Raw genomic sequence first — 47,047 nt, forward strand, 5'->3', positions numbered from 1 at the left:
TGTCCTGATGGCATCCCTCAAGAACTCACCGTAGAATACTGGTTTAGAAAAAATAATGTTCTGAAGCATCCCAATGCTGAACACTGTTTTCAACCAAGGGCAGGCATTACAAGATTTGCTGCTATTTATGAAGGAGATGATTCTAAAAAGTCTTTTAAGCGTCTTCACAGATGGCGTTATTCACCAACAGCTTGCTATGGAAATAATGAAGTACATTTGCATCCCTATAAAATCCGCCGAATATCTGTGGCAGAAGCTTTAGCGATACAATCTTTACCTGCAAATTTTGTACTTCCAGAGAATATGTCGCTCACGAATATGTTTAAAACTATTGGTAATGGTGTCCCATATTTGGCATCGAAGGCGTTAGCTAAAAATATTATTAACTTCTTAGGCACTGACTTCACAAATGGTGTTGATATTTCTAAGCCTACTACTGTCTAATGTCAACTTAAACACTTACAGTAATTCCGCAACATCTACAAAGCCGACATCCGATAGAAGTCAGCAGCTTCTTTTCAGAATAAACTCGTAATAAATATGGTTTAATATATATATAAGAAATGTTTTAATTTTTTATAAAGTTTAATAATCAATCACTGGCAGAAGACACGATGGCAGCAGACTATCCCGATATTGATATTGCGCCATTTATCGATCACTCCCTCTTAACGCCAACTGCGACTCCAGAGCAGGTTGAGCAGTGGTGTGAAGAAGCATACAGATTCAATTTTGCGGCGGTTTGCTTGCACCCCGCCTATGTCAAACAAGCAGTCGAACTCCTACACGGCAAGAACCCGAAAGTCTGTACGGTGATTGGCTTTCCTACTGGTGCAACGACTTCAGCAGTGAAACTGTATGAGGCTCAAGAAGCGGCGGATAATGGGGCCACTGAGTTGGATGTGGTAATGAACTTGGGCTGGTTGAAAGCTGGAAAAACTGAAGAAGCCCACCGGGAAATTGCCGAAATTTGTGAAGAGACGGGGCAAACTGTCAAGGTAATTTTAGAAACCAACCTGTTGACAGATGCGGAAAAAAAAATAGCTGCTGAAATAGCTATGGAGGCGGGAGCGGCATTCTTAAAAACTAGTACAGGTTGGAATGGTGGTGCAACAGTGGCAGATGTACGACTTTTGCAGGAATTGGCAAAAGAAAGGGTAGGAATTAAAGCTTCGGGTGGTATACGCACTATCAATCAAGCCCTAGACTTAATCGTAGCGGGTGCTACTAGATTAGGCACATCTCGCGGTATCGATTTGATCCGCCAGCGCGATAACCTGGGAAAGGATGAATAGTCATTTGTTTCTCGTTCTAGCCCGCGGGAAACTGCTGGCACGTCTAGGTCATTTGTCCTTTGTCCTAACCTAATGACCAATGACCAATGACCAATGACCAATGACTAATGACTAATGACTAATGAGTAATGACTAGAACCTACAAAGCAACGGGAATTAATCTTAAAACTCAGGTGCTGGGAGAATCGGATAAAATAGTGACGATTTTAACACCAGAATTTGGTCTGATTCGAGCAGTGGCTCCAGGGGCACGCAAGCACAACTCCAGCCTGGGCGGCAGGAGTGGTATGTTCGTTGTGAATGAACTATTGATTGCGAAAGGGCGATCGCTTGATAAAATTACTCAAGCACAGACGTTAAAAACTTATCCTGGTTTAGCTAAAGATTTGGGAAAATTGGCTGCCAGCCAGTATTTAGCAGAAATAGTCCTGTGTCAAGGTTTGAGCGAACAACCCCAAGAAGAACTTTATGAGTTGTTCAATGAACATCTCCATCGGTTGGAGGCGTTGTCTAGTGCTAAGGCATCTGGTGTTTTGGCTCATCTGGCTCATGGGGTGTTTCACCTTTTAGCCTTAGCAGGAGTAACGCCGCAAGTGCAAATCTGCTGCCTATCTGGGCGTTCGCTAAAGCCAGACTTTACAGACCCCAACTGGCAGGTAGGATTTAGCATCCCTGCGGGTGGAACGGTTTGCTTAGAAGCTTGGGAACGTTTACGAAGAGAGGGAGAGAGAGAGAGGGGGATACAAAGAAATTCATCTTTTTCTCCATCACCTAATCGCCCCATTATTCCATCACCGCCAAAACCTGGCTCCCAAACAGTTGTTGTGCATCGGCAAGAAATACCTGTGATTTCTAGTCGTGCGGGTGCCATGGAACTGGCTTTGCTTCAACATCTGTCACAACCAGAGATAATGCAAATTGATGGTGCTAGAGATCATCACTGGTTATCTGTTGAGCAGATTTTGCGCCAGTATGCTCAGTATCAATTAGGTCGCCCTATTCGCTCTGCTACCTTGATCGACTCTTATTTTGCTGCCAACCATGATGCAACCGTCTGATTTGGATAATAAAATCCTGCCTTTGTCACCAAGCCTCGCCAAAAAACAGAATAGGGTATCAGAACCTACAGTCAGGAATCACTTGAGCGCCGTTTCCAAGTGTACACCTAGTCAAATCAATGGCCAAGAAATGTCCCCAAAAGATGTTTCTAAAAACGATCAAAGTTGGACAGCCCAGATCCCAAAAACTGATGTTCCAAGTCAATCAGAAACACAATCTGAGGACAAATTAACCACTACTCAAGGAGATAGCAACGGACAGAGTTTGCCAGTAACTACTATTCCAGAAAAAGAACCACAAAAATTAGATGGATCTGGTTCAGGTGGAGAAGCTGGTTCAGGAAATGTCAAACAACAGGGATTTTTGCCTGTATTAAAAAACCCTAATTTCCTGGCTCTTTGGGGCGGTCAAGTTTTCTCCCAACTAGCAGATAAAGTTTATTTAGTGCTGATGATTGCTTTGATTAATACTCAGTTTCAGGCTAGTAATCAGAGTATTAGTGGTTGGGTGTCAGTTTTGATGATGGCTTTTACGATTCCCGCCGTATTATTTGGTTCCGTTGCTGGGGTATTTGTTGATCGTTGGTCGAAAAAGGCTGTGCTGGTGGCGACGAATATGTGGCGCGGCATCCTGGTTTTGTCAATTCCCTTCCTGCTGTGGTTGACTCATGGCTGGAAACCCATAGGAGTCCTGCCAGTGGGTTTTTTGATCATCCTGGGTGTGACTTTTTTAGTTTCCACGCTGACGCAGTTTTTTGCACCGGCAGAACAGGCGGCAATTCCCTTAATAGTAGAAGAACAGGATTTACTCTCGGCAAATTCGCTTTATACGACAACGATGATGGCATCGGTGATTGTTGGGTTTGCTGTTGGGGAACCATTGTTAGCGATCGCCGATGGACTTTGGCTGCAAATTGGTGGTAGTGGTAGTTTGGGCAAAGAATTTTTAGTAGGTGGTAGTTATGCGATCGCTGGACTAATTTTGTTCCTGTTGGCAACTAACGAAAAACACCACGACCCCGGTACAGAATTCCCTCACGTATTCTCTGACTTGCGGGATGGTTTTGCCTACCTCAAAGCAAATCATCGCGTCCGCAATGCTTTGCTTCAGCTGATTATCTTGTTTTCTGTCTTTGCAGCATTAACTGTTCTAGCCGTTCGCATGGCGGAAATCATTCCTAACATGAAAGCCTCTCAGTTCGGCTTTTTACTAGCAGCCGGCGGTGTTGGTATCGCTGCTGGAGCAACAATTCTCGGTCAATTTGGTCAACGCTTCTCCTATATCCAACTAAGTCTGTGTGGTTGTATGGGCATGGCAGCATCCCTGATTGGTCTATCAATATTTACAACTCAACTGTGGCTAGTTCTGTTACTGGTGGCGCTATTAGGTATCTTTGGGTCGCTAGTGGGTATTCCCATGCAAACAGCGATTCAAACAGAAACACCTCCAGAAATGCGTGGTAAAGTCTTTGGTTTACAAAACAATGTAATTAATATTGCTCTCTCCTTACCTTTGGCATTAGCAGGTGTAGCAGAAACCTTTTTGGGATTACAGGCAGTTTTTTTGGGATTAGCAGCGATCGTCTTTTCAGGAGGTATATTAACTTGGTATAACTCACAGAAGTAGTTATCAGCTAACACGAGCTATTATTCATTACTTTTAAGTAATTAATATTTACTTAAAGCTTTTCTGTTCATGGTAAACTGTGGTCAGTGAAAATTTATCACATACTTGCGGGATATCAATCTGACATTAGTCAGAATAAGTTGTTTAAACATGAGAAACTAACAACTTATAAGTAGAATAAATAAAGCCATAAATCAACTGGTTTAATAGCTTAAAATAGGCTTTTTAAACTAAATTCTGTTGAAAATTTGTAATAACTAAAAGACCAGCAAGTATAGCTAGATAAAATAAAAATCACGAAGGACACACAAGTAATAGATCAAACCCGCTTTTCTAACAGCTAAATAAAGAATGCGTATAGCCTGGATTGGAAAAAAATCACCCTTTTGTGGCAATGTTACCTACAGTAGAGAAATTACAAATGCCTTACTAGACAAGGAACATCAAGTTAGCTTTCTTCACTTTGCCCAAGAAGAATCTGAACCTGACAACTGGCCAAATCTCCGAGAGGTTTCCCTACCTTTCATTTACAAGTCGCAGGTTTACACAATTCCCACTTTTAAAGCGACCAAAGTTTTAACCGATTCGCTGCGGAAAATCAAGCCAGATATAGTCCATGCTTCATTGACACTATCTCCTCTAGACTTTTTTCTACCGGAAATCTGTGAGGAACTGAAGTTGCCGCTAGTTGCCACTTTTCACACACCGTTTGCTGGCAAGGGGGCAAAGCTGATATCGGGAACACAACTTTTGGCTTATCAGCTTTACGCGCCTTTTTTAGTTAACTACGATCGCGTGATTGTATTTTCTCAAATTCAGCGAGAATTATTGGCAGGTATGGGTGTGAGGAAAGAAAATATTGCCGTAATTCCCAACGGTGTTGATACTGTCAAGTATTCTCCAGGATTTTCTCAAGTCAAATCAGAATTTAAAGCCGAACGCTTGTTTGTCTATCAAGGTCGCATAGCGCCCGAGAAAAATGTCGAAGCCCTCCTCCGGGCTTGGAAGCAGTCGGCAATGGGGCCTAGTAGTAAGTTGCTAATTGTTGGGGATGGTCCTTTGAAGTCTTCCTTAGAGCCATTTTATGGTTCAGAATACGGCATTATCTGGTTGGGATTTGTAGCTGATGAAGACCGACGCATCGAAATTTTGCGGGGTGCAGATGTATTTATTTTGCCTTCATTGGTAGAGGGTTTGTCCCTATCTTTGTTAGAAGGTATGTCATGTGGGCTAGCTTGTTTAGCAACAGACGTGGGTGCAGATGGAGAAGTATTGGAAAAGGGCGCAGGTATAGTTATTAGTACTAAAACAGCGCGATCGCAATTAAGAACCCTCTTGCCAGTCTTGCAAGACCATCCAGAGTTAACAACCTTACTAGGGCAAAAAGCCAGACAGCGTATATTAGACCGCTATACCCTAAGTAAAAATATTACTCTACTCGAAGAACTTTATAAAGAAGTTTTAGCACAGCGACCTCTACCGCTAAGTCGCAGAGCGTAAGGGATGCCAGTTGTTACAATGAATAGCGCAGCAATAGCGAGTTAAACGCTATGCACAATCGCTAACGCTTCTCTACCGAGACGCTGTGCGAATGCTATCGAGCGTTGGGAAACTCCGCAAGGCACTTGCTCCCCTAAGTGTATTTATTTCAAAATCCTATATAAAGCATCAGTTTGTAATTGATTATCATCCTATATTTTCAATTCTTGATCTAGTTCATGACAGACAGTGGCTTGGACATACTCACCTGTTAGACTAGGTGTCATCATAAAGTCATAAAATGTAAATCATTCTCGGCAAAAATTAATATATTAGTTAACATTAAATAATAAATAACAGTAAATTAAAGCTACACAATCAACAAATGACTACAATCCTCGACATAAAAACATTATATGAATCCAATTACCTGCAATGGTTAGAGGAGACTATTAAATGTCTAAAAAATCGACAATTAGCAGACATTGACTATGAAAACTTAATAGAAGAATTGGAAGATTTGGCTAAGAATGAAAAAAGGCGAGTAAAAAGTTTGTTGGAACAAATTATTAGACATTTATTACTTTATCAATATTGGGATTTAGAAAAGCCAAAAAATGCTAACCATTGGGCTGCGGAAATTATTAGTTTTCGTAATCAAGTAAATGAAGATTTAAGTGCCAATTTACGCAAACATTTAGAGGATAATTTCAGCGTAATTTATAGCAATACTTTAGATTATGTTAAGACTAAAACAAAGCTAAATAATTTACCTGAATTATGTCCTTATACCTTAGAGCAAATTTTGGATAAAAATTGGTTGCCTTAATATTAAATTTTGATTCTTTGCACGAAACATATTCATGTGTATAACTTGTAGCTAGTTTCTGCAAAACGCGAACGTAGGATTTTTAAGTAAAAGTAATCATATTGATCAATTAATCTTTTAATTCTCCATTAAAGACCATCCTAAACTGGTTGGCTGTTCATAAACCCGCTTTAAAGTATTTATATCTCTGGGAGAAATAGGCGACGGGTTACGAACTTGGGAAAAGTATAGGGCATCAGTTTGTAGCGGACTATGACCCCAAATTCCCAGTGCATGACCGAATTCATGCCGGGTAGCTGCAATCAGATACTCACTTGTTTGACTGGGACTTAACAAGATGGTGAAGCGGTGGGATAAAACTTTGTTGCTGGTGTATAACTCGTAAGTAGTTTGTGCTGATCGCGCACGGGGTATATTACTACTAGGGGAAATTTGTAGAGGTGGCGCTTTTCGCACAATGGTAATATCAGCAATTTTTGGCTGTTCGACTATTGTCAAAGGCAAATAAGTACTCCATTCTTGTACACCCTGTAAGACAGCGTTAATCCATGCTTGAGCTTGTTTTTCGCTAAGGGCTTGTGGTGATTCTACGTAAACTCGAATGGGAAATTGCGACCAAACTAAATAACCTACTTGGCTTGTTGTGACTTGGGAAAAATAGTCACCACTGTTAATGCCATCTTGCCACTGTGCAAGTTTGGGCGGTAAGGGATGGGGTTTTCCCGGAGATGATGGAGGGAGAGAGATTATTAAGTCTGAATATGCATGTTTTGGTATTATTGTAAACCCATCACTCGACTGGATATTAATAAAAAAGATTAACAGCCCTGTGCCAATAAACAAGGCAAGAGCTGTAATTAACCGTCGTGAAATTAAATTTATTAGGGTGTTAAGTATCGGGTGTTGGGTTTTTTTCCCCATTGACCTATCCTTATTTAGGTAGCCAACCAGCACTTAAAACTACTGTTAAACCGAGAAAAATTACTGTCAATGCCCAAGTGATTCGGTTTAAGGTGTTTTCTGCACTCTTGGTGCTGCTAAATAGCTGGGCTTGTCCGCCAATGGCTCCAATACCATCACCTTTGGGGCTATGCAGCAAAACTAAAATAATCAAACCAGTGGCGGAAAACGCCCAAATGCCTTGCACGATATTAGTAACTGTCATGGTAGCAATCTCATTTATAAAAAGTTTCAAAAAACAGACTACAGGAGTTAGGAGTTTTAAGTGAACTCCTAACTCAGCGCTCAGAACTCTTTTACAGTCCTACTTGCACAGGGGTACGAGTACGTTGCAGCTCATATTCTGCTGTTTTTAGCAGCGATCGCCCGGTCATTTCTGGTGGCTGAGGTAGCTGTAAAATCTCTAGAATTGTGGGGGCGATGTCGGATAGCTTGCCATCGCTTCGCAGTTCGACATTTGTACCATATCCAGGGATTTTGACTTTCTCTCCTTCCACCAAGATGAAGGGGACTGGGTTAGTGGTATGAGCCGTCCAGGGATTACCCCCTTCATCTAGCATATACTCAGCGTTGCCGTGGTCGGCAGTAATAATTGTTGTACCACCTGCTTTGATAACGCTCTCTAACAAGCGACCCAAACAGCGATCGACTATTTCAATTGCTGTAATGGTAGCGTCTATTTGACCAGTATGCCCTACCATGTCTGGGTTGGCATAGTTAATCACAACTAGGGAATATATACCCTTTTGAATCGCAGCAGCAGCAACATCTGTAACTGCTGCTGCTGACATCGCTGGGGCGTGATCGTAAGTAGCTACCATTGGGCTGCTTACTAATTCCCGATCTTCTCCAGCAAAAGGTTCCTCCAGACCCCCATTAAAGAAATAGGTGACGTGGGCGTATTTTTCTGTTTCGGCGGTGCGGAATTGATTCAGACTATGATTGGCTATCACTTCTCCCAGAATGTTACTGAGATTCTGAGGCTCAAAGGCTACAGCCACGGGTAAGTCTGAATCATACTGTGTAAAGGTGACAAAAGACAGGGGTGTGATTTGCTGTCTTTCAAAACCGTTAAAAGTGGGACTGACCAAAGCTTGAGTCAGTTGTCTGGAGCGATCAGGGCGGAAGTTGAAAAATATCACCCCATCCCCTGGTTCTATTGCGCCGGGTGCAATTCGGATTGGGTTGACAAATTCATCTTTTATCCCTTCGGCGTAAGATGCTTGCAAGATTTCCACAGCGTTGCGATTATCACCTGAACCATCTTGAGTCATCACGTCATAGGCGCGTTTGACCCGATCCCAGCGGTGATCGCGATCCATCGCGTAGTAGCGACCGCTGAGGGTGACTATGCGCCCAATGCCTATACGGTCTATATAATCTTGCAGCAGTGTTATTGCTCTTACACCGTCAGTTGGGGCGGTGTCACGACCATCGGTGATGGCGTGAATACAAACTTCTGAAATTCGCTGGTCTTTGGCTAAGTCAAGTAGTCCGAATAGATGGGTAATATGCGAATGTACCCCTCCCTCAGAACAAAGGCCTACTAAATGCAGCTTGCCATTCCGAGAGCGAACTTCCTGGCAAATTTTGACGAGTGCTGGGTTTAAGGCAATAGAACCATCTTCGACCGCATCAGAGATGCGTACTAGTTCTTGCGGTACAACTCGCCCAGCACCAATGTTCAAATGACCAACTTCCGAGTTGCCCATTTGACCCTCTGGCAACCCTACGGCTTTTCCTGATGTGCGGATGAGGGTATGCGGGTAAGCTGTCCATAAACTGTCCACAATGGGAGTTTTAGCAGCATTAATAGCGTTTCCTCGCTTCTCCTCGCAGTAGCCCCATCCGTCTAAAATGACTAGCACCACAGGAGCAACAGGTGCTTTGGTCATAGTAAAATTGCCCTTTACTTTTTGTAATACCCGAATGATACCACTGCTAATCCACGCCGCAAGTGAATTTTTGCTTATTAATTTATTTTATGAAAGACTTGCAGTTTTTTGAAATTTTTTTTAAACTTTAGCGATTTTTCTGTAATTTTGTTGAGCGCTAATAATAAGTGATTACTTAGTAGTAGCATTTTAGCACTCCTACTAAGTCCGTATTCAATCTCTTATTTCTTTTTGGTAGAAGCTTTTGCAGCTTTTTTAGCAGCTTTTTCAGCAGCGATCGCAGCTAACTTTGCTTGTTCTTTTTCTTCGGCAATTTTCTGGAGATAGTAATGATAGTCTCCTAAGTAAACCCGAAATTCACCATCACGAATCTCGACGATTTTGTTAGCTACTTGAGAAATAAAGTAGCGATCGTGGGAAACTACAATTGCCGTACCATCATAGTTTTTAAGCGCTTCTTCCAGCATTTCTTTCGCTGGAATATCTAGGTGGTTTGTCGGCTCATCTAAAATTAGTAAGTTCGCTGGACGTAAGAGCATTTTTGCCAACGCCAAACGAGCTTTTTCTCCTCCACTTAATGCCCCGACTGCCTTAAATACAGTATCGCCAGTAAATAAGAAGCGTCCCAAAAGCGTGCGGACTTCTTGATTATCCCAGTCTGGAACTTCATCATGGATAGTTTCCATGACAGTTTTCTTCAAGTCTAAGGCTTCAGCTTGATTTTGTTCAAAGTAACCGGGGATAACATTATGATCGCCTAATTGAACGCTACCTTCTGTGGGTGGTTCCATACCCATAATTACGCGCAGAAGGGTAGATTTTCCAGCACCATTGGGGCCAAGAAAAGCAATGCGATCGCCTCTTTCAATTAGCAGATTTGTTGCCAAAAACAAGATTTTATCACCATAAAGATGAGTTAAATCTTTAATATCCACTACCTCGCGTCCACTGCGGGGTGCAGGGGGAAAACGGAAATGTAGAGTTCTTACCCCAGCAATAGGTGCTTCAATGCGCTCAATTTTGTCGAGTTGCTTTTCCCGGCTTTTTGCCTGGGTACTGCGGGTAGCACTGGCGCGAAATCTATCAACAAAGGTTTGCTGTTTCTCTAATTCTTTTTGCTGGCGTTCGTAAGCACTAAGCTGTGCTGATTGGCTTTCGGCTTTTTGTTCCAAATATGCCGAGTAGTTACCAAGGTAAGTACTGGAAACACCACGTTCAGTTTCCACAATTTGGGTGCAGAGGCGGTCAAGGAACTCCCGGTCATGGGAGACTATTACCATCGGCGTAATCAGCCCTCTGAGGTAATTTTCCAACCACTCAATGGTTTCTAAATCTAGGTGGTTAGTCGGTTCATCCAGCAGCAACAAGTCGGGTTTTTGCAGCAGAATTTTACCTAAACTCATCCGCATTTGCCAACCACCACTGAAGGCACTGACGAGGCGATCGCCATCTTCTAGCCCAAACCCCATCTCTGGTAAAATTTTCCCGATGCGTGCATCTAAGTTGTAGCCGTCTAAGGCTTCAAATTTGCGCTGCAACCGATCCAACTTGTCGATCAGTCGATCCAGTTCGTCTGGGTTAGCCGTTTCCATCTCTTGTGGTATGTGCGCCAGAGACAACTGTACTTCGTTAGCTTCTTTGAAGACAGTCCAAAATTCTTCTCTAACGGTGCGGGTGGGGTCTACTTCAAACTCTTGGTTGAGGTAGGCTATATGTAAGCTATTAGGACGGATAATTTCGCCTGCGGTGGGTTCCATTTCCCCAGAAATGATTTTGAGTTGGGTAGATTTTCCAGCACCGTTGACACCGACTAAGCCAATGCGATCGCCTGGTTTAACTTCCCAGTTGATATCTTTGAGAACTTCGCCTGTGGGATAAATTTTACTTATATGTTCTAGTCGCAGCATTAAGTTTCTCTCAGGTAGGGAGTGGGTGGTTGAGGACGAAGTACTAACACCGCCTCTAATATTAACAAAAATTAACTATAAATTCGTCGTGAGAAAGTCTGGAAGCCGCAAACCAAATTTGGCTTGAGCCACGGATAAAATTTACCACATCTATCTTAAGGCTGGCTTTGTGTTACTTGTCTAACTTCTTCCACACTCAAATCTAACGCCTCTGCTACTTGTTCTACAGTCAACCCTGCTGCCAACATTGCTGGTACTGCTTTTAGTTTCCCTTGAACCTTACCTTGTTCAATACCTTGTTCAACACCTTCCTGAAAGGCTTCCTGATAAAATCTGGTTTGCTTTAACTCGCTTAAGCTAAACATTTGCTCGATCTCCTCCCTACTCATTGTGGGAAACTTGTAAACCAAAATAGTCTCTATAAATTGTCATAATTGCTGCTGTTTTGGTGGTGAGTTTATCTCTGACTTTGTTCTGTCTATCAACTCCCTTGCTTGGACAATTGCGATATCGTCGGTTGCAATTACTAATTTAGCAGTTGCAATGCCAATTGGAAGCGATGCACCTTCACCTAATTCATCCAAATAAATGCGCCTGACGCGCCCACTTGTAAAAAACTCACGGTAATGTTTGATATTGCCTGTATCTAAATTCCTGTTGGGGTATAAAACCACAGCACCCCAGTCAAAATAATTCGTAATTGTTAATTCGTAATTCGTAATTATTACCCCACACAGAAATGCAGTAGCTTGAAGAAGGAATCAAATTTATTTTTTATCAATAAATTGATTTCCTCCGTACTCTCAATGGATTAATAATTTATAATTAATGGACTCTTCACTACGAATGACGAATTACGAATTAAAAATGATGATGTCTGTTTTCACAACTTTATATCATTTGAACATTTTGATTTGCTGTTCATGTGTTGCTTGATTCTTCAGAACCATCTCGCACTTTAAGCAATTGCTCTTTTGCCATCCCTAATATACGTGATAAGGGCGAGGGCGCTAACAAACTATCATCAAATGCTTCTCCAGCATAAATATTATTCAGTTCAGTGGGAGATAATTTAAAGGTATTGCAGAATTTAGCAAACTCCTGGTTACTCAAGTCAAGCTCTTTTTGCCTATCCTGAAGTAAAACTGCGATCGCTCTAGTTCCATGCTTTGGACGCTCACTAGTTTTTACATATTTTTCCATTAAAAAATTGACTTTCCTGGTATCGCCACCGATTTTTTTAATTAAATCAGTGCAAGCCATTTTTAGCGCTTTCTTTAAAACTTCTTCTTCATTTAAAATTTTAATAATTTCACTGGCATATTCTGGTTTAAAAAATCCCACCAAATTACCTTGATGGTAAACTGGTATATAAGGATTATTCGTTTCAAGTTGCCAATCTAAAGGCTCATTGCGTAGCGACATAGCTGCACCCCTAAACATTTTAAGATTGCACCATTTTAAAACCATTTATTCCTTAACTGCCAGTAGAATAACCTATTACTGGCAATTAGAAATCGCAGCTATACAGACAAAACCCACAGAGATGGGTTTCAACTTGCTGGAGTCCACGCAGACGGACTTAGTTTGTGCAGCCATTACGTATTTATACCAGAACCTTTAACTCAACCAAAATTAGCGATCGCCAGGTGAATCAATGCGATTTTACTACTCACACGCCTAGTTTTGTGATTCGTATTCTTCAAAAATTATTACAGCAGCTTCTAAGTATCGATCTAATAGACGACGAGCGGATATATCAGGTAATACTAATTCGACTGCCCTAGTGGTTTCCATTACTCCACCACGATCTTCTCCATCTTTAAAAGCTGCGATAGAACCCCATAGTCGAGCTATTGCAGTTTGAATTTCTTCCCTTTCAGGCAAATACCATATTTCTCGACTAATTTCATTACACTGTAAAGGAGTTAAAAAATTTGGCTCCGACAAAGCTTGCTGAATATATTTATTAAGCTGGGAGAGTTTGTCCGATTCAATCTCAGATGAATATATTTGTATGCATTCTATTGCCCATTGAATTGCCAAACTACAGTGATATTTTTGTAATTTTAGTGCAATTGGATAAGCCCAAAGTATTTGTTTTTGCGCTATAGTTTGTTTTACATTTTCTATTACTTCTTTCATAGATATAACTATATCTAACTAACTTGAAGTAAGACTTATAAGTATATAATTTTTTTGACCTCGTTCTACTTAAGGTATCTCCAAATAACAAATGAGCGTCATAAAAATGGTAGTAATTATCCTTCCCAGTCTTGACGAGTATCGCACAGAAAATTGTCTGCGATCGCATCATCAAATAAATAGGGGCAACGCTCTGGAAAAGCTCGTAATGGTAAGTTAGTTTCTCGTAACGCCAAATCCACTCCCACTTCAAAGCCATCTAACAAAGCTTCTTCTATTCGAGACTTTAAGCTAGGGTTCTGCCGCAGATGCCTATGAATGGCGCGGCGCTGTTCTCGAATTGTTAAAAACCAACTGCGACAACGTTGTTCGGGTTGATACTCCCACTTCAAGAGATGACCGAGTAATACACTCAGACGACTCACGAGTTCCCGATACTCCTGTCTCCCCAAAGCTTGAATTTCCTCTTGCAGGTTTTGCCAGTCTAGTTCCATAACTAGCCTTTGTTCTAACGCTTTAGCCTGCTGCTGTGTCCAGCCATAAAAGTCTTGGTCATACAAAAAAGGTTTGTCCATAGAGTTGAACCTTGACAGCAAGAAACCACGAGCTAGTTTGAGGCAATTTTATGCTAGGGACTTCCAAGAAATAAATTATCTAAATAAACGAACCACAGAGACACAGAGAACACAGAGGGAGAAGAGATAGAGAGAATTTTTGCGTTAGTTTTGGGATATTGTTTTATTTGGAAGTCCCCTAAATCGCCCTTAAAAAACTTAATTACGAATTACGAATTATTTTAGTATTCAACTTGCTTTTGCTTCATCCCCGGATGCTTCAGCCACAGCCGCCAATCTATCTGCCGCAGCTTGCACGATTTGGGCCACTTGGGCCAAAGGCATGTGCTGGATTTGTCTAAGAATCAGACTCAAATCTGAGGTTTCTGGAATTGGCTTGCCATCTATGCAGCTGATTAACTCTTCCATTGTGTAGCCTGCTTTCGATGCGATTCGAGCCAAATTTTCTGTATCTGGAACCTTCACACCTTTTTCCCACATCTGAACGGCAGTAGCAGATACTCCCAAAAGCTTACCAAATGCTCGCTGACTCATTGAACCGCGAGCTAGTTTAATGATTTCAATCAGTTTTTGTTTGCTTTCGATCTTCACTGCTTATATAGCTAGCCAACTGTATTTACAAGTTTACTTTCAATATTACAAGTTTACTTTTATATTGACAGCCTTGTGTTTTAGTACTAAACTATATCTCTGGTTGTAAATCGGCAACTACAGGCATCAAGCTAGTAGAATAACCCATCTATCTTTAATCAACCCAAAAAACTTAGTTTGCTACGGCGGTTGTGCTAGTAGCTAGACTTTGCTGCGAAGAAATAATATCGAAGGTGCATCATGTTTCGCAAGCCACGCAAAATTAATCAATATCGCCGCAAAGGTAAAAACCTTATAGCCACTAATAAAATTAAACCAGAACAGTGGAACATTTCTGACGCAGAAACTAAAGAAGCTTTAAAAGTTAAAGGCTACGATGTTAAGCAAATCAAAAAAATCCACCTTCTGAAACATCAAGTATGTATTTCCTACTGGGATGCAAAAGGCAATATATGCAGCAGCTTTTTTAGCTACCGGATTTTTGCACGTTGGCAAGAAGAAGTGGAAAAGCTAATTTATACTTGTGAAACCCTGAAGGAATGGGCGAAGTTAAATTACGTTATGAAGTACGAATTTGCTTATTACCATTATCCCAGTGAAATAGAAGATACACTCCACGCAATATTAGAAAACCACCTGTTTGTGTTAAAAGTAACAGAAGAACAAGTGGTTTTACAGGATATTTAACCAATACAGTTCAGAATGAGCAACAAAACCCTCATGTAGAGACGCGATTTATCGCGTCTTCAAAGACCAATTATCTACACCAATAACCCTTGACTGAACCGTATTGGCATATTTAACAACAGAAATTAGTTAGCGGCAGAAGTCGCTAACTCCGCCAGACGTTCCTGTTGGTCTAGAGATATACAAGATTGGATAAGCGTCTCTAAATCACCATCCAAAACAGGGGTAAGAGAATAATTCTGACCTAACCGATGATCGGTAGCGCGGTTATCTTTATAATTATAGGTGCGAATTTTTTCTGATCGCGATCCAGTACCAACTTGCGATCGCCGCATGGAAGTAACAGCTGCTTGTTGTTCGCTTAATTTGATGTCATACAACTTCGCCCGCAGAATTTGCATAGCTCGTTCTTTGTTTTGCAACTGACTGCGTTCTTCTGTACAGAAAATGCGTATTCCCGTCGGTTTGTGCATCAAGTCAACGGCTGTTTCCACCTTGTTGACGTTTTGTCCACCAGCACCACCAGAACGAGCTGTAGTCATTTCAATATCTTTCGGGTCAATGTGAATTTCCACATCATCGACCTCTGGCATAATCGCCACGGTAGCTGTGGAAGTATGAACTCGTCCTCCAGATTCAGTTGCCGGCACGCGCTGCACACGATGCACTCCAGCTTCAAACTTTAGCTGGCTGTAAACATCATTACCTTTAATTTCGAGAATGACCTCTTTCCAGCCACCCATTTCTCCTCGAGATTCGCTCACTAGAGAAACTTTCCAACCTTGAGTCTGGGCATAGCGGGTGTACATCTGCATCAAATCGCCAGCCCAAATACTTGCTTCATCGCCACCAGTACCAGCGCGAATTTCCAACATGATATTCTTTTCATCATTGGGGTCGCGTGGTAGCAGTAAAACTTTCAGGCGAGACTCTAAGTGTTCTATTTTTTCTTCAAGTTCTTTTACTTCCAGTGATGCCATTTCTTGCAACTCTGGGTCACTTGCAGATTCTTTGTAAACCTGACGCGCTCCTGTCAAGTCTTCTTGGGCTGTTTTCCAAATTTCATAAGTATTAACTACCTCTTCCAAAGAAGAACGAGACTTAGCAATTTCTTGATACTCATCAGGATTGCTAGCGGTATCGGGGTCGCCAAGACGACGTGTTAATTCATTAAAAGTTTGTTCAACGGATTTTAGTTTGTCCAGTAAGTATGATTCAGCCATGACGATTGTGATCGCTCCTTAAAAAATAACAAATTGGCTCGAGCATATAAATGAAAATCGACCCAGCTGATGCAGGGCCGTCGTTAACAGCAGAGCCAACCCGCTACTTTTTGTTTTGATCGTCGCCAGATGTTTGAGTACTGCTCATGCCGTACTTGCGGAGGAAGCGCTCTACTCGACCTTCAGTGTCAATAATCTTCTGAGTGCCGGTGTAAAATGGGTGATTTCCAGACCAAACATCTACATGCAATTCTGGCTTGGTAGAGCCAATGGTCATAACAACTTGACCGTTGCAGTAAACTTTAGCATCTGGATACCACTTGGGGTGAATATCAGCTTTAGCCATTGTTCTTTTTGTGATGAATCTATATAAATTATAACTTTCAGCGTTCAATTGCAGCTAGAAGAAGGCAGAAGGTAACAGGTTACAGGTAACAGAAAACTATCACCTGTCCCCTGTAACCTATCACCTTCTTCATCAATGCCCAATTTCCTAACGCTTAGAGTACTGGGGTGCTTTCCGAGCTTTATGTAAACCATATTTCTTCCGCTCTTTTGCTCTCGGATCGCGAGTCAAATAACCTTCGGTTTTCAAAGGTGGGCGGTTGTCTGGATCGAGTTGGCACAAAGCACGAGCAACTCCCAAACGAACAGAATCAGCTTGTCCGGTCAAGCCGCCGCCTTCTGCTTTCACCAAAATGTCATATTCATTTTCTAGTCCCAGAGTTTCCAGGGGTGCTTTAATCACTCCCAGGTAGTTGGGGTTGAATTGGAAATACAAGTTTCCATCTTTACCGTTCACAATCAGTTGACCGGTTCCTGGAACCAAGCGTACCCGTGCTACTGCGTTCTTACGACGGCCAGTACCCCAGTATACGGCGCGACCGCTATTAGCATCTGCTACTACCATTAATTTTCTTCTCCAGGAATTGTACTAACTTTTAGTTCTTTAGGTTTTTGAGCATCGTGAGGATGTGTAGGGCCAGCGTAGACTTTCAGCTTGGTGAACAACTGCTTACCCAGGCTATTTTTAGGTAGCATACCTTTAACAGCTTGTTCTAAAATCCGCTCTGGTATGCGCTGTTGCAGTTTAGCAAAAGTTTCGGTTTTCATTCCACCGGGACGACCAGAATGGCGACGGTAAAGCTTTTGAGTGCGCTTTTTGCCAGTGACTGCGACTTTCTCGGCATTGATGACGATTACGAAGTCACCTGTATCTAGGTGGGGTGTATATTCGGGTTTCTTTTTGCCTCTCAATACTTGAGCGATTTCGCTGGCGAGGCGACCGAGGCGTTTATCGGTGGCATCTACTATGTACCACTCACGCTCAAGGGATGCTTGAGAAGGAAGGTATGTTTTACTCGTTGTCATTTGTCATGTGTCCTTTGTCATTTTTAATTTGTCATTAGTCATTTGTCAGTTGTCATTAGTTGTTACTAAAAACCAATGACTAATGACTCTTGACTAGTGACGAACTTTGGCAAGGTGTCGTACCAAATCTCTTTTGGAAAGGGAAAATCTGGATAGCCGACTCGCAACAAGCACAAGCCTTGAGGCGGTGCGGCGTGTTTCACCTCTTCTCGACGTTGTTCTTTCCAGAGTTCGGTGAAGCTAGAAAGTGTCCGTTGTTCAGAACCTACTTGTACCAGCATCCCTACCAACAGCCGTACCATGCCATACAAAAATCCATCTGCCTGTATTTCAATATGGATAAATGGCCCACTGCGACGACACTCTGCTGCTTGTACCTCTACCCAGGAATGTGATCGCTTTGAGCCTGCACGGTGAAAAGCAGCTAAGTGATGCTTTCCCAAGAGAGGTTTCAAGGCAGCTTGGATTAAAGATTCATCCAGGGGTGCATAATAATAATGCCAACTGAAGGGTCTTACAAACAAGTTAAGCCGATTTTCAGTATATATTGTGTAGCGATACCGTCGATAGGCTGCACTAAAGCGAGCGTGCCAACGGTTATCGACACTAGCTGAAGCCCTGATTAATATATCTGGCGGCAGGTAGCTGTTGAGGATTGTTGCCCACTTGTGAGGCGGAATTAAACCTGTTGCTTCAAAATGGGCTACTTGAGCAGCAGCGTGAACTCCAGAATCGGTTCGCCCAGCACCGTGTAGTGTCACATGATGCCCAAGAATAGTAGCGATCGCTCTTTCTATCTCTTCTTGGACTGTCCGTTGTTTTTTTTGCCGTTGCCAGCCATGAAAATGAGTGCCCAGGTATTGGATTACCAAGGCTACTCGATGAGTTTGTGTAGGCTGGTGGCTTTCTAACATACAGAATTTGTCCTTTGTCTTTTGTCAATTGTCTTTTGTCAGTTGTCCTTTGTTGTTCACTAATGACCAATGACTAATGACCCTTCGGGTTCGCCAGTTACTCATGGGGGAAACCCCCAAGACCGCACTGGCTCACCAATGACTAATGACTTAAACCAATTCAATTATTGCCATTTTTGCATTATCGCCCCGACGCGGTACGGTACGCAGGATGCGGGTATAACCGCCCTGGCGATCGCCATATCGAGTTGGAGCTTGCTCAAATAGAGCGTGAACCAGTTGTTTGTCGAAGATATAGCCAAGGGCTTCCCGACGTGCTGACAAAGAGCCATTTTTGGCTAGGGTAATCATTTTTTCCACTTCACTTCTTAGAACTTTCGCTCTAATTAAAGTGGTGGTGATCTTACCATGACGGATCAGCTCGGTGGCGAGCGATCGCAACAAAGCACGGCGTTGATCGGCTGGTTTACTGAGTTTTTTGACGCGACAACGGTGACGCATAATTATGCACTATGAATTATGAAGGTTTTTCTTAAGGGTGTTTAGAGCCTCTTTCCATTGGCAGAGTGATGCCCAAGCGTCGCTGCAAAGCTTCCACGACTTCTTCTGCTGACTTCTGCCCAAAGTTCTTAATTTCTAAGAGGTCTTCTTGGGTATAATCCAACAAATCTGCCACAGAGTTAACTTGTGCCCGTTTGAGACAGTTATATGCCCGCACAGAAAGTTGCAACTCTTCGATGGGTATCTGGGCAGTTGGGTCGTCTGGAATCTCCGAACCTGTGTCTGTTGGTTCTAGGGAGATGTCTTTCAATGGGTTGAATAAATCTACCAAGATCCCAGCGGCTGAAGATAGTGCTTCTTGGGGGGAAATACTGCCATTTGTCCAAACTTCCAACAGCAGTCGGTCTTTTGGAATCAAGCCTTCCCCACGAGATTCTTCAACACTATAGTTAACTTTTCGCACTGGCATAAATATTGAGTCGATTTGCAGAAAGTCCAACGATGTGGCTTCCTCACGTCCTCGCTCTACAGTGCGATACCCTTTGCCTTTCTCGATCCGAAATTCCATTTCCAGCTTTCCACCCTCAGCGATGGTGGCTACATACTGGGTCGGATCGATAACTTCTACTTCACTGGGTAAATCAAAATGCGCCGCAGTGATAGTTGCTGGGCCGTTAACGAGTAATCTACCAATTTGGGGCTGCGAGGAATAGTTTTTTAGGATAACTTCCTTCATTTTCATGAGGATTTCCAGCACATCTTCCCGCACGCCCGGAACTGTAGCAAACTCGTGTGAAACGCCTGCAATTCGCACTGCTGTAACTGCTGTACCTTCTAGGTTGGACAGTAAAACCCGCCGCAGTGCGTTGCCAACCGTTGTTCCTTGACCGCGTTCTAGAGGTTCCAGAACAAATTTACTGTAATGGTTCCGACTTTCTTCAGTATTCGACTCTACACATTCAATCTGAAACTGCGCCACGGATGAGCCTCCCTTTTTCTAAGGTGCTGCTAGCAGACAAATCAATTGCCTCCCGAATTGACTTTATGTCCTGTAGGTCTAGGTTAATCAAACTACTAGTATAAAATTACGGTATAGTTTGATGCCCCTATTGAGCTTGCAGGCGCTAATAATATTTTGGGTAGCCCGAAGCTTAACATCTTTCCCTATGGGAAAATCTGACATGCTTCTGGTCGCCCAACTTTTCACCCAATAACAATTTGCACGTTAGACGCCCAAGCGATCATTGGAAGTAATTTTACTTACTTTGGTTGTAACTTCTCGCCTTCAATGCCCAAGTCTTGGTATTTAAACTCGACGGCGCTTGGGTGGACGGCAACCATTGTGAGGAATGGGGGTAATATCCCGAATGAGTGTAATTTCCAGTCCTGCTCCTTGAAGTGCCCGGATAGCGGTTTCTCTACCTGCTCCTGGTCCACTTACCATTACCTCAATTTGGCGCATTCCTTGATCAATGGCTCTACGGGCTGCACTTTCAGCAGCGGTTTGCGCTGCAAAGGGAGTTCCCTTTTTTGCTCCCTTAAAACCGCTAGAACCAGCACTAGCCCAGGAGATGACATCTCCATTTTGATCGGTAATGGTGACAATGCTATTGTTGAAAGTAGACTGGATGTAGGCCATTCCACTGGGTACATTCCGCTTCTGCTTCTTGCTCCCGGATTTTTTAGTTGGTTGTCTCGCCATACTTGTTTAGTTGATTTAAGGTAAAACTTGCTCTGATTAGCAAGTGTTGCAAAATTATTTCCCTGGAGCCTTCTTCTTCCCAGCCACTGTCTGCCTTCTGCCTCGACGGGTTCTGGCATTGGTACGAGTTCTTTGTCCTCTAACTGGTAAGCCCATACGATGGCGACGCCCTCTGTAGGTACCAATGTCAACTAAGCGCTTGATGTTCAAAGACTCCAAGCGCCGCAAGTCGCCTTCAACTTGATAGTTGCTTTCTATTTCGCCTCGTAGTGCTGTCACATCGGCATCACTTAAGTCCTTAACGCGGGTGTCTGGGTTCACACCAGTAGCCGCTATAATTTCTTGAGCGCGTGATAACCCAATTCCGTAAATGTAAGTTAGACCAATCTCGACGCGCTTATCGCGTGGAAGGTCTACTCCGGCAATCCGTGCCACAATGAACTCTCCCTATTGTTTTCGCAATTGCTGTTGGTTAGAAAAACGTGATTAATCGCGTTTTTTAGTTTTAATTAATGATATGCGTGTTGCAACTCACTCTGTTGGTAAGAGTGCTATCCTTGACGTTGCTTATGCTTGGGGTTTACGCAGATCACCATGACGCGACCACGACGTTTGATCACGTTACACTTTTCACAGATTTTCTTGACTGAGGCTCTAACTTTCATGCCTTTTATTTTTTGACTCCAAATATTAAATTATAGCATTTCTAGGGAAATTAAACCAGCTAATTGAGTAATAAACAGTCCTAAAAATGGTTTTATGGTAAAATTCTCTACATATACTTACTTCTTTCGTAGTCGATAGGTAATTCTGCCTTTGGTCAAGTCGTAAGGAGTTAACTCTACCTTGACGCGATCACCGGGCAAAATCTTGATATAATTGCGGCGAATCTTGCCGGAAATGTGAGCTAGCACGTTGAAGCCATTGTCCAAGTCAACGCGAAACATTGCATTGGGCAAGGACTCTGTAACCGTGCCTTCCATTTCAATCAAATCTTGCTTAGACAATTTGTTTTTTCCTCAACTCAACAATTTCGTGTTCAGTTGCAGCACTTCATCTGCAAGAAAACACACTTTAAGAAATATATCAACAGTTTATTAATATATCTTAGCTAAAATTGATCTTTTTCTTGGGAAGGGAATTGGTGAGTAGATAATTCCCGACTCCCCAATCCCCCTCTTGTTCAGGAAGCGATTACCTTTTGTAGTTCAGCAGTTACATCGTCTTGGGACTGATTGCCATTGACTGTTAGGAGTTTTTCGCGATCGCCATAATAATCAATTAAAGGTGCAGTTTCAGCGCGGTACACTTCTAAACGACGACGAATTACCTCTTCGGTATCATCTTTTCGTCCTCTAGCTAGCAAACGTGCGATTACAATTTCATCTGGTGCATCTAGATTGACTACCCTTTCGCCGCTCTGATGTATTTCTTCCAGTAACTTCTCCAGAAAAGCTGCTTGGGTTACTTTGCGAGGAAAACCATCAAGAATCCAACCATTTTTGGCATCTGGTTGACTGAGGCGCTCCTGTACCAAGTCCTGTACTAGCTGGTCGGGTACTAACTCGCCGCTATCAACATAACTTTGAGCCTTGATTCCCAGATGAGTTTGCTCTTTCATGGCTTGTCTTAATATTTCACCAGTAGAAATATGGGGAATATTCAAGTGTTCAGCCAAAGTTTGAGCTTGTGTTCCTTTACCAGCTCCAGGCGGCCCCAAGAAGATTAATCGCGTCACTATTATTTCACCATTCCTTCATAGCGCTGAGAGATGACATATGTTTGGACTTGTTTGGCTGTCTCGATTGCCACACCAACTAGAATTAACAAAGAGGTTGCACCTATTCCCTGGAAAGTTTTCACATTCAAAGCGCTTTCCACGGCGGTAGGGATAATAGCAACCAAGCCCAAAAATATCGCACCCAAAAAAGTGAGTCGGTTAGAAACGCGTTCGATATACTCGCTAGTTGCCTTGCCGGGACGAATTCCAGGAATACTAGAACCCATTTTCTTCAAATTCTGCGCCACGTCTACTGGGTTGAGAATCAACGAAGAATAGAAATAGCTGAAGAAAACGATGGAAACCATGTAGACCAAGGCATAGACCCAGGAGCTAGAACCGCTTGGACTCAAATAAGTGTTAACTATATTCGCCAAATCGGCATTTTTAGTAAAATTGGCGATTAGCAGTGGCAAACTGAGAATGGCAGCAGCAAAAATAATTGGCATCACGCCGCCTTGATTTAGCCGCAGGGGCAGATAGCTACGCTGCTCTGCCAAAACTCGCCGACCTACTTGGCGACGAGCTGAAATAATTGGGATGCGGCGCATTCCTTCCTGCACAATCACAATACCAACAATTGTCGCTAGGAAAACTAAGATCAGCACGATCACGCGACCTACTGTTTCCCGACCGCCAACTTGCACCAACTCGATGGTATCACCCAAAGCTTTTGGTAATGAAGCAACAATGTTGACAAAAATCAATAATGATGCACCGTTACCAATGCCCCGTTCTGTAATCAGTTCTGATGCCCACATTACAAACATAGAACCAGCAGTCAGAGCGATCGCAGTTTCAGCTACGAAGATTGGTCCTGGGTTTAAGGCAAATTGCTGGAGGAATAATGACGAGAAAGCTACACTTTGAAGAATTGCCCAACCTACAGTTACATAGCGGGTAATTTGCGATATTTTTCGTCGACCTGCTTCGCCTTCATTTTTCTGTAAATTTTCTAAAGATGGAATTGCAGCAGTGAGCAATTGGATGATAATAGACGCATTAATGAAGGGCAAAATCCCTAAAGCAAAGACTCCCAAAGTCGAAAGTCCTCGCCCGGAAAATATATCCAATAAGCCGAATATGGAATTACTCCCCGATATGGCTTCGGCAAATCTCGGTCTATCAATCCCTGGTACGGGTAAGAAAATACCCAGGCGAACCAAAATTAAAATACCGACGGTGACAAGCAGCCTACCTCTCAGCCCGGCTGCTTGTGCCATCTGCATAAAAGTTTCTTGAGCCGTTGGGGCTTTATCTCGACTGATCATAGAGTGCTACCTTTTTAGTGAACCAAGCACTGGCAGCGAGTTGGCTTACATTTAAGTGCGCTGTTCCGGCTCACTCATAAGACTTCACAACTCCCCCCAGCTGCCTCAATTTTGCTACGAGCTGAACCTGTGAAAGCTGCCGCTTGTACCTTGAGCGGAATGCTCAATTCCCCGTTACCTAAAACTTTCAATGGCCCCTTGACAGCAGTCAGGATACCTGCGGCTTTTAATGAGGTCAAAGTTACTTCCGTATTCGCGGGAAGAGAGGCTAGCTTCTCTACATTAATCGTAGTGTAAATCTTCTGATTAACAATCGGAAAGCCCTTCAGCTTAGGTAAGCGGCGGTACAATGGCTGTTGACCACCTTCAAATCCTGGTCTGGTACCACTACCAGAACGGGATTTTTGACCCCGCATACCTAAACCAGCACTAGCGCCTTGTCCGGCAGAAATACCTCTAGCTACACGCTTCTTGCGTTTCTTTGAGCCTTTTTGCGGCTTAACATCATGGAGTCTCATAAGTTATCAAGTTCTCATTTGTCGTTTGTCATTCGTCGTTTGTCATTTGTCATTTGTCCTTTGTTATTCACTAATGACTCATGACCAATGACTAATGACTAAATTAGATGTAGAGATTTTGAATAGGAATACCGCGATCTTCGGCGACTTCAGCAAGGGTACGCAGTGTAGATAAGGCATTAACTGCGGCTCTAGCATTATTGAGCGGATTGTTGGAGCCAAGTTGCTTGGCTAGAACGTTACGAACTCCTGCCAATTCCAAAACAGTTCGCACAGCACCACCAGCAATTACCCCAGTACCAGGTGCGGCTGGACGCATAATCACTTTTGCACCGCCACCGACACCATCAATAGGATGGGGGATGGAGTTGGATTTGGTGATTGGGATATCAATGAGGTGTTTTTTGCCATCGGCTACGCCTTTTTTAACAGCGCCAATTACATCTGAGGCTTTGCCTACTCCAACTCCAACCTGACCACGTTCGTTACCAACGACAACGATCGCTCGGAAGCTGAGTTTTTTACCACCTTTGACCACTTTACTCACGCGTCGGATTTGAATAACCCGCTCTTGCCAAGTGGTTTCTTCTTTTTTGGCACGCTTTGTTCTACTTTTACGCTCTGTTGCCATAATTTAGTGCTCTGGTGAACGTCATTTGTCTTTTGTCATTTGTCAGTTGTCATTTGTCTTTTGTCATTTGTCCAATGACTAATGACCAATGACTAATGACCAATGACTTTAGAAATCTAAACCAGCTTCGCGTGCTGCATCAGCTAATGCTTTGACACGACCATGATATAAGTTACCACCGCGGTCAAAGACTACTTTGGTGATGCCTTTTTCTAGCGATCGCACTGCGATCAACTTACCAACTTGCGCCGATGCATCGCGGTTTGCACATGACGCTAAACTAGATTTCAAATCTGGTTCTACAGTCGATGCAGACACGATGGTTTGATGCTGAGTATCATCAATTAACTGGGCATAAATATGCTCATTAGAACGAAATACCGCTAAACGCGGACGTTCTGGGGAGCCGATAACTTTGCCACGAACGCGTCGATGACGACGGTTTTTTGATTCTCTACGAGTAAGTTTCATTTCTACTTCTTACCACCCTTACCAGTCTTACCAGCCTTCCGTCTGACCACTTCACCGGCATAGCGAATGCCTTTACCTTTATAAGGTTCTGGTGGACGAACGGCACGAATTTTGGCGGCTGTGTTACCTACGATTTCTTTGTCATAGCCGCTAACAATGACATTAGTGGTACCTTCTACAGCAAACTGAATTCCTTCTGGTGGTTCAATTTGCACCTGATGGCTGTAACCCATGTTTAAAACTAGGTTACGCCCTTGAAGTTGTGCCCTGTAACCAACACCTTGAATTTCTAAACGGCGCTGAAAACCTTGGGAAACTCCCTCGACCATGTTGGCAACTAAAGTGCGGCTCAAGCCGTGAAGTTGCTTTGAAGTACGAGTTTCATCTCGACGATTTACCTGCAATATTTCTCCCTCTTGAGAGAGTGAGACATTAGGTGCTAGAGTGCGAGAAAGTTCTCCTTTCGGGCCTTTCACCACAATATTTGTACCATCGATCGCCACTTGAACTTTGGCGGGAATAGTAATTGGACGTTTACCAATACGAGACATGACTTTTTGTCCTTTGTTATTTGTCCTTTGCCTCTTGTCCTTTGTCTTTTACTAATGACAAATGACAAATGACTAATGACCAATGACTACCAAACGTAACAAAGCACTTCACCACCCAAGTTCTGACGCCGCGCTTCACGGTCAGTCATAATACCACTGGATGTAGAAATAATGGCAATGCCAATGCCGCCTAGTACCCTTGGTAATTCTTTTCTATTGGAGTAAACACGTAAGCCTGGCTTACTCACTCGCTTTAAGGCGGTGATTAGAGGCTGACGATTCTTCCCTTTATATTTCAGGGAAATCACCAGATTGTGCTTTACCCCTTCTTCTGCTTCTTCGATTTCAGCAATAAAGCCTTCCTCCCGTAGTACTTTGGCAATACTCCGGGTCATTTTTGTAGCTGGCACTTGTGTAGTTTGATGCCGCGCCAGGTTGGCATTGCGGATGCGCGTCAGCATATCTGCAATTGTGTCGTTAGCCGCCATCGTTCCCTCTATAGATGAACTTATTGATCGCGAAAGGGCATTCCTAATTCTTTAAGTAAGGCGCGTCCCTCTTCGTCATTTTTTGCTGTGGTGATGATGGAAATATCCATCCCACGCACTTGATCGATGCTGTCGTATTCGACTTCTGGAAAAATTAGCTGTTCTCTCACACCCAGAGTATAATTACCTCGTCCGTCAAAGCTTTTAGGGCTAACGCCACGAAAATCTCGAATTCTGGGTAGTGATAGGCTAACGAGCCGGTCAAAAAAGGCATACATCCGTTCGGCTCTGAGGGTAACCATGATCCCCACAGGCATTCCTTGACGAATTTTAAAGCCAGCGATCGCCTTTTTCGCCCGCGTTACCACTGGTTTTTGACCAGTGACTAAGGCAATTTCGTTAATGGATGCTTCCAGCGACTTCGCATTTTGAGCTGCTTCACCCAAACCCCGGTTAATAGTAACCTTTACCAACTTCGGTACTTGATGAACGTTGGTATATTGAAACTGATTGATCAGTTTGGGGACGATTGTCTCTTGATATAAGCTTTTGAGTCTTGTTGTCGCCATAGTTTTTTGTCCTGATATCCCTGGGCTTGGTCAGGGAACAAAGTTACGAGTTATGAGTTATGAGTCATGAGTTAAATTCTTAACTCTTAATTTCTAACTTCTAACTATTTATCCAGAATCTCGCCAGTTTTCTTGAGTTTTCTGACTTTTTTGCCTTCTGAGGTAAAGGTATAACAAACACGACTGGCAACATTTTGCTTGGTGGAATAAAGCATCACGTTGGAGCTATGAATCGGGAATTCTTGGGTGAGAATCCGCCCTGACTCCCCTTCTTGCTGGGGTTTGACGTGCTTGGTTTTAATGTTGACACCTTTGACCACAACTTTACTCAGTTGGGGAAGTGCCTGGATAATTTCACCAACTTTTCCTTTGTCTTTGCCAGCAATCACTTGTACGGTGTCGCCAGTTTTGACGTGCATTTTGTGGAATACTTTGGGCGTACCCTGTTTGGTTGCCATTAAAGCACCTCCGGAGCCAGAGAAACGATTTTGGTAAAGTTTTTATCGCGCAGTTCCCGTGCAACTGGGCCAAAAACCCGTGTGCCTCTGGGGTTACCGTCTTTGTTGATAATCACAGCAGCGTTATCATCAAAGCGAATACTCATGCCACTGTCACGAGATACAGCTTTACGAGTGCGGACAATTACTGCTTCCACGACATCAGACTTTTTTACAGCCATGTTGGGTGTAGCATCTTTGACAACAGCGATAATTTTATCGCCGATAAAACCATAACGGCGGTTGCCTCCGCCTAAGATGCGGATGCACATTAGTTTGCGGGCGCCGCTATTGTCTGCGACATTTAGGTAAGTTTGGGGTTGAATCACAATTATTCTCCCTTGTAATGTTGTTAGTTTCTAACAACGATGAGGTTTAAGTAGGTTTGACGTTCAGGACTTCTGTGATTTTCCAGCGCTTGGTTTTACTCAGGGGTCTAGTTTCCTGAATGCGAACGCGATCGCCTACTTTACACTTATTTTCTTCGTCGTGAACTTTATATCGTTGGGTGTTAACCACAATCTTGCCGTACTTGGGGTGAGGAGCGCGGTTTTCTATGGCGACTACCACAGTTTTTTGCATTTTATCGCTCACTACCAAGCCAACTCGTTCTTTAACTGCCATAATCTTCTACTTTTCTTCTTTAGCCGATTGACTTGCTGCCCGTTTGCGTTCTGTCTCTAGCGTCAGCAATTGGGCTAGGCGGTGTCGAGTTTGTCTGAACTGGTGGGGCTTTTCTAATTGTCTTGTAGCTTTTTGCAAGCGCAACTGAAATAGTTGTCTTTTGATAGCGACAATTTCATCAGAGAGCTTCTCGTCACTTAATTCTCTAGCTTCTGAAATCTTTGGAAGAGGCATAAGCTACTCCTGCTCCTGTGGTTGAGAGCGCACAATAAACTTGGTTTTTATAGGCAGTTTAAATGAAGCCAAACGCATAGCTTCACGGGCGATTTCTTCAGAAACCCCACCGATTTCAAACAGAATTCGTCCTGGCTTGACTACAGCTACCCAAAACTCTGGATTACCTTTACCGGAACCCATCCGGGTTTCAGCAGGACGCATGGTTACAGGTTTATCAGGGAAAATCCGAATCCAGATTTGTCCACCCCGACGAATATAACGGGTCATTGCCCGACGAGAAGCCTCGATTTGCCGAGAGGTAATCCAAGCTGGTTCTTGCGCTTGGAGTGCAAAATCACCGAAGTTGAGGGTGCTACCACGGGTGGCTAGTCCCTCCATCCGTCCGCGCTGTTGTTTGCGGAATTTAGTTCTTCTAGGGCTTAACATGGTTTGTCACTTGTCATTTGTCATTTACCATTTGTCATTTGTCATCTGCCATTCCCTAATGACTAATGACTAATGACTAATGACGATTTATCCTTCATTGGAGCGGTCTTCAAATTGCTGGCGACGACGTTGTTGTTGACGACGACGAGGTTCACGATCGCGATCGCCACGATCACGAGGATCACGGGTTGCAGGTGGTAGTGGAGTCTCTTCCTGTCCAGGAATAATCTCTCCCTTAAACACCCATACTTTGATACCCAAAATGCCGTAAACAGTTTTTGCTGTGCAATAAGAGTAGTCAATATCAGCCCGTAAGGTATGTAAAGGTACTCTACCTTCACGAGTCCACTCTGTCCGGGCAATTTCTGCACCGTTGAGCCGACCGCTAACTTGGATTTTAATACCTTGGACACCAGCGCGTTGGGCACGTTGAATCGATTGCCGCACTACCCGCCGAAAGGAAACCCGACGTTCCAATTGTTGAGCAATGTATTCGGCAATTAGGTAGGCATCAGCATCAACTCGTTGGACTTCAACTACGTTAATGCGAATTTGGCGATTACTACCCAACAACCCTTGGAGTCCGGTACGCAAGGATTCGATACCTTGTCCACCACGGCCCACCACTACACCTGGTCTTGCTGTGCGTACTTCTAAGTCGATTTGGTCGGCTTTGCGCTCAATCCGTACCTCAGAAATCCCGGCGTTGTTTTGAGCAAGTCTACCCAGCTTTTGTTCTATGTATTGACGGAGTTTGTAGTCTTCTTGTAAAAGTTCTGGATAGCGGTCAGGAACAGCAAACCAACGGGATTGATGTTCATGTGTAATACCCAGGCGAAAACCAACTGGATGAATCTTCTGTCCCACGAATGCTTCCTCTAAGATTTCTTACTTTACGCAATTTATTCGTGTAAGTGTGCTTATTTTTCTGGGGCGGCTGCAACGGCCACAGTAATATGACACGTCGGCTTGCGAATTTGGTAAGCTCGACCTTGCGCTCTTGGTTGGAACCGCTTCAGGGATGGCCCTTGATCGGCGTATGCCTGAGTAATCACTAGTTGAGTCCGATCTAACCCAGCGTTGTGTTCAGCATTGGCAGCAGCGCTTCTAAGAACCTTCAATATGGGTTCAGTGGCGCGATAGGGCATGAATTCCAGGATGATTAACGCTTCTCGGTATGATCGCCCCCGGATTTGATCGAGTACCCGTCGCACTTTGTAGGCCGAGATGCGGATAAAACGAGCGATTGCTTTTACTTCAGTAGTACTAGTAGCCATAATTTTCTCCAATTTTGTCATTTGTCATTTGTCATTTGTCTTTCAGCTCATGACTAATGACTAATGACTACCTACCTGCTTTTTTATCGCTTTTTCCATGACCCCTGTAGGTGCGTGTCGGGGCAAATTCACCCAACTTGTGTCCTACCATCTGTTCATTTACAAAAACTGGAACGTGTTGGCGTCCGTTGTGAACAGCTATGGTATGACCTACCATTAGAGGCAAAATTGTCGAAGCTCTTGACCAAGTTTTAATAACTTCTTTTCTGTTATTGTCGTTGAGCTTTTCAATTTTCTTTAGGAGATGATCCGCAACGAAAGGACCTTTTTTTAGAGAACGACCCATAGTTCAATTTTGGATTTAGGATTTAGGAATTATGAGTGAGGAGTGAGGAGTGAGGAATTAGGAGTTAGATTTTACTCTCAACTTATAACTCTTAACTCTTAACTCCTAACTCTCTAAGACTCACGACCACCGCGACCGCGTTTGGAAGACTTACGGCGACGACGCACAATCAATTTGCTGCTAAGTTTCTTGCGATTGCGGGTCTTCGCGCCCAATGTGGGTTTACCCCAAGGTGTAACAGGTCCTGATCTACCGATAGGTGCCCTACCCTCACCACCACCATGTGGGTGATCCACTGGGTTCATGACGCTACCTCTAACTTTAGGACGGCGACCTTTCCAGCGATTTCGTCCTGCTTTACCTGCACTCAGGTTTCTGGCATCGGTGTTGCCTACTTGTCCAATGGTGGCGTAGCACTCGCGTCGAATCAAGCGGACTTCTCCTGAAGGCAACTTGAGAGTGACATAATTACCTTCTTTTGCCACAACTTGAGCGCTAGCACCAGCAGCACGCACTATTTGACCACCTTTACCAGGGGTCAGTTCTACATTGTGAACACCTGTACCCAAGGGAATCTTCGAGAGAGGTAAAGCATTACCATCTTCAAAGGGAGCTTCAGGTCCAGAAATAATTATTGTTCCAACTTTTAACCCGTTGGGATGGAGGATGTACCGCTTTTCGCCATCTTGGTAATACAAAAGGGCAATTCGGGCATTGCGGTTAGGATCGTATTCAATTGCTGCGACTTTGGCAGGAATATTGTGTTTATCCCTTTTAAAATCAATGATCCGGTAAAGTTGTTTGTGTCCGCCACCCCGGCGACGACTAGTAATCCGTCCAGTATTATTCCGACCTTTGGCGCGATGCTTCGAGGTCGTTAAGGATTTTTCTGGCTCAGTTTTTGTAATTTCCGCAAAGTCAGAAATTGTAACTTGGCGAGTGCTGGGGGTATAAGGGCGATAAGAACGAGTACCCATATTTTTAAGTGCTGAGTGCTGATAGCGTTAGCGGGGCGTTTAGCCCGTGCTGAGTGCTGAGTTTTGAGTTTTGAGTTCAGTAACTCATAACTCCTAACTCACAACTTTTTTAGACTTCTGGGAATAGGACTTGTCTAATCTTGTCTTCATCCCCAGGTGCGACGGTAACAATGGCTCGCTTATATTGGGGCTTATAACCAATAAATTTACCAACGCGCCGCTTTTTACGCGGTGGTAGGGTGGTGTTGACTTTTACAACCTTGACCTGAAATAAGTCTTCGATCGCAGCCTTGATTTCTGGCTTAGATGCCTTTGGAATTACTTCAAAGGTGTACTTATTTTGTTCCATTAGGATGGTCGCTTTCTCGGTGACGATTGGGCGACGTACTAAGTCGGCAAGGTCACGGGGGTCAAAGCTAGGCACTGTAGACCTCCTGAATTTTTTCTAGGGCTGATGCCGTAACTACAATCTTGTCAGCGTGCAGTAAATCAAAAACATTTAGCTGGTCGGCTGCAATTAGTTTTAAATTTTCAATGTTGCGGGCTGACAAATAAATGTTATCTGTATCCGCAATTTCAGACAAAATTAACAGTGACTTGCTTTCTGGTACTACTCCCCAACGGGCAAGCGCTGCCACTAATTCTTTAGTTTTAGGGCGAGATAGCTCGGTGCTAAATTCTTCTACTACTATTAAGTCTTCAATGCGGCTGACAAATGCTGTCCGCAGTGCTAAACGTCGCTCTTTGCGGTTCAACTTCAGGTTAAAGTCTCTGGGCTTTGGTCCAAAGATCACACCACCACCACGCCAAAGTGGTGAACGAATAGACCCTGCACGAGCGCGACCAGTACCTTTTTGTCTCCAAGGTTTACGGCCACCGCCTCTGACTTCTGAACGAGTTTTTGTACTGGCATTTCCTTGACGAGCATTAGTCAATTGCCGTACTAGGGCGCGGTGCACAATATGAGACGCTGTTTCTTCCTTGGCAACGCGCAACTCGAAGGTCGTCTCGCCGACCTGTTCTCCTTGCCAATTTTTAACTACGCTTTCAACCATCTTTAGTTATTTGTCCTTTGTCATTTGTCATTTGTCATTTGTCTTTTGCCATTTGTCCTTAGCCAATGACTAATGACTAATGACGTTTGACTAATGACTTTTGACTATCCCACTACTTTTGCAGGCACAACACTTACTAGAGCACCCGGTTTACCAGGAATAGCTCCCTTAATTAGCAATAAGTTGCGTTCTGCATCAACTCGCACTATGGTCAGTTTGCGGATTGTGATACGTTTCCCACCTAGACGCCCTGCCATCCGCTTACCTGGATAGACACGACCTGGTGTTGTACCAGCACCAATAGAACCCGGTGCTCTGTGGTTTTTGGAACCGTGTGACATGGGCCCACGACCAAAGTTGTTGCGCTTCTGGTTACCCGCGAAGCCGCGACCGATGCTTGTGCCGACTACATCGACAATTTGACCCGCACTAAAAATATCTGCTTTAATCTGTTGACCTAAAGCATAATCACCAGAACTATCGGTGTGATATTCATTTAGGTGACGTAATGCTGGGGCAGATGATTTAGCCAAATGACCCAATAGTGGTCTGTTCAGTGCCTTTGGTTTAACTTCGCCAAAACCAACTTGAATGGCAAAGTAACCGTCGGTTTGTTTCGTTTTAACTTGTGTAACGGTGCATGGCCCTGCTTGAATGACAGTCACAGGAATAGCTACTCCTGCTTCGTCAAATATTTGGGTCATGCCCAGCTTGGTGCCGAGAATACCTACAGACACAGTAACTGGTTCTCCTTTCTACTTGCTGACCTTGGAATTGGACTCTAGAGGACACGTTTTGTACGCATCAGTTTAGGCTGGGTTAGCCTGCGAAATTTGGAATGGTTTAAATAAACCGCTCCAAATGCTTTCGGACACAACAAACCGTGTCCGTACTGCTTGGTGAATCTGTTTAGCTTCACTCACTAGATCACCAGAACAGCCACAAGTACCCTCCCATTGGGAAGGAGTAACTTCTGGAATCAATGCAAGGCGCTACAGCTTTAAGCTGTGTGCAGCAATGCTTTCGTCCAAGCAATTGCTCTGGCACTTTCTGGAGGCAGCGCTGTCGGCGGGTTTTTCCGATTTTTAGACGCCCATAAGGCGGCTTCCCGGAGATTGGCTACTGCCCTGTTGCAGTTGGACTTAAGCGATTTTTACCGCTCAGTATCCGTTAACTGAGACTGACGTAATGCCATGAAACCAACATTGCTGCTCAGTTTTTACTTCCCTAAACACCTTAAACTATTGTTTAAGATTTTGCCTGCTTTTTCAGAGGCACAGGAGTAGGTGTACCCTGGAGCTTTGGATTGGCTTTGATTCTTCGTCCATAAGCTCCAATGTTGACCTGAAAGCTTTCTTAGTTTACCAGTCTATGATCAATCTGAGTTATATTATCCAATTTGGATTGAGTTATCAGCTTTTGATGCTAACACTACCCCAGAATGACAGTAAGAATGCAGCCTAATTTGCATGTTTGGTCACAATCTAATAATATAAATTATTTATTTATGTTTGTCCAGTAATTTATGGAGTTATTTTTGGGGAGTGGGGAAGAAGCACGGGAGATGAGAGGGACAAGGAGAATAAGCATACTCAATACCCAAGGCTCAATGCCCAAAGAAAATGCTTTTAATCTCTCGGTTCAGGGTAAATAATAGAGATATCTAAGTGGGATAAGACGAAAATCTATGGCACTAATTACCACTGGCAACGGTTTAATCCGCGATCTGGAAAAATTTGGCGCTCTTGGAGTGTATGTACCTCTGGAAGGAGGTTATGAAGGTCGATATCAGCGCCGACTACGCGCAGCTGGTTATACCACCCTTCACATTACCGCCAGGGGACTGGGCGACGTAGCTGCGTATCTCACAAGAATTCATGGAGTTAGACCTCCTCATCTTGGTAAAAAAAGCACTGGTAGCGGTGCCGCAGTAGGTCATGTGTACTATTTGCCACCAATTCTCAATTCTCATGTAGAACAGCTACCACCAAAGTCAAAGGGGCTGGTTTTGTGGATTATTGAAGGGCATATTCTTTCCAATGAGGAACTTGAGTATTTAACGAATTTGCCTCAGCTAGAACCACGAGTGAGAGTAGTGATTGAGAGAGGTGGCGATCGCGCCTTCCGTTGGACTTCTCTAGAAAAAACTCTGTTAGCCAGTTAGTCCTTTGTCATTAGTCATTAGTCATTTGCTCATGACTAATGACTCAATTCAATCAGCATTTCAATAATGCTGAATCGAAAACCACAAGATGCAAAAGTTAAAGCACAGATTGTAATAAAGGCTTTAACGAATTACGAATTACGAATTACGAATTATTTTAATCTTGTTGGTGAGCGAATTTATAACCACCCCACAAAGAAAGAGCGATCGCTATCACCAGCAAAATCGGTATGCTGTACCAAGGAAACTGAGACAGAGGTAAATGGGCCGCTGCACGTAGTCCGATGCTGGCGTAGGTGAGTGGTAACAGGTAAACTACGACTTTGAGGGCTGCTGGTAATGTCCCAGGATCAAAGAAGGTTGCCCCTAAGAAAGACATGGGGATAATTATAAAGTTGTTGTAGAGTCCAACTGATTCGAGCGATCGCACACTTAACCCCACAATCACCCCTAACCCAGCAAATACGGAACAATTCAGCACTACCAATAGTAAAAATAGTGGATTGAGAAAATTCCAGTTTCCAGTCAACAGCACCGCTACCAAAATCACCGAACCAGATGTCATCAACCCCCGCACGACTCCCGCCAGCATTTTTCCGATATGCAACGCTAAGGGATGTATAGGAGTTAACAATAATTCCTCAAAGGTTTTGGTAAATAGTCTGTCTCCACAAATGGAAAATGTCGTTCCACCAAAGCTAATCGTCATCGACGATAGCGCCACCATCCCCGGTAATATAAATTCTAAATAGTTGTTATAGTTACCACTAATCCCCGAACCAGGTTTGATGGAACTACCTAAACCCAAGCCAAAAGCTAAAATATATATCAGTGGGGATATTAAGCCTGATGCAGCAACTTGCACGATTCTGACACGTAAATCTAACCAATCTCCCCAAAAAATAGTCAGACTATCAGCTAGAAAGAGTTTAAGTTGCGAAGTTTTGAACTTCTTGCTTGAAAATAACGCTCTTTGAGATCCCACTTGCTTCTAATTAGTTATTAAAACTTTCTTAAATTTTAAGTTACATTGTTTAACATATCAATTACTAGGGGTAACCAAAATTTCTAATAAGAATACGAAAAATTCGGTTAAGAAATTTATAATCACAGGTTTCCTCCGCTCATAATTTCCGCAAACTTACAAACAAAAAGCTAGATAATTCAAGTATTTTGACTGCATCATTTGTGCAAATTGAATCAAGACTATCTGAGAGATATCAAGAATATGCTATAATTGGTTAATAAAATATAGAAGTTTAAAGACAGTTACTCTATAATTTTTATGTGAAGCAGCACAACAGTAATAACAATTCCTTAATCGACAAATAAATAAAAATACTCACCAATTATTCAAGATGGAAACAATAACCGACAAGGTTGAAATTCTGTCGAGATATCTAAATAAGTTCTTATTTTTATCATTTAAGAAGAATACTGCTCAAAAACTTGCAGACAATTACAATCAAGAATAGGCATACTGAAATAGGGAGATAACTTTAGACCACTCCCTTCCAAATCGGCGTGAAGGTGATTAAGCAACAATGAGACGTAAACCTACTGGTAGATCGGCTACTACTTCTAAACCCTCTATTTTCCAATCCCCAATGTTTAACCTCTTCACCATCGCAATTATGGGAGGGGTGTTGATTTTGGGAATAGGGATTGGCATTGCTTTTAGTTCTACAACCACGTTGGCTCCATCAAACGTGGCTTCTCGTGAATTTATAGACACCAAAGCACCGAATCCTGAAATTTGCGTGCAGTACGGAGCCAGCGCGATGGTGATGGACGCTAGATTGTTCGTCACTCTCAACCCCTTCAATGTCTATGTTGCCCAGCCCAGTATGCGTCCTGGATGTGTGATCCGACAAAATAACTGGGCACTTTTAGAACAACGTAAGCTGGTAACTAATGATCAGGTAAGAGATTGCAAAAATCGCCTGAATACCTTTGGATTCACAGGTAACTTGGACAGTGGCCAACCTGATATTAGGTGTATATATCAGAATGAAGCTGCTCAAAACTTCTTTACGGCTCAACCTGGAGCAGTTGGAACTCCTCAGGAAACTGACAGATTTTAGAATTGGGAATGGGGAATTGAGCATTAGACATGGGGCAAGAGGACTTGGGGACAAGGGGAAAGACTTGTTTCAAGTCCTCACCTCTTGTCTCCCCTGCTTCCCCTGCTCCCTCACCCCCTCACTCCCTACTCCCCACTCTCCACTATCTATTTTTAGGTAGGGGTTGGCCAAACTCTATCACCTGGGGATTTGGAATATTTGGGATTGTTGGAACTGTAAATTCCGACATACCGAAAGGAGGAATGCTATTCAAGTTACCGGTTTTATTTGGGAAAGACGGAGGGGGAAGAATCAAACCAGGTTCTTGAGAGGGTGTATTCGGAGTTAGGGGAGGAACAGTGACAAAAGGCTGCCCTGAGTTAGTAGTAATTGTTGAGGGCAGTTCATTGGATGGAGGCGGAACTGTGAGTAAGGGCGCTTGTAGATTAGTAGTAGTTACGGGTACGTTAGTAGGAAGCTTTTGGAGTGTTTGAGGTTGTTTCTTGGGTGAAGGTGGGGAGTTTCCTGGTTTCACGGCAGTAATTTTACCAGAAATAACCGGACGTAATACCCAGCGAGTGGAGTTTTTTCGGGACAGGGGTTGCAGTTGTACCTGTTTAGGATTAAAAACAGTCCCTGGCGCTAAATCTAGGACAATGCGTGTGTCATTCTCATTTAGTTGAGAAACGCGAATGCTTTTAATTACTCCAGAATAATTTTGTTGCGTGGTAACTTTGCCCAATTTAGTATTCGGTAAATCTACAACCAGACGAGAGGGTTGGGCGAGGTAAAAATAACGAGGGGTTGTGCCTCCTGAGAGGGTGATTTCAAGTTGCTGTGTCTTGGGGGAAAAACGCCAATTATCTAGCTTTGCCACTGGTGTAGCAGCAGTAGTGTAAGTTTCGAGGGCGATCGCTGCATAAAAGCCTAATATACTGACGCTAAATAGCTGCTTACCCCATTGGCAAAATTGCCTAGTCTTTAGTCTCTGATTCATTCTTTTTATCTGCTCCATAAAACCCATACAATGCATTCACATTGCTGTTTACTTCGCGCTTTAAATCCCTCTCCCCTAGTTTCCAGTCCCCACTCTCCAGTTCAATGACTGTTTAACTTCTGAGATTTTTCCTGAGCTTTTTGGGGTACAGCAGTAAATTTCAGAGTTTGTGGAATGCCATTTACGGTTAATTGACCTGTCATATTACCTTTATCCACAAGTTGCATTTGAATTGCGACTGAGTTTAGAGGATCATTTTGGGGGCGAGGAATATTACAAAGGATTGATCTACCAACTTTCCCAGATAAATTTAACTGTTGATTTCTGAAGATGCCTGCCAGAGAGTGCTTTTCGTCAGTATTGGAGTTAGCGTTTGCCGGTAATACAGAGGCATTTAAGTAAATACCCGACTGCTGAATGTTTAACGTCAGAGTATCCGATTTTTCACAGTTCGGCAAATTCTCTGCCAGGGTTAGACGATACCGACCGTTAATTGGAGGAGGAGCCTTGAGATTGTTTTCCCCGTAGACGGTTACAGTTTTGAACAACAGTAGCACTGAACTTATTGCTACTCCGTAAAAAGCTAAAGATTTGAAGTTGAAATGATTCATAATCTCAACTCCTCAATGTTGGCTCTTGACTACTAACCTCAGGAAGCATAGAGGCTAAGTGAGCGGTGACTTGACTGTAGCGGCGAGTAATTAGCAAGGAAGAACGACATTGGATAGCTAGTTGATCTGTATATCTTCCCAAGGTTTGGCGCTCGATACCCCAAGCGCGGCTGGTGCCAGCAATAGTTAGGTCAACAGCTTCTGAAGCTTGAATTACGGCTTGGATGGGTTCTGGGGCTTCGATAATTTTGATTTCAATGCGATCGCGTACACTGGTGGGCAATTGTTCCATCATCGTGTGCAGTTCGTAACTCAATTCTTCCTTGGCATGATTTGCTACTATCTGTAATATCTGCAACATACAAGTCTCACGATTGATTAGCAGTCTCAGAGCTAGTATTAGTGCTAAATCATCATGGATATTTGCAGAATAAGGTACCAATAAACTTTCTAATCGGTCTTTGCCTTTATCTACAAACACTGCTACATCCACTGGTGCAGTGGTAAGCATTTGTCCAACTCGTCCACCTAAACGATTACTACTAAAAGCTGGCCGATGCCAGCCCACAAGAATTAAATCAGCTTGTTCTAATGTGGCAATCTGTGCTGTTTCGCGGGCAACATTGCTGGATATCCGAACGATAGGATGCACATAAGAACGAGTTTCTGGCGGTTCGAGAGTATTAATTAATTCTTCTAGCTGCTGACGGCGCTGGGCGATTAATCGGTCTGCTTCAACTGGGGTACTTTCAAAGGCATAGTCTTCTTCAAATTCAATCAGGCTAAGAGGGTTAACAATGGCAGGATATCGGTAATTAAGAGCGATACCTACGGCGGGCTGCGCCAACGCTACTGCCAACTGTACTAAACCTTTTTGGGTACTTGGATTAGCCACTGGCACCAAAATCCGGTAAGGATGAGGGTAAGCTTCACTTTCAGCAGAGATGTCTATACCTGTTTCTGCTTCCAATTCCGGTTCGATGACATCTAACCTGATCAGCTTCTTCGGATATGTCCATTCCAGCAGTGGCGAGGTCATGAATGTAGTTACCAATGCCATAATTACCAGCATGGTAAATATTAAGGGGGAAATTACCCCTAACTCTAGACCAATGTTTAGTACTATCAGTTCGGTCAAGCCGCGAGTATTCATTAACCAACCGAGTGCCGAGGCTTCCCGTTTACTAATGCCACTGACACGGGCCGCTACATAAGTGCCAACATATTTGCCTGCGATCGCCACTCCTAAAACCAACGCACACAAAAGCCACAATTCGGGACGATTGAGCAAGCCAATCTGCGTCCGTAAACCACTGTAGGCAAAAAATATTGGTAGCAAGAAGATCAAAACAAAATCTTCGGTTTTTACTGCCAATTCCCGCACTAAATCTTCATTTTTGGGCATGGCTGCTCCCAGCAAAAATGCCCCAAAAATTAAGTGAATACCAATTAGTTCGGTAATTAGTGCAGACGCAACTACTGCCATATAAATCCCAGCTAGCAGCAATTGGCTGAGTCGTCCCGCACGAAGGTAGTGTTTGGCAAGGCGTTGGAGAAACCAACGACCGACTGTCAACATCAAGCCGATGTAAACTATGCTGGCAATAATTGTGGGTATCGCACCAGCAAAGTCACCAGTTCTAGCTACTGCGATCGCTACTGCTAATAGACACCAAGCTGTCACATCATCCACGGCTGCACAAGTTAGCGCCAAGGTTCCTAAACGCGTTCCTTGTAAATTGTTTTCAGTAATAATTCGCGCCAACACTGGAAAGGCAGTAATCGACATCGCCGCTCCCAAAAACAAGGCGAAGGCGGTGAAGGATACACTTGCATTGGAAACTAGGGGATAAAGGATCACCGCTAGCAATGTTCCTAAAGAAAACGGCACCAAAATGCTGACATGAGAAGTTAAAACAGCGACTTCTAACTGACTATTGAGGTATTTTGGATTTAGTTCTAGCCCAATTAGAAACATAAAAAATATTAGTCCCACCTGAGACAAAACATTTAGAAAAGGAATAGTTTCTGGTGGAAACAAGGTAACTGCTATATCGGGAGCAACTAAACCAAATAAAGATGGGCCGAGCATAATCCCGGCGACAATCTCACCAATTACCAGCGGTTGCTTAATGGAACGGAATGCTAGCCCTACTAGTCGTGAAAGTCCAATAACAATCAGCACCTCAACCAGAACGAGAATAACTATGTGCATGGTTTCCTCAAAATTAACTATCTGGTTTGTCTAAGATAATTCTTTAAAAGACTGGAAAATGTCAAATTTGTTAGATACGCTCAAGGGTAATTTGTACTTTCTTCTCATGTCATTTGCTGTTACGATGCAGTCGCAGCCATGAAACATGAATTTTGATGATTTTAGGAGCTACATCTAGAATATGTTCACAATGACCAATATCAAAAAAATTAGCTGATAGGCAGTCAGTTTCTAATAGCGCTTAAACGGCAATATAAACAATTTAGCGTTTATAGCCTGAGTCAAAGCAGATAATTTTACCCAATTTTTAGGTAACTAATTTTATCTTTAAATTTGCTTAAGTGGAAGATTTCTCATAGCTTGTGCCGTGCAACAAAAAGCTAACCAGTGGTGATGCCATAAGAGTAGTGATGACTGCCATAATAACCATGATAGTGAATAAAGTTGGGGTAATTATACCTTGCTCCAGACCAATATTGAGGATGATTAATTCCATCAAACCACGAGCATTCATCAGAGCACCGATAGTTGCAGATTCGCGCCAATTTTCCCCGGCCAATTTTGCAGCCAACATACAAGCAATACCTTTGCCAAGAATTGCGATCGCAATAATTAAGAGCGTAATTCCCCACAAAGTAGGTGTGTTTACCAATCCAATTTGAGTGTTGAGTCCAGAGAACACAAAAAATATCGGTAGCAAAAAAGAAGTAGTTAAAAACTCAGTATATTGGCGAATTTGTTGGGCAAATTCTCCGCGTGGAGTTACTGCTCCCAGCACAAAAGCACCGAATATTGCATAGATACCTGTGACATCAGTAAACCATGCACAAAACATCAAAATTATCAACATTAAAGTCAGGCTTTGTCTGTTCACACCTGCATCGCGTTTTGTCATACGTGTGAACGCTCTCAGTAGAGGTTGACCGAGAAAAATTGCAAATAGCACGTAGCAAATGCCACCACCAATTGCTAATATGGCGATGCTCAGAGAATTTTTCACGCTAGCAAGTACGATCGCTAGCAAACACCAAGCAACTGCATCATCTACCGATGCTGCACCTAAAGCCAAAGTACCAAAGCGGGTTTGTGCAAGACCGCGTTCGTAAAGAATGCGAGCTAACATCGGAAAAGCCGTAATTGTCATCGAAGCGCCTAGATACAAAGCGGCTGACCAAGACGTTACTTTTGGTTGAAAGAAATCGCCATTGTGATAAAACCAAAAAGATGCGATCGCTCCTAAAATAAAAGGAGTGATAATCCCGGCAGCAGATAGCAAACTTGCACTTTTGATATGATGTTTTAAGAGTTTGGTATTGAACTCTAAACCAATTAAAAACATATAAATTGCCAATCCAATCTGGCTAATAGCATATAAAATAGACATCGATGGATTGGGTATCTTGAGTCCTACAGCAGTGATAATGGGAAGCTTAGGAAACAGCCATTGCTGAAAATCCGGTGCAATCAATCCTAAAAGTGATGGGCCTAGCATTACACCTGCAATCATTTCGCAAACAACATCGGTTTGACCAAGATAGCGGCGTCCTAAAATCGTGACGATGCGACAAGTGACTAAAATAACTGTGAGTTGCAGAAATAGCTGAATAACCAGATCAAAATTTGACATTGCACTTCCTTAATTTGCGTCTCTGCATTGAAATAGGGATTGTGAATTAGGGACTCTTTACTAGGACAATTTTGATCGGGATTCAACTCCCAACCAATGTTCATAGCGACACACATAGCTGTACGTCAATACAACATATTGCATCCAAACTAAAACCGCCATATATGATTTTTTTAATTTGCGATTTAATTGTTGATTTTTGATTACAGCAATTTTCAGGTAATTCAACCATATATTAGGGGCGCACATCTGTGCGCCCCTCCAGGTAATTACGGTTCAAATAGATCAAAAAGGCTGTAACTAACTAAATGAAAACAGATTGAAGATTTCGATAATTTGAGGTTTTACAACCACTCTCCACCCCGGAAACGCCAACGGGGAAAGATAATTCGCATCAGGCTTTGTGAACTAATAAAAACTGCTAGCCACACGACGCTATAGTGCAATAGGAAAGCTGCTGGCGAAAGTTCTTCTTTAGGTAAAGGTATTGGTAAGAAGCCAAACAGTTTTATTCCACAAAACACAAACACTAACTCCCATATACCAGCTAAGAGTTGATAAGCTGCGGGCCAATCCCTATCCCAGCGAGATTTTTGGAGATAGTTATAAAGCACATCCCAACCTAAGCCAAAGATGGCGACATAACCAAGTATCCAAAAATAAACCGAGTTAGGACTAGAACCAATCAAACCAATTGCAAAGGGCAAAGACACAAGTACGCCCACCGTTGTAAGTAATAATAATCGAGTTTGCCAACGACCAAATAAAGTTGGTGTCATAGAAGTGCTGAATAAGAAATAGAAAAAGATGGATTTAAAAATTCAGCACTATTGTAGTGCTTTTTGCAAAGATGGGAGATAAAGAATATTAGGTTAGCCCAAAGCACCAAGATATTTATCTGATTACGATGGTTTAAGGTGGTAATCAAATTTAGAATGGTAAGTTGCAATCGCATCCCAATTGATCACATCTTCTAGCAAAGCTTGATAACCTAGTGTATTAGGATGAAGACCATCTTCACTCAAACGTTTAAGCCGCCAATTTTCACCGCGTTCCATCCATTTCTCAAAAATATCTAAATAGGGAATCTGCCGTTTGGTACAAGCAATTCGAGTTGCTTCTTTGTAGCGGTACTGATCGGCATGATTATAATAAAAACAATCTAAAAATGGCATCTTGGCTTCATCCACTGGCACCATGCCCACAAATAATACAGGACATAGTTGCTGTGCTAAATCTAGCAGAGAAGCAATTTCCTTTTCAAACAATGTAAAATCTGTGTAACTTCGGCCATCAGGACGCGCCAACCGCGCTGAGTCATTCACGCCTACTGATAAAATAATCAAGTCGGGGACACGATTTCGCAGTTCACCCCGGTGGCGGAACTCAACTTCTAGCCTTTGTGCTACTTGTTGCGTGCGATCGCCTCTTACCCCTAAATTATAAAGAACATGACCGGCATTATCCGGCAACATCCACCATCGCCGTAGTTGCTCAATCCATCCTCCTTTTTCCGGATCACCGAATCCATAAATTAAGCTGTCCCCCAGTGCGACAATCTTCATTGGCTGAAAGTGATTTGGTGGTACAGACAGCTGCATTGAGGAAGAAGCTAGAAATGTGTGCATTTAAGAACTATATTTTATATCTTTACAAGATTCTATACATTTCTATACCATAGATGGCTATCTTTAGTGTCCAAGCATCTATGAGGTTTCTACTTGTTGATATGGTTGCAAGGTTAATATTGCCGCAGTTCGGCAACAAGCGATATCAGCGGAAGCATTGGCGCAGCCCGCACTTCTCTACGAGACCCTCTTGCTAGCTTGCTTCTCGAAGGAGTACGATTTAGCTCACTGATCACCGCAGGCATCGCACAAATCATTGATACTGATGAGTATGAATTTGAAGAAGTGCTAGAAAATTGGCTAGAGTTCTTACAGCAAAAACGAATCGCCTCAGAAACCCATTACAGTCTCTATCATTCCAACTTGCGAGACTGGCTAGGTACACAGTAAATAAAAACCTTCTGAAAAATCATCCTAAACCTCTCCATTAATGGAGAGGTTTAGAGTCTGAAGAATGGAGCTAAGCGGATTCGAACCGCTGACCCCCTCAATGCCATTGAGGTGCGCTACCAACTGCGCTATAACCCCTTAAAATCCATTATACATAATGGCTTAATTATTGGTACTTTGTCAAGCTTCTTGTAGAAACTAAATTTTTAATATCCCCTCAACCACTGGGCACTCACAACGACACTTGCAACAAATAGGTCATACAGTGCCCCATCAAAAAGTAAACTACTAACATGGCAGCAGCAGCCAGAGCAACCAATGTACCAGCCAACATTAGAGAAAATTCCTTACTCTCGTAGGCTCTTTCCATTAAGTGCAGCGACCACGCCACCAGGGCAACATCAAAAAGTAAAATAGGAAGCAACATATTTTTTAATATTTGTTAATACTTGTAAAATAATATTAACACCCTTTCAGGGAAGTGTGTCTAACCATAGATAGATGTCATTAAACAGTAAATGATAGATTAGGAGAATGTTCTTACTGGCACGTTGCGATCGCGCAAATAATTTTTGATTTCTGCTACGCTTAATTGACCGTAATGTAACAATGATGCGAGTAATGCTGCTTCAGCTTTGCCTTCAGTTAGGGCTGTGTAAATATGTTCACAATTACCTGCACCACCAGAAGCGATGACTGGAATTTCTACAGAATTGGCAATTGCCCGTGTGATCTCAATGTCATACCCGGCTTGGGTTCCATCAGCATCCATACTTGTTACTAGCAGTTCACCGGCCCCCCGTTTTTCAACTTCTTGTGCCCACAGTAGAGCATCTAAGCCTGTATTTTCCCTGCCACCACGCACATACACATCCCAACCTGGATTCTCCGGGTTATTTCTGCGTCTGGCATCAATTGCAACAACTATGCACTGATTACCAAAGCGATCGCTTGCTCTATTAATCAAGTCTGGATCACGCACCGCCGCAGAATTAATACTAACCTTATCTGCGCCCGCTCGTAACAAAGCTTTAACATTTTCTAAGGATTGAATGCCACCACCCACAGTCAATGGAATAAACACCTGTTCAGCAGTCCGGTAGACCACATCTAAAATAGTAGCTCGATCTTCATGAGTAGCTGTAATATCCAGAAATACTAACTCATCCGCACCGGCTTCATTGTAAACCTTGGCCAGCTCTACCGGATCGCCTGCATCTTGGAGATTTACAAAGTTAACTCCTTTTACAACCCGTCCCGCCTTCACATCTAAGCACGGTAAGATTCTTTTAGATAACATAATAACTTTTGTACTTCTGGGTAATTGACCGGAATTTAAATTTTAAATTGGCGCGGGTATTTCCAAACGAAAATTTTTACACCCCTTGTTTTAAGCATGTATTGCAAGATGGGGCATTGGTAATTCTTTTTCCCTCTGCTCCCTCCGCCTCCGCCAGTCCCTAGTCCCCTTAAAAGTAGATAGCTGAATTATGGCGATAATCTCCTCGAAAAAACAGCCTCCAGAACCCAACGGAGAACCAAAGCAGCGTCGAGAGTCGGCGAAAGCACCATCCACAGACAACATTTTGCAACCTGAAGCTGCTATTGATGAACAAGAACAGCAGGAAGAAGGCATTCGACCGCATCGATTTGCCGATTACATTGGGCAAAAAGATTTAAAGGATGTGCTAGATATTGCCATTAAAGCAGCCAAGTCTCGTGGTGAGGTGCTGGATCATTTGCTGCTTTATGGGCCGCCGGGATTGGGCAAAACCACAATGGCAATGATTTTAGCATCGGAAATGGGGGTAAATTACAAAATTACCAGTGCGCCAGCCCTAGAACGTCCACGAGATATTGTTGGGCTATTGGTGAACCTTAAGCCTGGGGATATTTTATTTGTGGATGAAATTCATCGCCTCTCGCGGATGACGGAGGAAATTCTCTATCCGGCGATGGAAGATTATCGCTTAGATATTACTATTGGTAAGGGTTCCAGCGCTCGGATTAGAAGTTTGCCGCTATCAAAGTTTACTTTAGTGGGAGCTACAACCCGTGTGGGTGCTTTAACTTCACCACTGCGCGATCGCTTCGGCTTAATTCAAAAACTCCGATTTTACGAAGTTGATGAACTGACTAAAATTGTACTGCGAACCGCTCAATTACTCAAAACCCCTGTTACAGAAGCTGGTGCCACAGAAATTGCCCGTCGGTCACGCGGAACGCCACGGATTGCTAACAGGCTACTTAAAAGAGTCCGTGATTATGCTGAAGTGAAGATATCTGGTGAGATCAATGAAATCATTGCATCTGAAGCATTGCAACTATTCCAAGTAGATCCCTGCGGTTTAGATTGGACAGACCGCCAGATGCTGAGTGTAATAATTGAACAATTTAACGGTGGGCCAGTGGGTTTGGAAACAATGGCAGCAGCAACGGGTGAAGATACCCAAACAATTGAAGAGGTGTACGAACCTTACCTCATGCAGATTGGGTATTTAACTCGGACTCATCGTGGAAGGATGGCGACTAAGGCAGCATATAAACATTTGGGGTTTACGCCGCCTAATGAACAGTTATCGTTGCTTTGAAACTATTAAACTTGATACCAAGTGAATTACTGCGGTATGGGAGAAGGATTAGGGGGATTAGGGGAAGCGGTTTTTCTTAAGGATGCTAATTGATTCTTAAGTGTATTGTTTTGTGTCTTTAAGGTTGATACTTCCGCCCTCAAGTTTCCTAACAACTCTCTCACATTAGCTAAATCTTGCGTTTCACCTTTAAGACCTTGGGGGCCTGTTTCACCTTTAAGACCTTGGGGGCCTGTTTCACCTTTAAGACCTTGGGGGCCTGTTTCACCTTTAAGACCTTGGGG

59 protein-coding genes, 1 tRNA gene and 2 pseudogenes (1 of these 62 only partly in view) are annotated in these 47,047 nt (G+C 43.2%); 11 read left to right on the top strand and 51 right to left on the bottom strand.

All coding sequences use genetic code 11. From position 1 onward, the window contains the following. The 6 genes from ACEYW6_RS11435 to ACEYW6_RS11460 all read left to right on the top strand — a co-directional run. Positions 1-444 carry the 3' portion of a DNA cytosine methyltransferase gene (locus ACEYW6_RS11435; protein WP_412979798.1) on the top strand. Its footprint begins 735 nt before the window's first position, so the window shows 444 of its 1,179 coding nt (coding positions 736-1,179); its start codon lies off the left edge, out of view; it ends in the stop codon at positions 442-444. Between the two features lie 170 nt (positions 445-614). After that, positions 615-1,295, top strand: a complete 681-nt coding sequence (gene deoC / locus ACEYW6_RS11440) for a deoxyribose-phosphate aldolase (protein WP_196509013.1) — start codon at positions 615-617, stop codon at positions 1,293-1,295. Between the two features lie 128 nt (positions 1,296-1,423). Beyond that, positions 1,424-2,353 (top strand): DNA repair protein RecO, encoded by a 930-nt coding sequence (gene recO / locus ACEYW6_RS11445; RefSeq protein ID WP_412979799.1) that lies wholly within the window; start codon positions 1,424-1,426, stop codon positions 2,351-2,353. After that, entirely contained in the window at positions 2,340-3,980 is a 1,641-nt protein-coding gene (locus tag ACEYW6_RS11450) for an MFS transporter (protein ID WP_412979830.1), read from the top strand. The genes recO and ACEYW6_RS11450 overlap by 14 nt, the downstream gene beginning before the upstream one ends. A 351-nt stretch (positions 3,981-4,331) precedes the next feature. Then, positions 4,332-5,480, top strand: coding sequence for a glycosyltransferase family 4 protein (locus ACEYW6_RS11455; RefSeq protein ID WP_412979800.1), 1,149 nt, complete (start codon positions 4,332-4,334; stop codon positions 5,478-5,480). A gap of 364 nt (positions 5,481-5,844) precedes the next feature. Then, complete coding sequence (locus ACEYW6_RS11460) at positions 5,845-6,288, top strand: DUF29 domain-containing protein (protein ID WP_412979801.1); 444 nt, start codon at positions 5,845-5,847, stop codon at positions 6,286-6,288. A gap of 117 nt (positions 6,289-6,405) precedes the next feature. Here ACEYW6_RS11460 and ACEYW6_RS11465 read toward each other — a convergent pair whose 3' ends face one another. From ACEYW6_RS11465 to ACEYW6_RS11505, 9 genes and pseudogenes are all read right to left on the bottom strand, one after another. Further along, positions 6,406-7,209 carry a peptidase gene (locus ACEYW6_RS11465; protein WP_412979802.1) on the bottom strand — a complete coding sequence of 268 codons (804 nt, stop codon included), beginning with the start codon at positions 7,207-7,209 and terminating at the stop codon, positions 6,406-6,408. 10 nt (positions 7,210-7,219) lie between these two features. Beyond that, positions 7,220-7,453: a preprotein translocase subunit SecG gene (gene secG / locus ACEYW6_RS11470; RefSeq protein WP_094328436.1), complete on the bottom strand. Its 234-nt coding sequence runs from the start codon at positions 7,451-7,453 to the stop codon at positions 7,220-7,222. A gap of 91 nt (positions 7,454-7,544) precedes the next feature. Beyond that, positions 7,545-9,143, bottom strand: coding sequence for a 2,3-bisphosphoglycerate-independent phosphoglycerate mutase (gpmI, locus tag ACEYW6_RS11475; protein ID WP_412979803.1), 1,599 nt, complete (start codon positions 9,141-9,143; stop codon positions 7,545-7,547). A 221-nt stretch (positions 9,144-9,364) separates the two neighbouring features. Continuing rightward, positions 9,365-11,050 (bottom strand): ABC-F family ATP-binding cassette domain-containing protein, encoded by a 1,686-nt coding sequence (locus ACEYW6_RS11480; protein ID WP_412979804.1) that lies wholly within the window; start codon positions 11,048-11,050, stop codon positions 9,365-9,367. A 155-nt stretch (positions 11,051-11,205) separates the two neighbouring features. Beyond that, positions 11,206-11,736: pseudogene (locus tag ACEYW6_RS11485) on the bottom strand (Rpn family recombination-promoting nuclease/putative transposase); the annotation flags it as partial. A gap of 235 nt (positions 11,737-11,971) precedes the next feature. Then, the gene (locus ACEYW6_RS11490) at positions 11,972-12,475 is read right to left on the bottom strand and encodes a hypothetical protein (RefSeq protein ID WP_412979805.1); all 504 of its coding nucleotides are present in this window, start codon (positions 12,473-12,475) and stop codon (positions 11,972-11,974) included. A gap of 255 nt (positions 12,476-12,730) precedes the next feature. Beyond that, complete coding sequence (locus ACEYW6_RS11495; protein WP_412979806.1) at positions 12,731-13,195, bottom strand: hypothetical protein; 465 nt, start codon at positions 13,193-13,195, stop codon at positions 12,731-12,733. 116 nt (positions 13,196-13,311) lie between these two features. Continuing rightward, positions 13,312-13,770: a DUF29 domain-containing protein gene (locus ACEYW6_RS11500; RefSeq protein WP_412979807.1), complete on the bottom strand. Its 459-nt coding sequence runs from the start codon at positions 13,768-13,770 to the stop codon at positions 13,312-13,314. Between the two features lie 228 nt (positions 13,771-13,998). Then, positions 13,999-14,361, bottom strand: a complete 363-nt coding sequence (locus ACEYW6_RS11505; RefSeq protein WP_012410694.1) for a helix-turn-helix domain-containing protein — start codon at positions 14,359-14,361, stop codon at positions 13,999-14,001. A gap of 240 nt (positions 14,362-14,601) precedes the next feature. Between ACEYW6_RS11505 and ACEYW6_RS11510 the strand changes: the two genes are divergently transcribed. Beyond that, positions 14,602-15,048: a hypothetical protein gene (locus tag ACEYW6_RS11510; RefSeq protein WP_412979808.1), complete on the top strand. Its 447-nt coding sequence runs from the start codon at positions 14,602-14,604 to the stop codon at positions 15,046-15,048. A 125-nt stretch (positions 15,049-15,173) separates the two neighbouring features. On the opposite strand, the gene prfA is transcribed toward ACEYW6_RS11510, so the two are convergent. The 31 genes from prfA to rplC all read right to left on the bottom strand — a co-directional run bounded on the left by prfA (position 15,174) and on the right by rplC (position 33,214). Next, complete coding sequence (prfA, locus tag ACEYW6_RS11515) at positions 15,174-16,271, bottom strand: peptide chain release factor 1 (RefSeq protein WP_190891266.1); 1,098 nt, start codon at positions 16,269-16,271, stop codon at positions 15,174-15,176. A 103-nt stretch (positions 16,272-16,374) separates the two neighbouring features. Then, positions 16,375-16,617 (bottom strand): 50S ribosomal protein L31, encoded by a 243-nt coding sequence (rpmE, locus tag ACEYW6_RS11520; RefSeq protein WP_109011936.1) that lies wholly within the window; start codon positions 16,615-16,617, stop codon positions 16,375-16,377. Between the two features lie 147 nt (positions 16,618-16,764). Further along, positions 16,765-17,181, bottom strand: a complete 417-nt coding sequence (gene rpsI / locus ACEYW6_RS11525) for a 30S ribosomal protein S9 (RefSeq protein WP_190935522.1) — start codon at positions 17,179-17,181, stop codon at positions 16,765-16,767. Next, positions 17,181-17,642 (bottom strand): 50S ribosomal protein L13, encoded by a 462-nt coding sequence (gene rplM / locus ACEYW6_RS11530; protein ID WP_229497708.1) that lies wholly within the window; start codon positions 17,640-17,642, stop codon positions 17,181-17,183. Before rplM ends, rpsI begins: the two co-directional genes overlap by 1 nt. 65 nt (positions 17,643-17,707) lie before the next feature. Further along, the gene (gene truA / locus ACEYW6_RS11535; protein ID WP_412979809.1) at positions 17,708-18,556 is read right to left on the bottom strand and encodes a tRNA pseudouridine(38-40) synthase TruA; all 849 of its coding nucleotides are present in this window, start codon (positions 18,554-18,556) and stop codon (positions 17,708-17,710) included. A 150-nt stretch (positions 18,557-18,706) separates the two neighbouring features. Continuing rightward, positions 18,707-19,057: a 50S ribosomal protein L17 gene (rplQ, locus tag ACEYW6_RS11540; RefSeq protein ID WP_094349105.1), complete on the bottom strand. Its 351-nt coding sequence runs from the start codon at positions 19,055-19,057 to the stop codon at positions 18,707-18,709. A 31-nt stretch (positions 19,058-19,088) separates the two neighbouring features. Beyond that, positions 19,089-20,036 (bottom strand): DNA-directed RNA polymerase subunit alpha, encoded by a 948-nt coding sequence (locus tag ACEYW6_RS11545; protein WP_190891259.1) that lies wholly within the window; start codon positions 20,034-20,036, stop codon positions 19,089-19,091. Between the two features lie 327 nt (positions 20,037-20,363). Next, positions 20,364-20,759, bottom strand: a complete 396-nt coding sequence (gene rpsK / locus ACEYW6_RS11550) for a 30S ribosomal protein S11 (protein ID WP_012410703.1) — start codon at positions 20,757-20,759, stop codon at positions 20,364-20,366. Positions 20,760-20,813: 54 nt separating this feature from the next. Then, positions 20,814-21,194 (bottom strand): 30S ribosomal protein S13, encoded by a 381-nt coding sequence (rpsM, locus tag ACEYW6_RS11555; protein WP_012410704.1) that lies wholly within the window; start codon positions 21,192-21,194, stop codon positions 20,814-20,816. Positions 21,195-21,310: 116 nt separating this feature from the next. Next, a complete protein-coding gene (rpmJ, locus tag ACEYW6_RS11560; protein ID WP_015129703.1) occupies positions 21,311-21,424 on the bottom strand; it encodes a 50S ribosomal protein L36 in 114 nt (37 codons plus the stop codon). A 117-nt stretch (positions 21,425-21,541) separates the two neighbouring features. Beyond that, positions 21,542-21,766 (bottom strand): translation initiation factor IF-1, encoded by a 225-nt coding sequence (gene infA / locus ACEYW6_RS11565; RefSeq protein WP_006276978.1) that lies wholly within the window; start codon positions 21,764-21,766, stop codon positions 21,542-21,544. A 176-nt stretch (positions 21,767-21,942) separates the two neighbouring features. Beyond that, positions 21,943-22,497, bottom strand: a complete 555-nt coding sequence (locus tag ACEYW6_RS11570; RefSeq protein ID WP_412979810.1) for an adenylate kinase — start codon at positions 22,495-22,497, stop codon at positions 21,943-21,945. A gap of 2 nt (positions 22,498-22,499) precedes the next feature. Next, a complete protein-coding gene (gene secY, locus ACEYW6_RS11575) occupies positions 22,500-23,810 on the bottom strand; it encodes a preprotein translocase subunit SecY (protein WP_190891254.1) in 1,311 nt (436 codons plus the stop codon). Between the two features lie 74 nt (positions 23,811-23,884). After that, entirely contained in the window at positions 23,885-24,328 is a 444-nt protein-coding gene (gene rplO / locus ACEYW6_RS11580) for a 50S ribosomal protein L15 (RefSeq protein ID WP_190891251.1), read from the bottom strand. Between the two features lie 103 nt (positions 24,329-24,431). Next, positions 24,432-24,959 (bottom strand): 30S ribosomal protein S5, encoded by a 528-nt coding sequence (gene rpsE / locus ACEYW6_RS11585; RefSeq protein ID WP_190891248.1) that lies wholly within the window; start codon positions 24,957-24,959, stop codon positions 24,432-24,434. 108 nt (positions 24,960-25,067) lie between these two features. Next, entirely contained in the window at positions 25,068-25,430 is a 363-nt protein-coding gene (gene rplR / locus ACEYW6_RS11590) for a 50S ribosomal protein L18 (RefSeq protein WP_069070767.1), read from the bottom strand. 2 nt (positions 25,431-25,432) lie between these two features. After that, on the bottom strand, positions 25,433-25,981 hold the full coding sequence (gene rplF / locus ACEYW6_RS11595) for a 50S ribosomal protein L6 (RefSeq protein ID WP_190891246.1): 549 nt from the start codon (positions 25,979-25,981) through the stop codon (positions 25,433-25,435). An 86-nt stretch (positions 25,982-26,067) separates the two neighbouring features. Beyond that, complete coding sequence (gene rpsH / locus ACEYW6_RS11600; RefSeq protein WP_012410712.1) at positions 26,068-26,469, bottom strand: 30S ribosomal protein S8; 402 nt, start codon at positions 26,467-26,469, stop codon at positions 26,068-26,070. A gap of 20 nt (positions 26,470-26,489) precedes the next feature. Next, positions 26,490-27,038, bottom strand: coding sequence for a 50S ribosomal protein L5 (gene rplE / locus ACEYW6_RS11605; RefSeq protein WP_118167585.1), 549 nt, complete (start codon positions 27,036-27,038; stop codon positions 26,490-26,492). 104 nt (positions 27,039-27,142) lie between these two features. Next, positions 27,143-27,496, bottom strand: coding sequence for a 50S ribosomal protein L24 (gene rplX, locus ACEYW6_RS11610; protein ID WP_190891243.1), 354 nt, complete (start codon positions 27,494-27,496; stop codon positions 27,143-27,145). Continuing rightward, positions 27,496-27,864: a 50S ribosomal protein L14 gene (rplN, locus tag ACEYW6_RS11615; RefSeq protein WP_069070772.1), complete on the bottom strand. Its 369-nt coding sequence runs from the start codon at positions 27,862-27,864 to the stop codon at positions 27,496-27,498. The genes rplX and rplN overlap by 1 nt, the downstream gene beginning before the upstream one ends. Positions 27,865-27,910: 46 nt before the next feature. Continuing rightward, positions 27,911-28,159, bottom strand: coding sequence for a 30S ribosomal protein S17 (gene rpsQ / locus ACEYW6_RS11620; RefSeq protein ID WP_100901244.1), 249 nt, complete (start codon positions 28,157-28,159; stop codon positions 27,911-27,913). Between the two features lie 6 nt (positions 28,160-28,165). Beyond that, entirely contained in the window at positions 28,166-28,393 is a 228-nt protein-coding gene (gene rpmC, locus ACEYW6_RS11625; RefSeq protein ID WP_190891241.1) for a 50S ribosomal protein L29, read from the bottom strand. A gap of 3 nt (positions 28,394-28,396) precedes the next feature. Continuing rightward, positions 28,397-28,822: a 50S ribosomal protein L16 gene (gene rplP, locus ACEYW6_RS11630; RefSeq protein ID WP_012410718.1), complete on the bottom strand. Its 426-nt coding sequence runs from the start codon at positions 28,820-28,822 to the stop codon at positions 28,397-28,399. 87 nt (positions 28,823-28,909) lie between these two features. After that, positions 28,910-29,689, bottom strand: coding sequence for a 30S ribosomal protein S3 (gene rpsC, locus ACEYW6_RS11635; protein ID WP_412979811.1), 780 nt, complete (start codon positions 29,687-29,689; stop codon positions 28,910-28,912). A 53-nt stretch (positions 29,690-29,742) separates the two neighbouring features. Next, positions 29,743-30,099, bottom strand: coding sequence for a 50S ribosomal protein L22 (gene rplV / locus ACEYW6_RS11640; RefSeq protein WP_412979812.1), 357 nt, complete (start codon positions 30,097-30,099; stop codon positions 29,743-29,745). Between the two features lie 67 nt (positions 30,100-30,166). Beyond that, positions 30,167-30,445, bottom strand: a complete 279-nt coding sequence (gene rpsS, locus ACEYW6_RS11645; RefSeq protein ID WP_012410721.1) for a 30S ribosomal protein S19 — start codon at positions 30,443-30,445, stop codon at positions 30,167-30,169. 113 nt (positions 30,446-30,558) lie between these two features. Continuing rightward, positions 30,559-31,422: a 50S ribosomal protein L2 gene (gene rplB / locus ACEYW6_RS11650; RefSeq protein ID WP_196510709.1), complete on the bottom strand. Its 864-nt coding sequence runs from the start codon at positions 31,420-31,422 to the stop codon at positions 30,559-30,561. 109 nt (positions 31,423-31,531) lie between these two features. Beyond that, entirely contained in the window at positions 31,532-31,846 is a 315-nt protein-coding gene (locus ACEYW6_RS11655) for a 50S ribosomal protein L23 (RefSeq protein ID WP_069070779.1), read from the bottom strand. Further along, on the bottom strand, positions 31,839-32,477 hold the full coding sequence (rplD, locus tag ACEYW6_RS11660) for a 50S ribosomal protein L4 (protein ID WP_190891234.1): 639 nt from the start codon (positions 32,475-32,477) through the stop codon (positions 31,839-31,841). Before rplD ends, ACEYW6_RS11655 begins: the two co-directional genes overlap by 8 nt. A gap of 104 nt (positions 32,478-32,581) precedes the next feature. Next, on the bottom strand, positions 32,582-33,214 hold the full coding sequence (gene rplC / locus ACEYW6_RS11665; RefSeq protein WP_190891232.1) for a 50S ribosomal protein L3: 633 nt from the start codon (positions 33,212-33,214) through the stop codon (positions 32,582-32,584). Between the two features lie 950 nt (positions 33,215-34,164). On the opposite strand from rplC, the gene ACEYW6_RS11670 reads away from it, so the two are divergent. Further along, on the top strand, positions 34,165-34,641 hold the full coding sequence (locus ACEYW6_RS11670) for an NAD(P)H-quinone oxidoreductase subunit N (protein WP_412979813.1): 477 nt from the start codon (positions 34,165-34,167) through the stop codon (positions 34,639-34,641). Between the two features lie 157 nt (positions 34,642-34,798). Here the strand turns inward: ACEYW6_RS11670 and ACEYW6_RS11675 are convergent, their stop codons facing one another. Further along, positions 34,799-35,626, bottom strand: coding sequence for an ABC transporter permease (locus tag ACEYW6_RS11675; protein WP_412979814.1), 828 nt, complete (start codon positions 35,624-35,626; stop codon positions 34,799-34,801). 559 nt (positions 35,627-36,185) lie between these two features. Here ACEYW6_RS11675 and ACEYW6_RS11680 point away from each other — a divergent pair. Further along, positions 36,186-36,725 carry a DUF3172 domain-containing protein gene (locus ACEYW6_RS11680; protein WP_196510704.1) on the top strand — a complete coding sequence of 180 codons (540 nt, stop codon included), beginning with the start codon at positions 36,186-36,188 and terminating at the stop codon, positions 36,723-36,725. 142 nt (positions 36,726-36,867) lie between these two features. On the opposite strand, the gene ACEYW6_RS11685 is transcribed toward ACEYW6_RS11680, so the two are convergent. The 6 genes from ACEYW6_RS11685 to ACEYW6_RS11710 form a co-directional block, all read right to left on the bottom strand. After that, the gene (locus ACEYW6_RS11685; protein WP_412979815.1) at positions 36,868-37,701 is read right to left on the bottom strand and encodes an AMIN domain-containing protein; all 834 of its coding nucleotides are present in this window, start codon (positions 37,699-37,701) and stop codon (positions 36,868-36,870) included. Between the two features lie 101 nt (positions 37,702-37,802). Beyond that, a complete protein-coding gene (locus ACEYW6_RS11690) occupies positions 37,803-38,312 on the bottom strand; it encodes a hypothetical protein (RefSeq protein ID WP_412979816.1) in 510 nt (169 codons plus the stop codon). A gap of 4 nt (positions 38,313-38,316) precedes the next feature. Next, positions 38,317-40,527 carry a cation:proton antiporter gene (locus tag ACEYW6_RS11695; protein WP_412979817.1) on the bottom strand — a complete coding sequence of 737 codons (2,211 nt, stop codon included), beginning with the start codon at positions 40,525-40,527 and terminating at the stop codon, positions 38,317-38,319. 337 nt (positions 40,528-40,864) lie between these two features. After that, positions 40,865-42,154, bottom strand: a complete 1,290-nt coding sequence (locus ACEYW6_RS11700) for a cation:proton antiporter (RefSeq protein WP_412979818.1) — start codon at positions 42,152-42,154, stop codon at positions 40,865-40,867. A gap of 344 nt (positions 42,155-42,498) precedes the next feature. Then, complete coding sequence (locus tag ACEYW6_RS11705; protein WP_412979819.1) at positions 42,499-42,933, bottom strand: hypothetical protein; 435 nt, start codon at positions 42,931-42,933, stop codon at positions 42,499-42,501. 123 nt (positions 42,934-43,056) lie between these two features. Further along, a complete protein-coding gene (locus ACEYW6_RS11710; RefSeq protein ID WP_412979820.1) occupies positions 43,057-43,782 on the bottom strand; it encodes a GDSL-type esterase/lipase family protein in 726 nt (241 codons plus the stop codon). A 198-nt stretch (positions 43,783-43,980) separates the two neighbouring features. Between ACEYW6_RS11710 and ACEYW6_RS11715 the strand changes: the two genes are divergently transcribed. Then, positions 43,981-44,172, top strand: a complete 192-nt coding sequence (locus ACEYW6_RS11715; protein ID WP_412979821.1) for a hypothetical protein — start codon at positions 43,981-43,983, stop codon at positions 44,170-44,172. A 65-nt stretch (positions 44,173-44,237) separates the two neighbouring features. On the opposite strand, the gene ACEYW6_RS11720 is transcribed toward ACEYW6_RS11715, so the two are convergent. The 3 genes from ACEYW6_RS11720 to hisF all read right to left on the bottom strand — a co-directional run bounded on the left by ACEYW6_RS11720 (position 44,238) and on the right by hisF (position 45,472). Then, positions 44,238-44,310, bottom strand: a tRNA-Ala gene (locus ACEYW6_RS11720). A gap of 94 nt (positions 44,311-44,404) precedes the next feature. Beyond that, the gene (locus ACEYW6_RS11725) at positions 44,405-44,599 is read right to left on the bottom strand and encodes a hypothetical protein (protein WP_100901219.1); all 195 of its coding nucleotides are present in this window, start codon (positions 44,597-44,599) and stop codon (positions 44,405-44,407) included. 99 nt (positions 44,600-44,698) lie between these two features. Next, positions 44,699-45,472, bottom strand: coding sequence for an imidazole glycerol phosphate synthase subunit HisF (hisF, locus tag ACEYW6_RS11730; RefSeq protein WP_190891209.1), 774 nt, complete (start codon positions 45,470-45,472; stop codon positions 44,699-44,701). A 190-nt stretch (positions 45,473-45,662) separates the two neighbouring features. On the opposite strand from hisF, the gene ruvB reads away from it, so the two are divergent. Further along, the gene (ruvB, locus tag ACEYW6_RS11735) at positions 45,663-46,763 is read left to right on the top strand and encodes a Holliday junction branch migration DNA helicase RuvB (RefSeq protein WP_412979822.1); all 1,101 of its coding nucleotides are present in this window, start codon (positions 45,663-45,665) and stop codon (positions 46,761-46,763) included. A 26-nt stretch (positions 46,764-46,789) separates the two neighbouring features. Here ruvB and ACEYW6_RS11740 read toward each other — a convergent pair. Continuing rightward, positions 46,790-47,047 (bottom strand): annotated as a pseudogene (locus ACEYW6_RS11740) (hypothetical protein); the annotation flags it as partial.

This window comes from Nostoc sp. UIC 10607, from assembly GCF_047228265.1.
GTDB classification, from domain to species: domain Bacteria; phylum Cyanobacteriota; class Cyanobacteriia; order Cyanobacteriales; family Nostocaceae; genus Nostoc; species Nostoc foliaceum_A.

Coding starts and splice junctions, on each gene's coding strand:
- ACEYW6_RS11700 (WP_412979818.1), bottom strand. CDS start 42,154: ATGTCAAATTTTGATCTGGTTATTCAGCTATTTCTGCAACTCACAGTT.
- ACEYW6_RS11495 (WP_412979806.1), bottom strand. CDS start 13,195: ATGAAAGAAGTAATAGAAAATGTAAAACAAACTATAGCGCAAAAACAA.
- ACEYW6_RS11685 (WP_412979815.1), bottom strand. CDS start 37,701: ATGAATCAGAGACTAAAGACTAGGCAATTTTGCCAATGGGGTAAGCAG.
- ACEYW6_RS11695 (WP_412979817.1), bottom strand. CDS start 40,527: ATGCACATAGTTATTCTCGTTCTGGTTGAGGTGCTGATTGTTATTGGA.
- ACEYW6_RS11725 (WP_100901219.1), bottom strand. CDS start 44,599: ATGTTGCTTCCTATTTTACTTTTTGATGTTGCCCTGGTGGCGTGGTCG.
- rpsQ (WP_100901244.1), bottom strand. CDS start 28,159: ATGGCAGTTAAAGAACGAGTTGGCTTGGTAGTGAGCGATAAAATGCAA.
- rpsH (WP_012410712.1), bottom strand. CDS start 26,469: ATGGCGGCTAACGACACAATTGCAGATATGCTGACGCGCATCCGCAAT.
- ACEYW6_RS11450 (WP_412979830.1), top strand. CDS start 2,340: ATGCAACCGTCTGATTTGGATAATAAAATCCTGCCTTTGTCACCAAGC.
- rpmC (WP_190891241.1), bottom strand. CDS start 28,393: ATGCCTCTTCCAAAGATTTCAGAAGCTAGAGAATTAAGTGACGAGAAG.
- rpsK (WP_012410703.1), bottom strand. CDS start 20,759: ATGGCGAGACAACCAACTAAAAAATCCGGGAGCAAGAAGCAGAAGCGG.
- ACEYW6_RS11500 (WP_412979807.1), bottom strand. CDS start 13,770: ATGGACAAACCTTTTTTGTATGACCAAGACTTTTATGGCTGGACACAG.
- rpmE (WP_109011936.1), bottom strand. CDS start 16,617: ATGGCTAAAGCTGATATTCACCCCAAGTGGTATCCAGATGCTAAAGTT.
- rpsS (WP_012410721.1), bottom strand. CDS start 30,445: ATGGGTCGTTCTCTAAAAAAAGGTCCTTTCGTTGCGGATCATCTCCTA.
- rplR (WP_069070767.1), bottom strand. CDS start 25,430: ATGAAACTTACTCGTAGAGAATCAAAAAACCGTCGTCATCGACGCGTT.
- rplM (WP_229497708.1), bottom strand. CDS start 17,642: ATGACAACGAGTAAAACATACCTTCCTTCTCAAGCATCCCTTGAGCGT.
- ruvB (WP_412979822.1), top strand. CDS start 45,663: ATGGCGATAATCTCCTCGAAAAAACAGCCTCCAGAACCCAACGGAGAA.
- secY (WP_190891254.1), bottom strand. CDS start 23,810: ATGATCAGTCGAGATAAAGCCCCAACGGCTCAAGAAACTTTTATGCAG.
- ACEYW6_RS11465 (WP_412979802.1), bottom strand. CDS start 7,209: ATGGGGAAAAAAACCCAACACCCGATACTTAACACCCTAATAAATTTA.
- truA (WP_412979809.1), bottom strand. CDS start 18,556: ATGTTAGAAAGCCACCAGCCTACACAAACTCATCGAGTAGCCTTGGTA.
- ACEYW6_RS11480 (WP_412979804.1), bottom strand. CDS start 11,050: ATGCTGCGACTAGAACATATAAGTAAAATTTATCCCACAGGCGAAGTT.
- ACEYW6_RS11705 (WP_412979819.1), bottom strand. CDS start 42,933: ATGACACCAACTTTATTTGGTCGTTGGCAAACTCGATTATTATTACTT.
- ACEYW6_RS11680 (WP_196510704.1), top strand. CDS start 36,186: ATGAGACGTAAACCTACTGGTAGATCGGCTACTACTTCTAAACCCTCT.
- prfA (WP_190891266.1), bottom strand. CDS start 16,271: ATGGCTGAATCATACTTACTGGACAAACTAAAATCCGTTGAACAAACT.
- deoC (WP_196509013.1), top strand. CDS start 615: ATGGCAGCAGACTATCCCGATATTGATATTGCGCCATTTATCGATCAC.
- rplX (WP_190891243.1), bottom strand. CDS start 27,496: ATGGCAACCAAACAGGGTACGCCCAAAGTATTCCACAAAATGCACGTC.
- gpmI (WP_412979803.1), bottom strand. CDS start 9,143: ATGACCAAAGCACCTGTTGCTCCTGTGGTGCTAGTCATTTTAGACGGA.
- hisF (WP_190891209.1), bottom strand. CDS start 45,472: ATGTTATCTAAAAGAATCTTACCGTGCTTAGATGTGAAGGCGGGACGG.
- ACEYW6_RS11710 (WP_412979820.1), bottom strand. CDS start 43,782: ATGCACACATTTCTAGCTTCTTCCTCAATGCAGCTGTCTGTACCACCA.
- rplD (WP_190891234.1), bottom strand. CDS start 32,477: ATGGTTGAAAGCGTAGTTAAAAATTGGCAAGGAGAACAGGTCGGCGAG.
- ACEYW6_RS11510 (WP_412979808.1), top strand. CDS start 14,602: ATGTTTCGCAAGCCACGCAAAATTAATCAATATCGCCGCAAAGGTAAA.
- rplV (WP_412979812.1), bottom strand. CDS start 30,099: ATGGCTACTAGTACTACTGAAGTAAAAGCAATCGCTCGTTTTATCCGC.
- ACEYW6_RS11690 (WP_412979816.1), bottom strand. CDS start 38,312: ATGAATCATTTCAACTTCAAATCTTTAGCTTTTTACGGAGTAGCAATA.
- rplP (WP_012410718.1), bottom strand. CDS start 28,822: ATGTTAAGCCCTAGAAGAACTAAATTCCGCAAACAACAGCGCGGACGG.
- rplF (WP_190891246.1), bottom strand. CDS start 25,981: ATGTCTCGTATTGGTAAACGTCCAATTACTATTCCCGCCAAAGTTCAA.
- ACEYW6_RS11460 (WP_412979801.1), top strand. CDS start 5,845: ATGACTACAATCCTCGACATAAAAACATTATATGAATCCAATTACCTG.
- rpsE (WP_190891248.1), bottom strand. CDS start 24,959: ATGGCAACAGAGCGTAAAAGTAGAACAAAGCGTGCCAAAAAAGAAGAA.
- rplQ (WP_094349105.1), bottom strand. CDS start 19,057: ATGCGTCACCGTTGTCGCGTCAAAAAACTCAGTAAACCAGCCGATCAA.
- ACEYW6_RS11455 (WP_412979800.1), top strand. CDS start 4,332: ATGCGTATAGCCTGGATTGGAAAAAAATCACCCTTTTGTGGCAATGTT.
- rpmJ (WP_015129703.1), bottom strand. CDS start 21,424: ATGAAAGTTAGAGCCTCAGTCAAGAAAATCTGTGAAAAGTGTAACGTG.
- rplB (WP_196510709.1), bottom strand. CDS start 31,422: ATGGGTACTCGTTCTTATCGCCCTTATACCCCCAGCACTCGCCAAGTT.
- ACEYW6_RS11490 (WP_412979805.1), bottom strand. CDS start 12,475: ATGTCGCTACGCAATGAGCCTTTAGATTGGCAACTTGAAACGAATAAT.
- recO (WP_412979799.1), top strand. CDS start 1,424: ATGACTAGAACCTACAAAGCAACGGGAATTAATCTTAAAACTCAGGTG.
- rpsI (WP_190935522.1), bottom strand. CDS start 17,181: ATGGTAGTAGCAGATGCTAATAGCGGTCGCGCCGTATACTGGGGTACT.
- secG (WP_094328436.1), bottom strand. CDS start 7,453: ATGACAGTTACTAATATCGTGCAAGGCATTTGGGCGTTTTCCGCCACT.
- ACEYW6_RS11670 (WP_412979813.1), top strand. CDS start 34,165: ATGGCACTAATTACCACTGGCAACGGTTTAATCCGCGATCTGGAAAAA.
- rplE (WP_118167585.1), bottom strand. CDS start 27,038: ATGGCGACAACAAGACTCAAAAGCTTATATCAAGAGACAATCGTCCCC.
- rplO (WP_190891251.1), bottom strand. CDS start 24,328: ATGAGACTCCATGATGTTAAGCCGCAAAAAGGCTCAAAGAAACGCAAG.